Source organism: Streptomyces camelliae (genome assembly GCF_027625935.1).
Classification (GTDB): domain Bacteria; phylum Actinomycetota; class Actinomycetes; order Streptomycetales; family Streptomycetaceae; genus Streptomyces; species Streptomyces camelliae.
In genome coordinates this window covers 7402145-7457269 of record NZ_CP115300.1, presented here as the reverse complement: position 1 = coordinate 7457269, position 55125 = coordinate 7402145, and the positions used below count along the sequence as shown (strand labels likewise).

The 55125-nt window shown below is 71.4% G+C and carries 53 protein-coding genes, 7 tRNA genes and 1 pseudogene (2 of these 61 only partly in view); 17 read left to right on the top strand and 44 right to left on the bottom strand.

Annotation, left to right across the window (positions count from 1 at the left end; translation table 11 throughout):
* The 12 genes from secD to pgsA form a co-directional block, all read right to left on the bottom strand.
* Positions 1-1289, bottom strand: partial view of a protein translocase subunit SecD gene (gene secD / locus O1G22_RS34215; RefSeq protein ID WP_270086621.1) — the 5' portion only. The gene continues 517 nt to the left of window position 1, outside the view; only the first 1289 of its 1806 coding nucleotides appear in the window; it begins with the start codon at positions 1287-1289; its stop codon lies beyond the left edge, outside the window.
* 144 nt (positions 1290-1433) lie between these two features.
* A complete protein-coding gene (yajC, locus tag O1G22_RS34210) occupies positions 1434-1937 on the bottom strand; it encodes a preprotein translocase subunit YajC (RefSeq protein WP_225098161.1) in 504 nt (167 codons plus the stop codon).
* 206 nt (positions 1938-2143) lie between these two features.
* Positions 2144-3214, bottom strand: coding sequence for a Holliday junction branch migration DNA helicase RuvB (gene ruvB / locus O1G22_RS34205; RefSeq protein WP_270084839.1), 1071 nt, complete (start codon positions 3212-3214; stop codon positions 2144-2146).
* A gap of 139 nt (positions 3215-3353) precedes the next feature.
* Complete coding sequence (ruvA, locus tag O1G22_RS34200) at positions 3354-3959, bottom strand: Holliday junction branch migration protein RuvA (protein WP_270084838.1); 606 nt, start codon at positions 3957-3959, stop codon at positions 3354-3356.
* Entirely contained in the window at positions 3956-4495 is a 540-nt protein-coding gene (gene ruvC / locus O1G22_RS34195) for a crossover junction endodeoxyribonuclease RuvC (RefSeq protein WP_270084837.1), read from the bottom strand. The genes ruvA and ruvC overlap by 4 nt, the downstream gene beginning before the upstream one ends.
* A 138-nt stretch (positions 4496-4633) precedes the next feature.
* Positions 4634-5386, bottom strand: a complete 753-nt coding sequence (locus O1G22_RS34190) for a YebC/PmpR family DNA-binding transcriptional regulator (protein WP_225098165.1) — start codon at positions 5384-5386, stop codon at positions 4634-4636.
* A gap of 48 nt (positions 5387-5434) precedes the next feature.
* Positions 5435-6046: a pyridoxal 5'-phosphate synthase glutaminase subunit PdxT gene (pdxT, locus tag O1G22_RS34185; protein ID WP_270084836.1), complete on the bottom strand. Its 612-nt coding sequence runs from the start codon at positions 6044-6046 to the stop codon at positions 5435-5437.
* 7 nt (positions 6047-6053) lie between these two features.
* The gene (gene pdxS, locus O1G22_RS34180) at positions 6054-6959 is read right to left on the bottom strand and encodes a pyridoxal 5'-phosphate synthase lyase subunit PdxS (protein ID WP_270084835.1); all 906 of its coding nucleotides are present in this window, start codon (positions 6957-6959) and stop codon (positions 6054-6056) included.
* A 125-nt stretch (positions 6960-7084) separates the two neighbouring features.
* Positions 7085-7627, bottom strand: a complete 543-nt coding sequence (locus O1G22_RS34175) for a LemA family protein (RefSeq protein ID WP_270084834.1) — start codon at positions 7625-7627, stop codon at positions 7085-7087.
* Positions 7628-7830: 203 nt separating this feature from the next.
* On the bottom strand, positions 7831-8994 hold the full coding sequence (locus O1G22_RS34170) for a glycosyltransferase family 4 protein (RefSeq protein ID WP_270084833.1): 1164 nt from the start codon (positions 8992-8994) through the stop codon (positions 7831-7833).
* Entirely contained in the window at positions 8991-9899 is a 909-nt protein-coding gene (locus O1G22_RS34165; protein WP_225098169.1) for a phosphatidylinositol mannoside acyltransferase, read from the bottom strand. The genes O1G22_RS34170 and O1G22_RS34165 overlap by 4 nt, the downstream gene beginning before the upstream one ends.
* A complete protein-coding gene (gene pgsA, locus O1G22_RS34160; protein ID WP_270084832.1) occupies positions 9896-10615 on the bottom strand; it encodes a phosphatidylinositol phosphate synthase in 720 nt (239 codons plus the stop codon). Before pgsA ends, O1G22_RS34165 begins: the two co-directional genes overlap by 4 nt.
* A gap of 229 nt (positions 10616-10844) precedes the next feature.
* On the opposite strand from pgsA, the gene O1G22_RS34155 reads away from it, so the two are divergent.
* Entirely contained in the window at positions 10845-13043 is a 2199-nt protein-coding gene (locus O1G22_RS34155) for an elongation factor G-like protein EF-G2 (RefSeq protein ID WP_270084831.1), read from the top strand.
* Between the two features lie 223 nt (positions 13044-13266).
* A complete protein-coding gene (locus tag O1G22_RS34150) occupies positions 13267-14913 on the top strand; it encodes a hypothetical protein (RefSeq protein WP_270084830.1) in 1647 nt (548 codons plus the stop codon).
* 253 nt (positions 14914-15166) lie between these two features.
* Here O1G22_RS34150 and O1G22_RS34145 read toward each other — a convergent pair whose 3' ends face one another.
* On the bottom strand, positions 15167-15724 hold the full coding sequence (locus O1G22_RS34145; protein ID WP_225098173.1) for an HIT family protein: 558 nt from the start codon (positions 15722-15724) through the stop codon (positions 15167-15169).
* 67 nt (positions 15725-15791) lie between these two features.
* On the opposite strand from O1G22_RS34145, the gene O1G22_RS34140 reads away from it, so the two are divergent.
* On the top strand, positions 15792-16448 hold the full coding sequence (locus O1G22_RS34140) for a potassium channel family protein (protein ID WP_270084829.1): 657 nt from the start codon (positions 15792-15794) through the stop codon (positions 16446-16448).
* Between the two features lie 36 nt (positions 16449-16484).
* Here the strand turns inward: O1G22_RS34140 and thrS are convergent, their stop codons facing one another.
* The 3 genes from thrS to O1G22_RS34125 form a co-directional block, all read right to left on the bottom strand.
* Complete coding sequence (thrS, locus tag O1G22_RS34135) at positions 16485-18461, bottom strand: threonine--tRNA ligase (RefSeq protein WP_270084828.1); 1977 nt, start codon at positions 18459-18461, stop codon at positions 16485-16487.
* A 99-nt stretch (positions 18462-18560) separates the two neighbouring features.
* A complete protein-coding gene (locus O1G22_RS34130; RefSeq protein ID WP_270084827.1) occupies positions 18561-19802 on the bottom strand; it encodes a hypothetical protein in 1242 nt (413 codons plus the stop codon).
* Positions 19799-20365, bottom strand: a complete 567-nt coding sequence (locus O1G22_RS34125) for a DUF4365 domain-containing protein (protein WP_225098177.1) — start codon at positions 20363-20365, stop codon at positions 19799-19801. Before O1G22_RS34125 ends, O1G22_RS34130 begins: the two co-directional genes overlap by 4 nt.
* A 168-nt stretch (positions 20366-20533) precedes the next feature.
* Between O1G22_RS34125 and O1G22_RS34120 the strand changes: the two genes are divergently transcribed.
* Positions 20534-21259 carry a 3'-5' exonuclease gene (locus O1G22_RS34120; RefSeq protein WP_270084826.1) on the top strand — a complete coding sequence of 242 codons (726 nt, stop codon included), beginning with the start codon at positions 20534-20536 and terminating at the stop codon, positions 21257-21259.
* A gap of 54 nt (positions 21260-21313) precedes the next feature.
* On the opposite strand, the gene O1G22_RS34115 is transcribed toward O1G22_RS34120, so the two are convergent.
* The 7 genes from O1G22_RS34115 to O1G22_RS34085 all read right to left on the bottom strand — a co-directional run bounded on the left by O1G22_RS34115 (position 21314) and on the right by O1G22_RS34085 (position 28588).
* Positions 21314-21385, bottom strand: a tRNA-Val gene (locus O1G22_RS34115).
* A gap of 39 nt (positions 21386-21424) precedes the next feature.
* Entirely contained in the window at positions 21425-21871 is a 447-nt protein-coding gene (locus O1G22_RS34110) for an SRPBCC family protein (protein WP_270084825.1), read from the bottom strand.
* A 128-nt stretch (positions 21872-21999) separates the two neighbouring features.
* The gene (locus tag O1G22_RS34105) at positions 22000-24735 is read right to left on the bottom strand and encodes an exo-rhamnogalacturonan lyase family protein (RefSeq protein ID WP_270084824.1); all 2736 of its coding nucleotides are present in this window, start codon (positions 24733-24735) and stop codon (positions 22000-22002) included.
* A gap of 79 nt (positions 24736-24814) precedes the next feature.
* A complete protein-coding gene (locus tag O1G22_RS34100) occupies positions 24815-25405 on the bottom strand; it encodes a hypothetical protein (RefSeq protein ID WP_270084823.1) in 591 nt (196 codons plus the stop codon).
* 8 nt (positions 25406-25413) lie between these two features.
* A complete protein-coding gene (locus tag O1G22_RS34095; RefSeq protein ID WP_270084822.1) occupies positions 25414-26331 on the bottom strand; it encodes a carbohydrate ABC transporter permease in 918 nt (305 codons plus the stop codon).
* Positions 26328-27290 carry a carbohydrate ABC transporter permease gene (locus tag O1G22_RS34090; protein ID WP_270084821.1) on the bottom strand — a complete coding sequence of 321 codons (963 nt, stop codon included), beginning with the start codon at positions 27288-27290 and terminating at the stop codon, positions 26328-26330. Before O1G22_RS34090 ends, O1G22_RS34095 begins: the two co-directional genes overlap by 4 nt.
* Positions 27291-27301: 11 nt before the next feature.
* Positions 27302-28588 (bottom strand): ABC transporter substrate-binding protein, encoded by a 1287-nt coding sequence (locus O1G22_RS34085; RefSeq protein ID WP_270084820.1) that lies wholly within the window; start codon positions 28586-28588, stop codon positions 27302-27304.
* Positions 28589-28821: 233 nt separating this feature from the next.
* On the opposite strand from O1G22_RS34085, the gene O1G22_RS44955 reads away from it, so the two are divergent.
* Complete coding sequence (locus O1G22_RS44955) at positions 28822-29160, top strand: hypothetical protein (protein ID WP_428986432.1); 339 nt, start codon at positions 28822-28824, stop codon at positions 29158-29160.
* Here O1G22_RS44955 and O1G22_RS44950 read toward each other — a convergent pair.
* Positions 29102-29327: pseudogene (locus O1G22_RS44950) on the bottom strand (alpha/beta fold hydrolase); the annotation flags it as partial. The gene O1G22_RS44955 and the pseudogene O1G22_RS44950 sit on opposite strands and share 59 nt — an antisense overlap.
* 64 nt (positions 29328-29391) lie before the next feature.
* Between O1G22_RS44950 and O1G22_RS34075 the strand changes: the two are divergent.
* Complete coding sequence (locus tag O1G22_RS34075) at positions 29392-29556, top strand: hypothetical protein (RefSeq protein ID WP_270084819.1); 165 nt, start codon at positions 29392-29394, stop codon at positions 29554-29556.
* Positions 29557-29680: 124 nt separating this feature from the next.
* Here O1G22_RS34075 and O1G22_RS34070 read toward each other — a convergent pair.
* Together O1G22_RS34070 and O1G22_RS34065 are read right to left on the bottom strand one after the other, a co-directional pair.
* Positions 29681-29752, bottom strand: a tRNA-Val gene (locus O1G22_RS34070).
* An 84-nt stretch (positions 29753-29836) separates the two neighbouring features.
* Positions 29837-30328 (bottom strand): TIGR02611 family protein, encoded by a 492-nt coding sequence (locus tag O1G22_RS34065; protein ID WP_270084818.1) that lies wholly within the window; start codon positions 30326-30328, stop codon positions 29837-29839.
* 191 nt (positions 30329-30519) lie between these two features.
* Here O1G22_RS34065 and O1G22_RS34060 point away from each other — a divergent pair, with 191 nt between their 5' ends.
* Entirely contained in the window at positions 30520-30933 is a 414-nt protein-coding gene (locus tag O1G22_RS34060; RefSeq protein ID WP_004002642.1) for an SsgA family sporulation/cell division regulator, read from the top strand.
* A 295-nt stretch (positions 30934-31228) separates the two neighbouring features.
* A complete protein-coding gene (locus tag O1G22_RS34055) occupies positions 31229-31789 on the top strand; it encodes a CGNR zinc finger domain-containing protein (RefSeq protein WP_270084817.1) in 561 nt (186 codons plus the stop codon).
* 107 nt (positions 31790-31896) lie between these two features.
* Here O1G22_RS34055 and O1G22_RS34050 read toward each other — a convergent pair whose 3' ends face one another.
* Both O1G22_RS34050 and O1G22_RS34045 read right to left on the bottom strand, forming a co-directional pair.
* Positions 31897-32049: a hypothetical protein gene (locus O1G22_RS34050; protein ID WP_167361970.1), complete on the bottom strand. Its 153-nt coding sequence runs from the start codon at positions 32047-32049 to the stop codon at positions 31897-31899.
* A gap of 209 nt (positions 32050-32258) precedes the next feature.
* Positions 32259-32705 carry a hypothetical protein gene (locus O1G22_RS34045; protein ID WP_270084816.1) on the bottom strand — a complete coding sequence of 149 codons (447 nt, stop codon included), beginning with the start codon at positions 32703-32705 and terminating at the stop codon, positions 32259-32261.
* 247 nt (positions 32706-32952) lie between these two features.
* Between O1G22_RS34045 and O1G22_RS34040 the strand changes: the two genes are divergently transcribed.
* Entirely contained in the window at positions 32953-33477 is a 525-nt protein-coding gene (locus O1G22_RS34040; RefSeq protein WP_270084815.1) for a DsbA family protein, read from the top strand.
* A 34-nt stretch (positions 33478-33511) separates the two neighbouring features.
* Here O1G22_RS34040 and O1G22_RS34035 read toward each other — a convergent pair whose 3' ends face one another.
* The 3 genes from O1G22_RS34035 to O1G22_RS34025 all read right to left on the bottom strand — a co-directional run bounded on the left by O1G22_RS34035 (position 33512) and on the right by O1G22_RS34025 (position 36352).
* The gene (locus O1G22_RS34035; RefSeq protein ID WP_270084814.1) at positions 33512-34336 is read right to left on the bottom strand and encodes a GNAT family N-acetyltransferase; all 825 of its coding nucleotides are present in this window, start codon (positions 34334-34336) and stop codon (positions 33512-33514) included.
* A gap of 76 nt (positions 34337-34412) precedes the next feature.
* Entirely contained in the window at positions 34413-35234 is an 822-nt protein-coding gene (locus O1G22_RS34030) for an aminotransferase class IV (protein WP_270084813.1), read from the bottom strand.
* Positions 35231-36352, bottom strand: a complete 1122-nt coding sequence (locus tag O1G22_RS34025; RefSeq protein WP_428986524.1) for a chorismate-binding protein — start codon at positions 36350-36352, stop codon at positions 35231-35233. The genes O1G22_RS34030 and O1G22_RS34025 overlap by 4 nt, the downstream gene beginning before the upstream one ends.
* A gap of 112 nt (positions 36353-36464) precedes the next feature.
* Between O1G22_RS34025 and O1G22_RS34020 the strand changes: the two genes are divergently transcribed.
* From O1G22_RS34020 to O1G22_RS34000, 5 genes are all read left to right on the top strand, one after another.
* A tRNA-Gly gene (locus O1G22_RS34020) sits at positions 36465-36537 on the top strand.
* A gap of 38 nt (positions 36538-36575) precedes the next feature.
* Positions 36576-36649 (top strand) — tRNA-Cys (locus tag O1G22_RS34015).
* A 1-nt stretch (position 36650) separates the two neighbouring features.
* Positions 36651-36722: transfer RNA gene (locus O1G22_RS34010), tRNA-Val, on the top strand.
* A gap of 46 nt (positions 36723-36768) precedes the next feature.
* A tRNA-Val gene (locus O1G22_RS34005) sits at positions 36769-36840 on the top strand.
* Positions 36841-36869: 29 nt separating this feature from the next.
* A tRNA-Val gene (locus O1G22_RS34000) sits at positions 36870-36941 on the top strand.
* 186 nt (positions 36942-37127) lie between these two features.
* Here the strand turns inward: O1G22_RS34000 and O1G22_RS33995 are convergent.
* Positions 37128-37304 carry a hypothetical protein gene (locus tag O1G22_RS33995; RefSeq protein WP_270084811.1) on the bottom strand — a complete coding sequence of 59 codons (177 nt, stop codon included), beginning with the start codon at positions 37302-37304 and terminating at the stop codon, positions 37128-37130.
* A 599-nt stretch (positions 37305-37903) separates the two neighbouring features.
* On the opposite strand from O1G22_RS33995, the gene O1G22_RS33990 reads away from it, so the two are divergent.
* Entirely contained in the window at positions 37904-39316 is a 1413-nt protein-coding gene (locus O1G22_RS33990) for a serine/threonine-protein kinase (RefSeq protein WP_270084810.1), read from the top strand.
* Between the two features lie 19 nt (positions 39317-39335).
* Here the strand turns inward: O1G22_RS33990 and O1G22_RS33985 are convergent, their stop codons facing one another.
* The 9 genes from O1G22_RS33985 to O1G22_RS33945 form a co-directional block, all read right to left on the bottom strand.
* Positions 39336-40154 carry a TrmH family RNA methyltransferase gene (locus tag O1G22_RS33985; protein ID WP_270084809.1) on the bottom strand — a complete coding sequence of 273 codons (819 nt, stop codon included), beginning with the start codon at positions 40152-40154 and terminating at the stop codon, positions 39336-39338.
* A gap of 88 nt (positions 40155-40242) precedes the next feature.
* A complete protein-coding gene (gene cobA, locus O1G22_RS33980; RefSeq protein WP_270084808.1) occupies positions 40243-41475 on the bottom strand; it encodes a uroporphyrinogen-III C-methyltransferase in 1233 nt (410 codons plus the stop codon).
* 154 nt (positions 41476-41629) lie between these two features.
* A complete protein-coding gene (cobT, locus tag O1G22_RS33975) occupies positions 41630-45778 on the bottom strand; it encodes a nicotinate-nucleotide--dimethylbenzimidazole phosphoribosyltransferase (RefSeq protein ID WP_270084807.1) in 4149 nt (1382 codons plus the stop codon).
* A gap of 396 nt (positions 45779-46174) precedes the next feature.
* Positions 46175-47413, bottom strand: a complete 1239-nt coding sequence (gene cbiE / locus O1G22_RS33970; protein ID WP_270084806.1) for a precorrin-6y C5,15-methyltransferase (decarboxylating) subunit CbiE — start codon at positions 47411-47413, stop codon at positions 46175-46177.
* 88 nt (positions 47414-47501) lie between these two features.
* Positions 47502-48140, bottom strand: a complete 639-nt coding sequence (locus tag O1G22_RS33965; protein ID WP_270084805.1) for a GNAT family N-acetyltransferase — start codon at positions 48138-48140, stop codon at positions 47502-47504.
* A gap of 171 nt (positions 48141-48311) precedes the next feature.
* Positions 48312-49145 carry a MetQ/NlpA family ABC transporter substrate-binding protein gene (locus tag O1G22_RS33960; protein WP_270084804.1) on the bottom strand — a complete coding sequence of 278 codons (834 nt, stop codon included), beginning with the start codon at positions 49143-49145 and terminating at the stop codon, positions 48312-48314.
* Between the two features lie 66 nt (positions 49146-49211).
* A complete protein-coding gene (locus tag O1G22_RS33955; RefSeq protein WP_225098200.1) occupies positions 49212-49949 on the bottom strand; it encodes a methionine ABC transporter permease in 738 nt (245 codons plus the stop codon).
* Entirely contained in the window at positions 49946-50989 is a 1044-nt protein-coding gene (locus tag O1G22_RS33950; RefSeq protein WP_270084803.1) for a methionine ABC transporter ATP-binding protein, read from the bottom strand. Before O1G22_RS33950 ends, O1G22_RS33955 begins: the two co-directional genes overlap by 4 nt.
* Before the next feature lie 379 nt (positions 50990-51368).
* Positions 51369-52019, bottom strand: a complete 651-nt coding sequence (locus O1G22_RS33945) for an HAD family hydrolase (protein WP_270084802.1) — start codon at positions 52017-52019, stop codon at positions 51369-51371.
* An 88-nt stretch (positions 52020-52107) separates the two neighbouring features.
* Between O1G22_RS33945 and O1G22_RS33940 the strand changes: the two genes are divergently transcribed.
* The gene (locus O1G22_RS33940) at positions 52108-52467 is read left to right on the top strand and encodes a hypothetical protein (RefSeq protein WP_270084801.1); all 360 of its coding nucleotides are present in this window, start codon (positions 52108-52110) and stop codon (positions 52465-52467) included.
* Positions 52448-52888: a hypothetical protein gene (locus O1G22_RS33935; protein ID WP_428986431.1), complete on the top strand. Its 441-nt coding sequence runs from the start codon at positions 52448-52450 to the stop codon at positions 52886-52888. Before O1G22_RS33940 ends, O1G22_RS33935 begins: the two co-directional genes overlap by 20 nt.
* A gap of 71 nt (positions 52889-52959) precedes the next feature.
* On the opposite strand, the gene O1G22_RS33930 is transcribed toward O1G22_RS33935, so the two are convergent.
* From O1G22_RS33930 to O1G22_RS33920, 3 genes are all read right to left on the bottom strand, one after another.
* Positions 52960-53457: a GNAT family N-acetyltransferase gene (locus O1G22_RS33930; protein WP_270086620.1), complete on the bottom strand. Its 498-nt coding sequence runs from the start codon at positions 53455-53457 to the stop codon at positions 52960-52962.
* A gap of 44 nt (positions 53458-53501) precedes the next feature.
* Positions 53502-54008 carry a sigma-70 family RNA polymerase sigma factor gene (locus tag O1G22_RS33925; protein ID WP_270084799.1) on the bottom strand — a complete coding sequence of 169 codons (507 nt, stop codon included), beginning with the start codon at positions 54006-54008 and terminating at the stop codon, positions 53502-53504.
* Between the two features lie 93 nt (positions 54009-54101).
* A protein-coding gene (locus tag O1G22_RS33920; protein ID WP_270084798.1) for a glycerophosphodiester phosphodiesterase crosses the window boundary here: on the bottom strand, positions 54102-55125 show its 3' portion. 164 nt of this gene lie beyond the right edge of the window; 1024 of the gene's 1188 nt are visible here — the last part of the coding sequence; the start codon falls outside the window, past its right edge — the gene reads right to left on this strand; it ends in the stop codon at positions 54102-54104.

Below are 55125 nucleotides of genomic sequence, written 5' to 3'. Positions count from 1 at the left end.
GCCATGGCGACGAGGGACAGACCGCGGTAGTAGACCACCAGGTAGAGCACGACCAGCGCGAGGCCGATCGCGCCGGCGAGCAGGCCGGCGTGCAGCTGCTCACCGCCGAGCGCGGCGGTGACGGTGGTGACGGACTGCTCCTGGAAGGACAGCGGCAGCGCGCCGTACGACAGCATGTTGGCGAGGCTCTGGGCGTCCTGCTGGGTGAAGCTGCCGGAGATCTCCGCCTGGCCGCCGGTGATGGCGGACTGCACATACGGGCTGGAGACGACGTCGCCGTCCAGGACGATGGCGAACTCGTTCTGCGGGGACTGGTTCTTGGCCAGCGTGCCGGTGATGTCCGCGAACTTCTTGGCGCCGGAGGAGGTGAAGGTCATCTGGACCTGCCAGCCGGAGGCGCCCTGGGTGTCGAAGACGGCCTGCGCCTTCTTCACCTCGGTGCCGTCCACGGCGACCGGGCCGAGCACGTACTTGTACCAGGCGCCGCGGATCTGGCCGCAGGCCACGGTGGGGTCGCCGGGCTTGGCGTTCTTGCCGGCGTTGGCGCGGTCCGCGGGCTTGGTGCAGTTCAGGGCGGCGTACCGGGCCTGGAGCTGGGCGGTGCTGCTGCCGGCGGAGGCCGAGGGAGTGGCCGACGGCTTGGCGCTGCCGGAGGCGGACGTGCTCGGCGAGGGGGTGGAGCCGGCCTTCAGCGCGTCGGTGACGGCACGGCCCTGGGAGGTCGCCGAGGCCGTGGGAGACGACGTCTTGGCCTTGCCGTCGCCCGCCTTCCCCGAGGCCGACGGGGAGGCGTTCGCGGAGGGGCTCGTGCTCGCCTTCGCGCCCGGCTTCGGCGAGGAGCTGCCGCTGGAGGACGGGCTCGGCGAGGGGGTCGGCGTGGCCGCACCGCTGGGCTCGCTGGTCAGGACCGGGCGGAAGTACAGCTTGGCGGTGGTGCCGACCTGCGCTTGCGCTTCCTTGGAGTTGGTGCCCTTGGGGATGTTGACGATGATGTTGTCGTTCCCCTGGGTCTGCACCTCCGCTTCGGAGACACCGAGACCGTTGACACGGCGGTTCATGATGTCGACCGCGGTGTCCATATTGGCCTTGTTGATCGCGGACCCCTGATCGGCCTTCGCCTTGAGCGTGATGCTCGTACCACCGGCGAGGTCGATGCCGAGACGCGGAGTGGTGTTCCCGGAGAGGAACATGCCTCCGGTGAGCGCCACGATGGCGATCAGGATGAGGGCCAGCGAGCGCCCTGGCTTGCTCTGGGCGCTCGCGCTCCGGCCCCTCTTAGGTGCTGCCACCTTCTCGTACTCCCTCTCGGGCCGCCCCGCGCCCTGGTCGGCGCGGTCGGCCATGACATGGTGTCGGGCTTCCCGACGGGAAACAGACGCGCCCGGTGGTGCGCGGGGCGTGATTATGCCGCGTTGCGCACCACCGGGGCGTGACTACTTCGCGTCGGAGTCGCCGTCGGTCTTCTTCGGCTCGTCGTCGGCCTTGGCCTCGGCGGCCTCCGCCGCGTCGGTGCCGTCTTCGGCAGCGTCCTTCTTACCGAGGTCGACGGCCTTGTCGTCGGAGGCGGCGGCAGCGGGCGAGTCGGACTCGTCGGTCTCGGTGAGGGAGGACGCGTCGTCCGGGACGATATCGGCGTCGGACTTCAGGTCGTGCTCGATGCCGTGGACGATGCGGTTGTACTCGTCGTCGGTGAGGACGGCGCCGATCGCGTTCTTGGCGAAGAGGAGATCGACACCGGGGCCGGCGTCGAGGAGGACCGTGTCCTCGTTGACCTCCTTGACCGTCGCGTACATCCCCCCGATCGTGCGGACACCGGAGCCGGGCTGCATCTCGTTCCGCATACTGGCGGCCTGCTGCTGCTTCTTCTTGGCCGAGCGTGTCATCAGGAACATGGCCGCGATGAGCACGATGAAGGGGAGAAGGGTAAACGCATTCACGGGACGGAATTTCCTTCGCGCGACCGCGACGGAGAGCGGCCTGTTGACGGGGGTGTGGTCGGCGCCGCCCGCAAGGGCGGCATCGGCGGAGTCTAAGCGAGTCCGCGTGCATGGAACAACGCTCAGCATGGCACCTGAGTTCCTGCTCCCGCCAATGCCCTCGCCGGTGCCCTCACCCGCGCCGTCACCCAGACGGTACGGCGCCGTCAACCGCCGAACAGGTCCTGCTGGCCGTTTCCCCCGGCTGACGCGCGCGGCGGGGTCAGACCGAGGTGGGCCCATGCGGCGGGCGTGGCGACCCGGCCGCGCGGGGTGCGGGCGAGCAGGCCCTCGCGGACGAGGAACGGTTCGGCGACCTCCTCGACGGTCTCCCGCTCCTCCCCCACCGCGACGGCGAGCGTGGACAGGCCGACCGGGCCGCCGCCGAACAGTTTCAGCAGGGCTTGCAGGACCGCGCGGTCCAGCCGGTCGAGGCCACGGGCGTCGACCTCGTAGACGGCGAGGGCCGCCGCGGCGATCTCCCGGGTGATCAGGCCGTCAGCCTTGACCTGCGCGTAGTCGCGGACCCGGCGCAGCAGGCGGTTGGCGATACGCGGCGTGCCGCGGGAGCGGCCGGCGATCTCGGCGGCGCCGTCCGGCTCGATGTCGACGTCCAGCAGGTTCGCCGAGCGGTGCACGACCCGCTCCAGCTCGTGCGGCTCGTAGAACTCCATGTGCGCGGTGAAGCCGAAGCGGTCGCGCAGCGGGGGCGGCAGCAGGCCCGCGCGCGTGGTGGCGCCGACCAGGGTGAACGGCGGCAGTTCGAGCGGGATGGCGGTGGCGCCGGGGCCCTTGCCGACGATGACGTCGACGCGGAAGTCCTCCATCGCCATGTACAGCATCTCCTCGGCGGGCCGGGACATGCGGTGGATCTCGTCGAGGAAGAGGACCTCGCCCTCCTGGAGGGAGGAGAGGATCGCGGCGAGGTCGCCGGCGTGCTGGATGGCGGGGCCCGAGGTGATGCGGATGGGGGCACCCATCTCCGCCGCGATGATCATCGACAGGGTGGTCTTGCCGAGGCCCGGCGCACCGGAGAGCAGCACATGGTCGGCGGTGGCGCCACGCGCGCGTGCCGCCCGCAGCACCAGGTCGAGCTGTTCGCGGACCTTCTCCTGGCCGATGAACTCGCCGAGGTCCTTGGGGCGCAGGGCGGCCTCGACGGCCTGGTCCTCCCGATCGGCAGACGCACCGACAAGCCGCTCGGGGGCGGGGGTGTCGGCGGTGTCGTCCCAGTTCACTGAATTCTCCTAGCCGGGTGTGCCGGGTGAGTCTGTCGGCCGCGAGTCCGGCCCGCGGCCGGAGGCCGCTGTCGGATGCTGCCTGCCCCGGGAAGGCACAGCGTGTGCCTCGATCGTCGTGGGGTCGGCGTCGTGAGGGTCAGCGGGCGCGGTTCAGGGTCTGCAGGGCGGCCTTCAGCAACTGGCCGACCTGCGGGGTGCCGCCCGCAGCCTCGGCCTGGGGGGCCACGGCGGTGACCGCCTCGTCGGCCTCGCGGGTGGCGTAGCCGAGGCCGATGAGGGCCGCGTGCAGCTGGTCCCGCCAGCCCTGGGTGACCGGGGCGCCGACCACGGGGGCGCCGATCGGTTCGCCGAGCCGGTCCTTCAGCTCCAGCAGCAGCTTCTGCGCGCCCTTCTTGCCGATGCCCGGGACGGCGGTCAGGGCCTTCTCGTCACCCGTGGCGACGGCGCGGCGCAGCGCGTCCGGGGTGTGCACGGCGAGCATCGCCTGGGCCAGGCGCGGGCCGACGCCGCTGGCGGTCTGGAGCAGCTCGAAGACCTGGCGCTCGTCGTCGCCGCCGAAGCCGTACAGGGTCAGCGAGTCCTCGCGGACCACGAGGGAGGTGTGCAGCTTGGCGGGCTGTCCCATGCGGAGCGTGGACAGCGTGTTCGGCGTGCACTGGACGGCCATGCCGACCCCGCCGACCTCGACGACCGCTGCGTCGGGGGCGAGGGCGGCGACCGTGCCGCTGACGAAGGCGATCATGCCGTACGGCCTTTCGTTGCGTGGGCTGTGTGGCGGGCGACCGCCTGCTGGAGCCGGTTCTGCGCGGGGGCGCGCCAGATGTGGCAGATGGCGAGCGCGAGGGCGTCGGCGGCGTCGGCCGGCTTGGGCGGCGCGGCGAGCCGGAGCAGCCGGGTGACCATGGCCCCGACCTGCGCCTTGTCGGCGCGTCCGCTGCCGGTGACGGCCGCCTTGACCTCGCTCGGGGTGTGCAGGGCGACGGGGATGCCGCGCCGGGCGGCGCACAGCATGGCGACGGCGCTGGCCTGGGCGGTGCCCATCACCGTGCGCACATTGTGCTGGCTGAAGACACGCTCCACGGCGACGAACTCCGGCCGGTGCTCGTCCAGCCACTGCTCGATGCCCTGTTCGACGGCGAGCAGCCGGTGGCTCAGGTCGGCGTCCACGGGCGTGCGTACGACACCGACGCCGAGCATCGTCAGCGGGCGCCCCGCGACCCCCTCGACGACGCCGACACCGCACCGGGTCAGTCCGGGGTCCACCCCCAGTACGCGCACCGCGCCCCTCCCATCGACCGCTCGTTCACAGGCTTTCGCTCACCTGTTTGTGCAGGCTATCGGGTGCCACTGACAACGCCGTACAACGCGACGGGCCGACGGGGTGTGTCCCGTCGGCCCGTCGGCAAGCCGTGCGCGTTACGCGTCGACCTTCTCCATGATCTCGTCGCTGACGTCGAAGTTCGCGAAGACGTTCTGCACGTCGTCGCTGTCCTCCAGCGCGTCGATCAGCTTGAAGATCTTCTTGGCGCCCTCCTCGTCCAGCTCGACCTGGACGGACGGCACGAAACTGGACTCGGCGGAGTCGTAGTCGATGCCGGCCTCCTGGAGGGCGGTGCGGACCGCGACCAGGTCGGTGGCCTCGCTGATGACCTCGAAGGTCTCGCCGAGGTCGTTGACCTCCTCGGCACCCGCGTCCAGGACGGCACCGAGCACGTCGTCCTCGGTGAGCTCGCCCTTGGGGACGATGACGACACCCTTGCGGCTGAACATGTACGACACGGAGCCCGGGTCGGCCATGGAGCCGCCGTTGCGGGTCATGGCGACACGGACGTCGGAGGCGGCGCGATTGCGGTTGTCGGTGAGGCACTCGATGAGCACCGCGACACCGTTGGGGCCGTAGCCCTCGTACATGATCGTCTCGTAGTCGGCGCCGCCGGCCTCAAGACCACCACCGCGCTTGATCGCGGAGTCGATGTTCTTGTTCGGGACCGACTGCTTCTTGGCCTTCTGGACGGCGTCGTAGAGCGTCGGGTTGCCATCGAGGTCGACGCCGCCCATGCGCGCCGCGACCTCGATGTTCTTGATCAGCTTCGCGAAGAGCTTGCCGCGCTTGGCGTCGATCACGGCCTTCTTGTGCTTCGTCGTAGCCCATTTAGAGTGGCCGGACATCTGCCTGTCTCCTTCGCGTAACCCTCTACATAACGAACGCCAGAGATCCTACAAGGACTCAGCCGCCCGGTTCGCGCGCACCATGTCCACGAACAGGGAGTGCACGCGGTGGTCGCCGGTCAGTTCCGGGTGGAACGACGTGGCGAGCGCATTGCCCTGGCGGACGGCGACGATGTGGCCGTCGTGCTCGGCGAGCACCTCGGCCCCGGCGCCCACGGACTCCACCCAGGGGGCGCGGATGAAGACGCCCTCCACAGGATCGCCCGGGACGCCCTTCACGTCGACCTCGGCCTCGAAGGACTCGTTCTGGCGGCCGAAGGCGTTGCGGCGCACGATCATGTCGATGCCGCCGATGGTCTCCTGGCCCGAGCGCGGGTCGAGGATCTTGTCGGCGAGCATGATCATGCCCGCGCAGGTGCCGTAGACGGGCATGCCGTCCTGCACGCGCGCGCGGAGGGGCTCCATCACGCCGAACAGGATGGCGAGCTTGGAGATAGTGGTGGACTCGCCGCCGGGCAGGACGAGACCGTCGACCTCGGCGAGTTCCTCGGGGCGCCGCACCGGCCTGGCCACGGCGTCTGCCGCGGCCAGGGCGATGAGGTGCTCCCGTACGTCGCCCTGGAGGGCCAGGACGCCTATGACAGGGGCTTCGTCGGACATGTGGCGCTTACCAGCCGCGGTTGGCGTAGCGCTCGGTCTCGGGGAGGGTGTCGCAGTTGATGCCGACCATGGCCTCGCCAAGGTTGCGGGACGCGTCCGCGATGATCTTGGGGTCGTCGTAGAAGGTGGTGGCCTTGACGATGGCGGCGGCGCGCTTGGCCGGGTCGCCGGACTTGAAGATGCCGGAGCCCACGAAGACGCCCTCGGCGCCGAGCTGGCGCATCAGGGCCGCGTCGGCCGGGGTGGCCACGCCGCCGGCGGAGAACAGCACGACGGGGAGCTTGCCCAGCTCGGCGACCTCCTTGACCAGCTCGTACGGGGCGCGCAGCTCCTTGGCGGCGGCGTACAGCTCGTGGTTGTCGAAGCCGCGCAGCTTGGCGATCTCGTTCTTGATCTGGCGCAGGTGGCGCACGGCCTCGACGACGTTGCCGGTGCCGGCCTCGCCCTTGGAGCGGATCATCGCGGCGCCCTCGGCGATGCGGCGCAGGGCCTCGCCCAGGTTGGTGGCACCACACACGAAGGGGGTGGTGAAGGCCCACTTGTCGGAGTGGTTGACCTCGTCGGCCGGGGTGAGGACCTCGGACTCGTCGATGTAGTCGACGCCGAGGGACTGGAGGACCTGGGCCTCGACGAAGTGGCCGATCCGGGACTTGGCCATGACCGGGATGGAGACGGCCTCGATGATGCCCTCGATCATGTCCGGGTCGGACATACGGGCCACGCCGCCGTCCTTGCGGATGTCGGCCGGGACCCGCTCCAGGGCCATGACGGCGACGGCGCCCGCATCCTCGGCGATCTTCGCCTGCTCCGGCGTGACGACGTCCATGATCACGCCGCCCTTGAGCTGCTCGGCCATGCCGCGCTTCACGCGCGCGGTGCCGGTCTCGGGAGCCTGGTTCTCGATGGTGGACACGGATGACCTCACTGAAGGGAAAGAGGGTTACTGCCTCAGAGAGGAAACGCGAGTGGACCAGGCCACAGCAAGGGCCAATGGACAGCCGGTGGATCCTTTTCGTCCAGGGAGGGTCCCCCCGGGGTTCAGACGTCCCGCTCCACCAGGGCCGCGGGCGGCTCGTCGTCCATCTCGAAGGCCAGCGGGAACGGGGCGTGGCCGGCGAGCCGGAACCAGCGGACCTTGCGGTGCTCACGGAGCCTGCGGGCGGCGCCCACGGCGTCGTTGTGGAAGCGGCGGGCCATCGGGACGCGGCGGACGGCCTCGGCCAGCTCATGGGCCGCCGCCTCACCGCCGGGGGCCTCGCGTACGGCCTCCACCTGGGCCGGGACCTCGAAGACCGCGCGCAGCGCCTGGCTCAGCTCGCTCTCCGCGACCTCCCGCTGCTCCTCCTCGGCCTGCCGGGCCGCGTGCGCCGCCTCGTACAGCACGATCGAGGCGGCCGGGTCCAGCACGCCCGAGGTGGCCAGTTCCTGCGTCACGGAGGCGCGCCGCAGCAGCTGCGCGTCGAGCGCGGCCCGCGCGGCGTCCATCCGCACGTGCAGCCGGTCCAGCCGCCCGGCCGTCCAGCTCAGGTAGACGCCGATCGCGACGAGGACGACGAGGATCCAGATGAGGGTTGCGGTCACGCGGGAAGGCTATCGGCTGCGCGCAGGCGCCCTCGGCGTCAGTCCCGCGCCGGCCGCCGCACGCCCCTCACGCCGATCGGGCGCCGGCCCCGGGGGACCGTGCCGGGCCCAGACCGCCGGCCTCGGCCAACGCCGCTGCCGGCGGGACCGGAACACCCACGCACGAGCGCGGCCGGACACCGCCGGTCCGGGTCGCCCGTCCCTCAGTCCCTCGCCAGCCCGAACCGTGCCCGCAGTCCGGTCGTGCGTTCGTCGGCCGCGACCGCCGCCGCGCCTGCCGTGACCGTCTCGTAGACCGACAGGATGTCCGCGCCGACCGTGGACCAGTCGAAGCGCCGTACGTGGGCGCTGCCGTGTTTGCGGAGCTCGGTACGGCGGGCGGGGTCGTCCAGGAGGCGTACGGCCGCCTCGGCGAGTGCGTCGGCGTCCGCGTTGGCGAAGACCTCGCCCGCCTCGCCCTGGTCGAGGACCTGGACGAAGGCGTCCAGGTCGGAGGCGAGCACGGGGGCGCCCGCCGACATCGCCTCGACGAGGATGATGCCGAAGCTCTCGCCGCCGGTGTTGGGCGCGACGTACAGGTCGACGCTGCGCAGGAGGCGCGCCTTGTCCTCGTCGCTGATCATGCCGAGGAACTCCACGCGTGCGCGCAGCTCCTGCGGGAGGTCCTCGACGGCGGCCTCCTCGTCGCCGCGGCCCGCGACCAGCAGGCGGGTCTGCGGGCGGGCGGCCAGAATCTTCGGCAGGGCCTTCATCAGCACCGGCAGGCCCTTGCGGGGCTCGTCGATACGGCCGATGAAACCGATCGTGTCGGCCTGCCACTCCGGCTTCGGCTCGGCCTTGGCGAAGAAGTCCACGTCGACGCCGTTGGGGATGACCACCGCGTCCCCGCCGAGGTGCTCGACCAGGGTGCGGCGGGCGTACTCGCTGACCGCGATCCGCGCGCTGATCTTCTCCAGGGCGGCCTGGAGGATGGCGTACGCGGCGATCATCGCGCGTGAGCGGGGGTTGGAGGTGTGGAAGGTGGCGACGATCGGGCCCTGGGCGGCCCAGCAGGTCAGCAGGCCCAGCGAGGGCGAGGTCGGCTCGTGGATGTGGACCACGTCGAAATGGCCCTCGTGCAGCCAGCGCCGTACCCGCGCGGCCGACAGGAAGCCGAAGTTCAGCCGGGCCACCGAGCCGTTGTACGGCACGGGAACCGCGCGGCCGGCCGAGACGACGTACGGCGGCAGCGGGGTGTCGTCGTCGGCCGGGGCGAGGACGGAGACCTCGTGGCCGAGCCGGATGAAGTACTCGGCGAGGTCGCGGATGTGGAACTGGACGCCCCCGGGCACGTCCCAGGAGTACGGGCAGACGATCCCGATTCTCACGAGGGCCCCTTCGCCGGGTCGAGGTCGGCGAGCCACAAGCGCTGGAGCATGTGCCAGTCCTCCGGATGGTCGGCGATCCCGGTGGCGAAGGCATCGGCCAGCGCCTGTGTCATCACAGACGTCTTCTCCGCGCGCGTGCCTGACTCCGGTACCTCGATCGGGGGATGCACCTGCCCCCGCATGACGGGCGAGTCGTCGTACCAGAGGGTGACCGGCAGCAGCAGCGCGCCGGTCTGCTGGGCGAGCAGGGCCGGGCCCGCGGGCATCCGGGTCCGCTCGCCGAAGAAGTCGACCTCGACCCCGGAGGCGGACAGGTCACGGTCGGCGACCAGGCAGACCAGGCCGCCGTCGCGCAGCCGCCGGGCCAGGGTGCCGAAGGCGGAGCCCCCGCTGTGCGGCAGCACCTCCATGCCGAGGCCCTCGCGGTAGGCGACGAAACGGTCGTAGAGCGTCTCGGGTTTCAGCCGCTCGGCGACGGTCGTGAAGGGCGTCTCCAGCTTGGTGGTGACCCAGGCGCCGGCCAGGTCGTAGTTGGCCATGTGCGGCAGGGCGAGGATCACGCCCCGGTCCGAGGCGAGCCCGTCGGTCAGGTGGTGCACGTCCTTCGGGTCGAAGCCGGTCTTCACCCGCTCACGGTTCCAGGCCGGCAGCCGGAAGGACTCCATCCAGTAGCGCAGATACGAGCGCATGCCCGCGCGGGACAGCTCGGCGAGGCGCTCGGGGGTCGCGCCGGGCACCACGCGCGCGTAGTTGGCCTCCAGCCGCTGCACGCCCTTGCCGCGCTGCTTCCAGGCGAGGTCGGCGATGGTGCGGCCGAGCCGGACCGCGGCCGGTTCGGGGAGTTTCTTGACGGCGCTCCAGCCGAGCCCGTACAGCGCGTCGGTGAACCGTTCCGCGGTGCTCATTTCGCGGCCTCACTGGGGCTCGCCTGAGCGGCCGCCTCCGCCTCGGCGGACTCGCGGCGGACAGTGACGACCCGCTGGATCAGCGTGACCAGGCTGCCGGCGGCGACGATCCACAGGGCGATCGGCAGCAGCCACTGGATGCCCGGCACACCGAACGTGTGCAGGCCCGCGAGACCGGCCGCGACCAGCGAGATCACCAGCCGCTCGGCGCGCTCGACAAGGCCGTTGACGGCGACCGGCAGCCCGATCGACTCGCCGCGCGCCTTGGTGTACGACACCACCTGGCCGCTGGCCAGGCAGAAGATCGACACGGCGCACAGCAGGTTGTCGTTCCCGTGGCCCGCGTACCAGAGCGCGAAGCCGCCGAAGATCGCGCCGTCGGCGACCCGGTCGAGGGTGGAGTCCAGGAAGGCGCCCCAGCGGCTGGAGCGGCCCAGCTGGCGGGCCATGTTGCCGTCGACCAGGTCGGAGAAGACGAACAGGGTGATGACGACCGTGCCCCAGAAGAACTCGCCCCGGGGGTAGAAGACCAGCGCGCCCGCCACCACACCGGCCGTGCCGATGAGCGTGACCGTGTCGGGGCTCACCCCCCGCCGGATGAGAAACGCGGCGAACGGTGTGAGGACACGCGTGAAGAATGCACGCGCGTACTTGTTCAGCATGGCCTTCCCGACGGTCGGTGTCGCCGCGGCCCTGGTGACCTCCGGCTGGCCCATCGTAGCCACGCGCGCGCGTGCGTGACGGGCGGGCACCGCAGCCCGTGGCACGAGCCGGTGTGCGCCGCCGTGCGCGGGGCGTGCGTGGCGCGATCGGGTCGTTCGTATGGACGCAGCGTGACCGGAGTGGAAAGCTCGAATAACCGCGGGCGTCGCCGGAGCCGCCACCACACGCGGATCCCGCGTGTCCGCGCCCACAGTGACCTCACCGTGCACGGGAGGCAGGATCATGGGCGACAAGACACAGACCCACCCCGGGGCCGCCGGCAGGGCTCTTGAGGCCGACCAGCCCGCGTCCGTACGGAACGTGGTGCTGGTCGGCCACTCCGGTTCGGGCAAGACGACTCTGGTGGAGGCCCTCGCGCTGACCGCGGGGGCCGTGAACCGGGCGGGCCGCGTCGAGGACGGCGGCACCGTGTCGGACTACGACGAGATCGAGCACCGGCAGCAGCGGTCCGTACAGCTCTCCCTGGTGCCGGTCGAATGGAACGGCATCAAGATCAACCTCCTCGACACCCCCGGGTACGCCGACTTCGTCGGGGAGCTGAGGGCCGGTCTGCGCGCCGCGGACGCGGCTCTCTTCGTCGTCTCGGCCTCGGACGGGGTGGACGGCTCGACCCGGATGGTGTGGGAGGAGTGCGCGGCCGTCGGGATGCCCCGCGCGATCGTCATCACGCACCTGGAGGCCGCGCGCGCGGACTTCGAGGAGATGACCCGGACCTGCGCGCAGGCCTTCGGCGGGGACGACCCGGACGCCGTGCTCCCGCTGTACCTGCCGCTGCGCGGCCCGGAGGGCCCCGACGGGCACGCGCCCGTGACCGGGCTGGTCGGGCTGCTGTCGCAGAAGCTGTTCGACTACTCGACCGGGGAGCGCAAGGAGTCCGAACCCGGCGAGGACCAGCTGCCCGGCATCGAGGAGGCCCGCAACCGGCTCATCGAGGGGATCATCGCCGAGAGCGAGGACGAGACCCTCATGGACCGCTATCTCGGCGGCGAGCAGGTCGACGTCAAAACGCTGATCGAGGACCTGGAGCGGGCCGTCGCCCGCGGCTCCTTCTTCCCCGTCCTGGCGGCCGCCCCCGCCGCCGAGGGCGCCCGGCAGGGGCTCGGCACGGTCGAGCTGCTGGAGCTGGTCACCGGCGGCTACCCGACGCCGTTCGAGCACATGCTGCCCGAGGTGAGCACCATCGACGGCAAGCGGCGCGAGCTGAAGCCGTGCGACATCTCCGGCCCGCTGGTCGCCGAGGTCGTCAAGACCGCCTCCGACCCCTACGTCGGCCGGGTCTCCCTGGTCCGCCTCTTCTCCGGCACCCTGCGCCCCGACCAGACGGTCCACGTCTCCGGGCACGGCCTCACCGACCGCGGCCACGAGGACCACGACGTCGACGAGAAGGTCGGCGCCCTGTCCATGCCCTTCGGCAAGCAGCAGCGCCCGGTGACGCGCGCCGTCGCCGGCGATCTGGTATGCGTGGCCAAGCTCGGCCGGGCCGAGACCGGGGACACCCTCTCCGCGAAGGACGACCCGCTCCTGATGGAGCCCTGGCGGATGCCCGACCCGCTGCTGCCGCTCGCCATCCAGGCGCACAGCAAGGCGGACGAGGACAAGCTCTCGCAGGGCCTGTCCCGGCTGGTCGCCGAGGACCCGACCATGCGGTTGGAGCAGAACCAGGACACCCACCAGGTGGTCCTGTGGTGCCTGGGCGAGGCCCACGCGGACGTCGCCCTGGAACGGCTGCGCACCCGCTACGGCGTGCAGGTCGACGTCGTCCCGCACCGGGTCTCCCTGCGGGAGACGTTCGCGCACAAGGCGAGCGGACGCGGCCGGCACGTGAAGCAGTCCGGCGGGCACGGGCAGTACGCCATCTGCGAGATCGAGGTGGAACCGCTGCCGGGCGGCTCGGGCATCGAGTTCGTGGACAAGGTGGTCGGCGGCGCCGTACCGCGGCAGTTCATCCCGTCCGTCGAGAAGGGCGTACGGGCACAGGCCGCCAAGGGTGTCGCCGCCGGATACCCGCTGGTGGACGTGCGGATCACGCTGCTGGACGGCAAGGCGCACTCGGTGGACTCCTCCGACGCCGCCTTCCAGACGGCGGGCGCGCTGGCGCTGCGGGAGGCCGCGGCCGACGCGCGGATCCATCTGCTGGAGCCGGTCGCCGAGGTGTCCGTGCTGGTCGGCGACGACTACGTGGGCGCCGTGATGAGCGACCTGTCGAGCCGGCGCGGCCGGGTGCTCGGCACCGAACAGGTAGGCTCCGGACGGACCCTGATCCGGGCCGAGGTGCCCGAGTTCGAGATCGGCCGGTACGCCGTCGACCTGCGTTCGCTGTCGCACGGCACGGCCCGCTTCGACCGGACGTACGCCCGGCACGAGCCGATGCCACCGCAGGTCGCCGAACGGATCCGCGAACAGGCGGACGAGACGGCCTAGTTCACCGGAGGTCACCGCGTCTCGAAATCGCCGCGCGGGCGGGCGGCTTCGGCCGTCCGCCCGCCGGTTGTCGGTGGCGGCGGATACGCTGATCACGTGATCGCGCCATGCCGCAGTCGTCCGGTGACCGGCGGGCAATTCGGTGCGATGACCTGTTCAACAGGTGTGCGGAGCAAGGAAGTCGGGAAGGCCGCAGAAGCGACACGGCGGCGAGGGGGCGGGAATGTCGATAGGAACGGAGTGGGACGGGCCCCAGGTGCCCGTCTCGGGCGGCGACGGCTACGCGGCGACCTCCGCGCTGGCCTCCGCCGCATACCGGGACAGCCCGATCGACGAGATCAAGAAGGCCGACAACGAATGGCACCAGTCGACCGTCAAGTCCGGCCGGATCGCGCTGCTGCGGCCCAATCTCGGTGAGGCGTTCTCGCGGGCCGTGATCGCGCGCATGCTCGCTCCCGGCCGCAAGGCGCTCATCCAGTCCTTCGGCTCCGAACCGCAGTTCGTCGTCGAGCACTGCCTCGCGGCCAACAACATCCGCCGCGAGCGCGACAATCGCCTGGCCGCCGTCACGGCGCTGTGCGGGCTGCTGTTCCTGCCCGGCATGCTGGTCTGGCTGCTCGTCTTCCAGCTGCGCACGTACATCGCCAAGCGCGACGACAAGCGCGCAGGATCGCTGGCCACCGCGCTGCTCCTCGCCGTCGGCGTGCTCGCCGTGCTCTTCCTGATCAAGATGCCGTTCACCGGCTTCTGGGCGTGGTATGCGCGCCTGGCCGTCGTCATGCCCGTCATCGGCTGGTATTGGGCCAAGCGGATCTGCGAAGCCACCGCCACGGACCTGCGGGCCCGCTGGGACGGCCTGCTCTCCGGCACCAGCGTCGGCGCCAAGGTCCCCGAGGCCGTGCCACGCGGTCCGAACCAGACGGCGGCCGAGGAGCTGCGGCAGTCACTGGCCCGGCTCAGCGCCGAGCAGCAGTCCAACTCGGTCTTCTACGCAGGCCCGAAGGGCATACTCGGCATGGGCACCCGCTGGGGCGCCTGGCAGCTCGCCGAGGACCTGCTGCCCGCCGACCCGTCCCGGGAGATCCACCCGTTCCGCAGCTGGGACGTCGTCCGCGCGATCCATGACCAGCTCGGCCTGCTGCAGCGCGGCCCGCTGAACACCGGCGGCTTCCCCAAGCCCTCCATCAGGCACTGGATCGTCACGCCGATCGGCGAGAAGGCCGCGGCGGTGTCCCGGCCCGAGGGCACGGACGTCGAGGCGTTCCAGGTAAAGCCGCACGCGATACAGGAGATCTGCAACAAGCAGCAGTTCGGCAGCGGCGACCGGCACTACCTGGGCGTGCAGTGGACGCTGTGGGACGGCCAGCTCATCATCACGATGCTGATCACGGTGACGGTGCTGCACCAGACCCTGCGCATCGAGGTGACCGGGCACGCGCTGGGTCCGGTGAACTCGCTGTTCACCTCCAAGCCGGAGGCGCCGACCAAGGAGGTCTCCAAGTCGCTCAAGCCCTGGGAGACCCGCACGATCAAGCTGCCGCTGGTAGGCACCGACGAGGTCGTACGGCTCGCCGCGCGCGCCCCGCTGACCTGGTATCCGCCGCTGCTCAACTGGCTCGGCGGCTCGCTCACCCTGCCCGAGCCGTTCGGCCTGCGGCACGCCTGGGCCGACCAGCCCTGGCGGCACCGCTTCATGGCCGACGACGCGCTGCGCGCGGCCACGCCGGTGCTCCGGGTGGTGCACTCGGCCGCGATCAGGGTGCTGGAGGAGAACGGCGTGGACACGGAGAAGTTCGGCGCCCGCTCGGCGTTCCTCAGCACCAATGTGCAGGACCCGACACCGCGGAAGGCCGACCTGTACGACGCGTGAGCGGTGCCCTCGGCAGAGGGCACCCCGGCCCTAGGGCCTCTCTTTCGGATCTCGCCGGGGTCGCGGGGTCTGGCACGCGCATCTGCGGCGTTGCCGTCACTCGCCGACTCCCCCACGCTCGGCTTCTCCCCCACGCTCGGCTTCTGATGTCACGGCCTCCTCCGCCTTGCATCTGCACGCCACGCACCAGACCCCACTCGGGTCGGCCGGGAGGCGCCGTCGCCTCGAACCGGCCTGGTCCGAAAGCAAGGCCCTAGACCGGCCACGCCTCCGCCAGCATCTTCCGGGTGTCGGCCAGCAGCTGCGGCAGCACCTTCGTGTGGCCCACCACCGGCATGAAGTTCGTGTCGCCGCCCCAGCGCGGGACGATGTGCTGGTGCAGATGCGCGGCGATGCCGGCGCCCGCGACCGTGCCCTGGTTCATGCCGATGTTGAAGCCGTGCGCCCCGGACGCGGTGCGCAGGGCCGTCATCGCCTGCTTGGTCAGCTCGGCCAGCTCGGCGGTCTCCGCCCCGGTCAGCTCGGTGTAGTCGGCGACGTGCCGGTACGGCACCGTCATCAGATGGCCGCCGTTGTACGGGTAGAGGTTGAGCACGGCGTACACATGCTCACCACGGCGGACGATCAGCCCGTCCTCGTCGGACTTGGCCGGAATCGCGCAGAAGGGACAACCGTCGTCGGCCCCCGGACCGGTCGGCTTGTTCTCGCCCTGGATGTACGCCATCCGGTGGGGCGTCCACAGGCGCTGGAACGCGTCCGGTGTCCCCACTCCGATCTGCTGCTCCGGCTCACTCGTCATGCCATGCAGCATATGGCTTCACCCGTTCCCGGCGTGTCGCCGGGGCGCCCGGAAGACCCTCTCCGGCCAAGCTTGGCCGGTGGACGACGACAGCCGTGCGAAGCACTGGGAGCATCGCACCGAGATTCCCCTCTTCGTGGCGGCGCTGGTCTACCTCGCCGCGTATGCCACGCATGTCCTGGCCACTGACATGCCCGCCGTCTGGCATGCCGTGTGCTTGTCCGTGACGTTCGGCCTCTGGCTGGTGTTCGCCGCGGACTACGTGGTGCGCTGGCGGCTCAGCGGACAGGGCCTGCGCTTCGTCCCCACGCACATGCTGCACACGGTGGTGGTCCTCCTGCCGCTGCTGCGCCCGCTGCGGATCGTTCGGCTGTACGAAGCGGTCCAGCGGCGGTCCGGACAGCCCCGGCTCTCGCTGCATGCGCGGGTGATCTCCTACGCCGGCCTGTCCACCGTGCTGCTCGCCTTCTCCGGCTCGCTCGCGGTGTACCAGGCCGAGCGTGGGGCGCCCGGCGCCACCATGCACACGTTCGGGGACGCGGTGTGGTGGGCCGCCTCGACCCTCACCACGGTCGGCTACGGGGACGTCACCCCTGTCACCCCCCTGGGCCGGGTGATCGCCACCGGCATGATGATCGGCGGCCTCGCCCTGCTCGGCGCGGTGACGGGATCGTTCTCCTCCTGGCTGATGCGGACGTTCTACCGGGAGGGCGACGAAAAGCCCCCGGGGAGCTGAACCTCCGGGGGCCTTCGTACGGAACAGGGGGCCGGATCAGACCTGCGCCCGCTCCTCCACGACCTGCGCGATCTTGGCGATGGCCTCGTCGAACGGGATGCCGTTCTCCTGGGAGCCGTCACGGTAGCGGAAGGAGACGGAGCCGCCCGACATGTCCTCGTCGCCCGCGATGACCATGAAGGGCACCTTCTGCTTCTGGGCGTTGCGGATCTTCTTCTGCATCCGGTCCGAGGAGGAGTCCACCTCGACGCGCAGCCCCTTCTTCCGGGCCGCCGCCGCGAACTTCTCCAGGTACTCCACGTGCGCGTCGCCGATCGGGATGCCGAGCGCCTGGACCGGCGCCAGCCACGCCGGGAAGGCACCCGCGTAGTGCTCCAGGAGCACCGCGAAGAAGCGCTCGATCGAGCCGAACAGGGCGCGGTGGATCATCACCGGGCGCTGCTTCGAGCCGTCGGGGCCGGTGTACTCCAGGTTGAAGCGCTCGGGCAGGTTGAAGTCGAGCTGGATGGTCGACATCTGCCAGGTCCGGCCGATCGCGTCCTTGGCCTGGACGGAGATCTTCGGACCGTAGAACGCGGCGCCGCCCGGGTCGGGGACGAGGGGCAGGCCCTGCTTCTCGGCGACCTGGCGCAGGGTCTCGGTCGCCTCTTCCCAGACCTCGTCGGAGCCGACGAACTTCTCCGGGTCCTTGGTGGACAGCTCCAGGTAGAAGTCGGTGAGGCCGTAGTCGCGCAGCAGGCCGAGGACGAAGGTGAGCGTCTTGTCCAGTTCCTCGGACATCTGCTCACGGGTGCAGTAGATGTGCGCGTCGTCCTGCGTGAAGCCGCGGGCACGGGTCAGGCCGTGCACGACGCCCGACTTCTCGTACCGGTACACGGTCCCGAACTCGAAGAGGCGCAGCGGCAGTTCGCGGTAGGAGCGGCCACGCGCGTCGAAGATCAGGTTGTGCATCGGGCAGTTCATGGGCTTGAGGTAGTAGTCCACGCCCTCGTCGAGCTGCATGGGCGGGTACATGCCCTCGGCGTACCAGTCCAGGTGCCCGGACGTCTCGAAGAGCTTCCCCTTCGTCGCGTGCGGGGTGTAGACGAACTCGTAGCCCTCTTCCTCGTGGCGGCGGCGCGAGTAGTCCTCCATCACGCGGCGGATGATGCCGCCCTTGGGGTGGAAGACGGCGAGGCCGGAGCCGATCTGCTCCGGGATGGAGAAGAGGTCCAGCTCGGTGCCGAGCTTGCGGTGGTCGCGCTTCTCGGCCTCGGCGAGGAAGTCCAGGTGCGCCTTCAGCTCGTCCTTGGAGGGCCAGGCGGTGCCGTAGATGCGCTGGAGCATCGGGTTCTTCTCGCTGCCGCGCCAGTAGGCGGCCGCGTTGCGCATCAGCTTGAACGCCGGGATCAGCCGGGTCGAGGGCAGGTGCGGACCGCGGCACAGGTCCTTCCAGCACAGCTCGCCGGTCTTGGCGTCCAGGTTGTCGTAGATCGTCAGCTCGCCGGCGCCGACCTCGACGTCCGCGCCGTCGTCGTGCGACGCCGAGCCCTTGAGGCCGATCAGCTCCAGCTTGTACGGCTCGGAGGCCAGCTCCTCACGGGCGGCCTCGTCGGTGACGACACGGCGGGAGAACTTCTGCCCCCGCTTCTGGATCTCCTGCATCTTCTTCTCGATGGCCTTGAGATCCTCGGGCGTGAACGGCTTCTCGACGTCGAAGTCGTAGTAGAAGCCGTCCTTGACGGGCGGGCCGATGCCCAGCTTGGCCTCGGGGAAGATCTCCTGCACGGCCTGCGCCATGACGTGCGCGGTGGAGTGGCGCAGGATGTTGAGGCCGTCCTCGGAGGAGATCTCGACACCCTCGACGGTCTCGCCGTCCTTGACCTCGTAGGCGAGGTCCTTCAGGTCGCCCCCGACACGCGCGGCGATGATCGAGCGCTCGCCCGCGAAGAGGTCGGCGGCCGTAGTGCCCGTCGTCACCACGCGTTCTTCCCGCTCGGAATCGCGTTGGATGATCACACGGACGTCTGACACCGGTCTCTCCTGACTGAAGGTGGGGTGCGGCGCCATACCAGGAGCGCGCGCACAGGCGATCGTACCGACCCGACGGCACCGACCGCGAAACGGTCACCCTCAGTCCCCGTCCCCGTACGCTTCCCCGCAGGCCTCCTCGAAGAAGGCACCTTTCCCGGCGGGCTCCTGCAGTGCCTTCATCAGCCGGTCCCGCTCCGCCTCGTCGACGTGTACGGGTACGACCCCGGAGGCGCCGGTGAGCCGGCGGAAACCGCCCCGGCGCTCCAGCCGGCCGTGCACGCGCACCGGGAGTCCGACGAGATGGGCGTGGCCGGCGATGCGGTAGTCCTCCTCGTCCAGGGTGACGCGGACGTGCGGGACCTCGGCACCGGCGAGGACGCGCAGCCGTACGGTGCCCGCGCCGCCGGGCCCGGAGCGGCGCATGCGGACCACGGCGCCGGTGATCCGGACCGGCACGGAGGGTTCCTCGCGCAGATAGCGGGCCGCGGCCTCGCGCAGCGCGGGCAGGTCGCCCGGGGAGAACTCGACGGGTTCGGCGGAGGCCGCGCAGCCCTCGGGGACGCCGGCGCCCGGGGCCCAGGCGACGGCGATCCGGGCGCCTTCGGTGCCGTGGACGAACGCGGCCAGCGCCTCGGTCAGCTCGCGGCTGACCCCGGCCTCGACCGCGCTGTCGAACGCGTCCATGCCGCCGGTGGCCCGCTGGTAGTCGATGGCCTCGCGGGCGGCGAAGAGGGCCTGGTGGAGGCGGACGGCGAGGGGGCGGCCGGTGGGCACGGGAGCGAAGGCGGTGAGGGTGCGGCCCTCGACGGCGGGGCCGACGAGGACGTCCTCCAGCAGCTCCGCTGCCGCCCGGCGGTGGCGGGCGCCGTGGTAGCCGGCACGCGCGCGGGTGGCGAGCGCGGCGGCGAGGAGCATCTGCCGTGCGGCGCCGCGCAGCTGCTCGTCCACGCTCCAGGGCGCGGCGCCGACGGGTCCGCCCGGGGTGTCCCGCCACCAGCGGATCTCGTCGCTGGGCACGGCGAGGGAGATCAGCACCTCGCGCGCGTCGGGGGTCTCGCTGCGGGCGAGGGCGTCGAGGGCCTCGCCCAGCAGGTCGTCGCTGTCGGGAAAGGCGCGGCTCTCCGGCACCAGCAGGCTGGTCCCGCCGCCGCCCGGTCCCGGCGGGGTCCAGCGGCCGTAGCGTCCCGGGGCTCCGCCGCGGCGCTGCCAGCCGTGCCGGTGCAGCAGGGCGCCGAACACGGCGGGGTCGACCCGGGCGGGGTCGGGGGGCTGCTGCCAGGCGGGATCGTCGGGATGGGGCCGGACCTGGCGGGGCAGCTCCTCGTACGGACGGCTCCTCATGGCCTGCCTCCCGTCCCGACCCGCGTCATGATCTCGCACAGCGCCCGGTCGTCGAAGATGCGCGAGGTCGGGATCCGCACGGTGGTCCGGTGCCGGCCGGTGACCGGGTGGCCGGCGAGGTTCACCCAGTAGCAGCAGTGCCTCAGGTCGAGCCGGTCGTGGCTGGCGCGCAGCCAGTCGTCCTGGGAGCGCGGGACGAGCATGACGACCAGGATCTTGTGCACCGAGACGGGTGTGCGGGCGAGCTTGCGCAGATGGTCGTTGTCGAGGGTGAAGGAGAAGGAGCGGCCCGGGGGGTTCGGCGCGATCTGGTAGGTGCACTTCAGCTGCACCTTGATGGTGACCTCGTCGTCGACGGTGTGTCCGGGCGCGCTGTGGCTGACGTGCCAGTCGATGCCGTTGTCCGGAAAGGGCTGGGACAGCGAGCAGCCCGCCGCGGCGGCGACCGCGTGCAGATAGCCGACCTGCAGTGTCTCCATGCAGGCGGTGGTGGCGAGCGTGCCGCGGACGGTGCCCGGGCGATCGGGCAGCAGCCCGCCCCGCTCGGGCTGCGCTATGGCCATGACCAACAGCCTTCCAGGCAATGAGTGTCCCCGCTGCGGGCCGCTGAACTGCAAAGACCCGTACTCCTGTTGTCTCCTCCCGGCGTACGGCGCAAACGGCCCGGGTATCACCAAACGGGCAGAAGACGGAACGTCATCTGCGGTGGGTGAACGAGGAGTTGGGTTCGGATGACGAGCTGGTACGAGGGGCCGCTCGCGGCCTTCGACACGGAGACGACGGGTGTGGACGTCGAGACCGACCGGATCGTGTCGGCCGCAGTCGTCGTCCAGGACGCCCCGGGCACCCGGCCCCGGATCTGCCGGTGGCTGGTGAACCCGGGGGTGCCGGTGCCCGAGGCGGCGACGGAGGTGCACGGGCTGACGGAGGAGCACCTCCAGCACAACGGCCGCTGGCCGGCGCCGGTGATGTACGAGATAGCCGAGCAGCTGGCGGAGCACGCGGCGATGGGCCGCCCGCTGGTGGTGATGAACGCGCCGTTCGATCTGACGCTGCTGGACCGGGAGTTGCGTCGACACCGGGCGTCCTCGCTGGACCGCTGGTTCGAGTCGGTGCCGCTCAGGGTGCTGGACCCGCGCGTGCTGGACAAGCACCTGGACCGGTACCGCAAGGGCCGCCGCACGCTGACCGACCTGTGCGCGCACTACGGCGTGGAGCTGCAGGACGCGCATGACGCGGCGGCTGACGCGCTGGCCGCTCTGGAGGTCGTACGGGCGGTGGGCCGCCGTTTCGCGACCCGGCTGGAGCGCCTCTCCCCCGCCGAGTTGCACACGCTCCAGACCGACTGGCACGCGGCACAGGCCCGCGGCCTGCAGGCGTGGTTCGCGCGCAGCGGCTCGGAGGAGATCGTCAGCACGGACTGGCCGCTCAGGCCGGAGCTGCCGGCGGCGGCATGAGCACGTACAGCACGCGAAAGGCCGGTCCGCTGCTGCGGACCGGCCCTCTCCGGGTGGGCGATACTGGGTTCGAACCAGTGACCTCTTCGGTGTGAACGAAGCGCTCTCCCACTGAGCTAATCGCCCGGGAACGCACTGAACAATACAGGTCGAGGCGCCGATCCTTCAAACCGCTTCGAGATGCCTCATCAGTCCCCGCCGCCCGGACCGCATCATCAGGCGGTGGTTGGCGCGGAAGACCGGCCGCCCCGGCACGGCCAGCCACCGGAGCAGGGGCTTGTTCACGTGCACCACCTGGTCGTATCGCGCGAGAGTGCCCGAGCCGTCGGCGGTGAGCGTCCAGCGGGCCCAGCCCTCGATGTCGCCGGACATGGTGATCTCCAGGACCCCGGCGTCCGGGTCGTGACGGGTCTCGCGCGCGGTGAAGCTCATGGCGTACGGCAGCACGGAGCGGATGGTGATCACGCCGGTGGAGTCGTCCAGCCGGGTCACCGCCCGTACCTGCGGCCACCAGCGGGGATAGTCCTCGGGCCGCTCCAGTACGGCGTACACGGCCGCCGGCGGGGCGGGCAGGGACCACAGGCTGAGGAAGCGGTAGCGGTTCCAGTCCATGGCGGGAGTCTGCCCGGCCCGGGGCGGCGATCTGAGTACGTGTACTCATGCGCCGGGCCGTGGCGCGGGCCACACTCGGGAGGCGAGCGCCGCCGCCCGTGCGACGGCGCTCCCCAGAACCGATCCGGCTACGGCATCCTGTCGCCGAGCAGGGCCAGGTTCTCGATGGCCGCGAGGCCGTAGAGCGCGGTGTCGTTGCTGGACACCCAGGCCGCCTCGCTGCCCTCGACCAGGGCGACCGGTCCGGTCAGCTTCTCCGTCTTCCACGGCGAGGACTCGGTGTAGCCGTCGGAGCCGTAGAACTTGGTCCAGGCCCGCTTGGCGAGCGTCGCGTCACCGGTCTGTACGGCGGCGTAGGCGTCGAGGCGCGAGTGGCCCTGGAAGAGCAGCAGGGTGCCGAAGTCGGAGCCGTAGCGGGCCTTCTGTTCGGCCTTGGTGGCGTTGAAGTAGCGGCAGTAGTCCAGGTAGACCTTCTTGAAGTCGGGCATGTCGACCAGGTAGATCAGCTCGGCGCACAGCTCGTTGAGACCGAAGACGGCCGAGAGGTGGGACACCGAGACGACCGGTGTGGCGGCGACGGCGAACTTGCCGGTGTCGAGGTCGTACAGCCCGCTGCCCTGGACGAAGCCGTTGGGCTGGGCGGCGATGCCCTGCATCGTGGACAGCACGCGCGCCTTGGCCTTCTCCCACTTGGGGCCCTTGCGCTCCCACTCGGTGAGCCAGGCCGAGACCAGGCCGCTCCAGTCCGTGCCGAAGCCGATGGACAGGGCGTGCCGGTCGGGGGTGTAGGGGGCGGTGCGGACCTTGCGCTGGGGGTCGAGGACGAGGAAGGTCTCGTCGGAGTCGACGTTGGCGTGCATGAGGTCGCCGACGCGTTCGTCGCCGGTGAGGAAGTAGTAGAAGCGGCGGTAGGTGGTGTTGGCGATGCGCTGCTGCTTGGCGCTGTCGCCGAAGTGCTGCACGCCGTGCCGGGTGCCGAGGCCCGCCCATTTGCCGAGGTGGTAGACGTCGACCTCGCCGGTGTGCCGGGTGAGCGCCTCGGCGAAGCGGAACAGGTCGGAGCGGCCGCTTCTGAGGTACGCGTACCAGAGCCACAGGTCGGGCGAGAGCTCGGAGTTGTCCCAGGCGTAGCCGCCGACGTCGTACCGCCACTGGTGGCGCACGGTGTCGTAGGTGTGCATGAAGTCGCCGTAGTCCCAGAAGCCGTACCAACGGCGTTGCTCCACCTGGTCCTTGTAGTAGGTGAAGAGGAAGTCGAGGTGGTCCTCGATCTTGGCCTTGGCGGCGGTGGAGCGGTCCGGTTCGGAGAACAGGCCGGGGCCGAAGACCTTGGCCTTGATGAGCTGCTTGGGTGGGGCGGCGAGCTGGGGCAGCACGCGTACGGCCGCGACCTGCCGGGCGAGGGTGTCGGCTTCCGGGGTGGCGTCGTTGGCCCAGAAGAGGAGTTCGGAGGTGCGGGAGATGCCGTAGGGGGTGCCGAACTCGGGCTCGTAGTCCTCGTAGGTGATGTTGAGACCTTCGAGCTGCTTGGCGTAGGTGTCCTGGCCCATGCCGTCGTGGTAGAAGCGCAGGTCCATGGGCTGGGCCTCGGGGGACCAGAGCCAGAGGGTGACGGTGGCCTCGTCGGTGTGGGCGTCGCGGATGTCGAGCTGGGCGGGGAACTTCTCCCAGAAGTCCCTGAGGCCGAAGGAGAGTCCGCCGCTCACGCCGCCGACGTAGCCGAAGCCGGAGGCCCGCTTGCCGCCGCCGGCGGCGATCCAGCCGTAGCCCTGCTTGGTGCGCTTGCGGAGGGTGAAGCCGTCGGCGGAGAGCTGGGCGAGGGTGTAGTCGCCCCAGTGCGGGATGTACTGCAGCCGGGTTGTCACCCGCTGGTCCCAGGTGGACGGGTCGGGCAGCTTCTGGCCCGCGTACTGGGCCGCCTGTACGGCGGCGCCCGGGTCACGGCGCAGTCCGGTGATGCCCTGGACGGCCTCGCGGAGCAGGCCGGTGCCCTCGCCGCCGAGGCGGATGTGCCGGTCGTACGCCGCGTCGCGCATCGGCACGCTGAACCGGACGCCGAGCCCGCGGATGAAGTCGCCGGAGGCCTTGCCGGGCTCCTGGGTGCCGTCGTAGGTGATGGTGTGCACCATGCGGAAGGAGTCGGCGCCGGCGTAGAAGTACAGCCGGAGGGAGAACGGCAGCCAGCTCCGGTCGCCCTTGCGGTGCTTGCCGTCGATGCGGACGACGGCGCGGACCGGGCCGTCCTGTTCGACGGTGACGGAGTCGATGGCGCCGTCGAAGCGCTCGGTCTTCACCGTGCCCTGGTCCTCGTCCTCGACCTCGGGCTGCCGGATGAGGACGAGCCGGCCGTCGCGGGCGATCTCGGTGGAGCCGCGGGTGACGGACTTGACGATCGTGGAGCCGTTCTTGCCGATCTTCGCGGAGATGACGCCGGTGGAGACGTCGATGGTGCCGCCGCTCCGGTCGACGGTGACCTTCTTGTCGGGTGCGGCGGGCGTCCCGGCGGTGAGCGTGAGCTTGCCGTCGCCCGAACTCACCGCATGGGCGGTCCACTTGAGGGATCCGTCGGGCCAGTAGGCGAGGGGCCAGGTCTGGACGGGGACGTCCTTGCCGGCTGCGTCCGTGAGCGCGAAGGTCTGGTCCTCCTGGTAGGCGCCCATGGGCCAGGGCACGCCGACGGTGGAGCCGGGCGCGGCGCCGAGGCCGCCGTCCTCCAGCCAGTCCAGGGTCACGGGGTCGGCGTCGCCGGCCGCGGCTCGCGGCGCGGCCTCGGCGTCCTTGGCCCCCAGCGCCCAGCTGAACTGCGCGGCTGCTCCGGCGACGGCGGCCGCCTTGAGGAGGGACCTGCGGGGGATGGGAGACATGGCCTTCCTTCCATAGATGTGCTGGTCAGGGGCATGACAGAGAGAGGCGCGGCGCCCGGGGCGCCGGCCGTGAGGCGGGTCAGCGACGCCGGTACCGCTCCTCCACGGCGACGGCAGCCGCCGTGACGGCCCCGAGCACGGGCACCGCCAGCGGGGCGATGAGCAGGGCGGAACAGCAGGTGAGGACCGCTCCGCCGACGAGCAGGAAGGATCCGGCCGGGTCGAGGACCGTACGCCGGCCGGCGTCGGCGAGGAGGCCGCGCCAGGGGGTGCCCGGCGCCCAGACGGCCGCCGCGCGCAGCCCGGCGACCGCGACCCCGATGAGCGCGAACAGTCCTACGGCCCCCACCAGCGGCCCGCCGGGCAGCCCGGCCCGTACGGCCTGGACGTCCAGCCAGGCCAGGGCCGCGGCCACCCAGCCGGCGAGCCCGACCACCCAGCCGCCGCGCAGGGCGGCCCGGAAGTCGGCGGCGAACTCCCGCAGGCCGCCGCCCTGGTGGCCGGTGCGCCGGCGCAGATGCCGGGCGCCCGCGGCGAAGGCGGCCGGGTAGGTGACGACCCCCAGGGAGGCCACCGCGATCCACACGCCGGTCAGCAGGCACTCGGCGAAGACGGCGAACCGCTCCGCGAAGACGGACTCCCGGCGCGGCTTCACCCGAGCCTGGGCCATGGCGCGCCTCACCCCTTCAGTCCGGAGGTCGCCATCCCGTCGATCAGATACCGCTGGAAGGCGAGGAAGAACAGCAGCACGGGCAGCAGCGCGACCAGGGACATCGCGATCATCCCGCCGTAGTTGGCGGCCACGCCGTCGGAGTCGCGGAACATCATCAGGCCCAGGGAGACCGTGTACTTGCCGGGCTCGTTGAGGTAGATCAGCGGGCCCATGAAGTCGTTCCAGGCGTTGATGAAGGTGAAGATCGCGCTGGTGATGAGCGCGGGCCGGGACAGCGGCAGCACGATCGACCAGTAGATGCGCAGATGCCCGCAGCCGTCGAGGCGGGCGGCCTCGTCGAGTTCCTTGGGCAGGTTCCGCATGAACTGCACCATGAGGAAGACGAAGAAGGCCTCCGTGGCCAGATACTTGCCGATCAGCAGCGGGACGTAGGTGTTGACCCAGCCCAGCTTCTGGAACATCACGTACTGCGGGATCAGCAGCACGTGGTACGGCAGCAGCAGCGTGCCGATCATCAGCGAGAACAGCACGTTGCGGCCGGCGAACCGGATGCGGGCGAAGGCGTACGCGGTCAGCGAGCAGGAGATGAGCACGCCGACGACGGCACCGCCGGCGTAGAAGAGCGAGTTCTGGAAGAACGTCCAGATCTGAATGTCCGCGATGCCGTCGGCGAGGCCCTTGAAGTTGCTCAGGATCGGGTGGGAGGGGAACAGCGTGAGGCTGTTGATGATGTCCTTGCTGGGCTTGAAGGAGGCGCCGATCACCCAGACGACCGGGTAGAGGATGACCGCCAGGATCAGCAGGGCGCCGAGGTGCCAGGCGAGGGAGCCGGTGCGTTTGCGGGACAGTCCGCCGCCGAGGGGCTTGCTGGTGGATGGGGGTGCCCCCGGCTCGAGCGAAGCCGAGAGATTGGGGGAGCTCATCGGGCGTCCTCCTCGTAGTGCACCCACTTCTTCTGGGACCAGAAGAGGACGGCCGTCACCAGGGCCACGGCGAGCAGCAGCATCCAGGCCATGGCGGAGGCAAGGCCCATCTGGGCGTTCTTGAAGCCCTGCTGGTACAGGTAGCAGGTGTAGACGAGCGTGGCGTCGGCCGGGCCGCAGTAGGTGTTGGAGACGACGTAGGCCGAGCCGAAGATCTGGAAGGAGTGGATGGTCTCCAGGAGCACGTTGAAGAAGAGCACCGGGGAGATCATGGGGAGGGTGATGCTCCAGAACTTCCTCAGCGGCCCGGCGCCGTCCATCTCCGCGGCCTCGTAGAGCTCCCTCGGGACCTGCTTCAGGCCCGCAAGGAAGATGACCATGGGCGCGCCGAACTGCCAGACGGTGAGGGCGACCAGGCAGTACAGCACCCAATCGGCGTTGCCGACCCAGCCGCCGACGTGCCAGCCGAAGAAGGACTGGGTACGGTCCACGATCGCGCCGTCGGAGAACAGCGACCGCCAGACGAAGCCGACGGACACGCTCGCGCCGATGAGCGAGGGGGCGTAGAAGGCGGCCCGGTAGAAGGCCTGGCCGCGGCGGCTCTGGGAGAGCAGGAGGGCCACCCCGAGGGCGAGCAGCAGCTTCAGCGGGGTGCCGATGATCACGTACTTCGCCGTGACCTCCACCGACTTCTGCCAGCGGGGGTCGTGGAACATCTTGGTGAAGTTGTCGAGCCCGACCCACTTCGGGGCGTTGAAGAGGTTGTAGTCGGTGAACGCGAAGTACAGCGAGGCGACCATCGGGCCCGCGGTCAGTAGCAGGAAGCCCGCGATCCACGGGGACATGAAGAGGTAGCCGGCGAGGTTCTCACGCCGGCGGCCGGGCCGCCGCCCCGTGGTGGCGGAGGCGGCCGAGCGCGTCTTGCGGGAAGCGGGCAAGGAGTCCTTGACGAGCGTCACGGCAGGTCCCATCAGGCCTGGAACGCGGCGTCGGACTCGGTGAAGAACTGCTTCACCGCATCCGAGACCTTCGTCTTGCCCTGGCCGAGGTCACCGCCGATGCGCAGGAAGGCGGCCTCGATGGTGTCGGCACCGGAGGGGTGCGGGGTGATCGTGCCGAGGACACCCGCCTTGGCGGTGTCGGCCTCGTACTGCGCGATCTCCTTGTTGACCGGGTCGGTCGGCTTGAACGCCTCGTACTGTTCGGTGCTCGCCAGGATGCCGCGGTCGTAGCCCATGATCGTGCCGACCTGGGGGTCGTGGACCATGAAGTCGATGAACTGCGCGACCTCCTTGGGATGCGAGGTGTGCGCGGAGGCGCTGAGCATCAGGGAGGCGAGGTACTGGCCGGTCTGCTTGCCGTCCGTGGTGGGGATCGGTGCGAGGCCGTAGGTGCTGCTGCCCTCCGCCGTGTAGCGGACGGTGAAGTTGTCCCAGGTGAACTCGGAGGCTCCGTGTCCGGCGGAGAGCGAGGACTTGGGCTTGTCCTGCTCGACGATCTTCGGGTCGGTGACGATGCCGGCCTTCACGCGGTTGTAGCCGTCCGTCCACCACTCCGTCAGATCGGCCTGGTCGAAACCGAGTCCGTCCTTGGTGAAGAACGCTTTGCCGTTCTGGCGGAGGTAGAGGTCGTAGAGATACATGATCGTGAAGTAGCCGGTGTCCCCGGGGACCTTCGTCTTGTCGTGGATCGTCTTCAGCGCCTTGAAGTAGTCCTCCCAGGTCCAGCCGGCGTGCGGCTCGACGCCCGCCTTCTGGAAGACCTTCTTGTCGATGACGAGCGCCATGGTGTTGGAGCCGACCGGAATGCCGAGCTGCTTGCCGTCGACCTCGCCGACCTTCGTGACGCCGTCCCGAAAGTGATCCAGGCTCAGATTGCCTGCTTTCGCCTGGGAGTTGAGGTCCAGCAGAATTCCGCGCTTGTCGTACTTCCGGAGAAAACCGACGGCGTTCTGGAAAACGTCCGGGGGATTTCCGCCGGCGGCCTGTGTCTGGAACTTCTCCCAGAAGGAGGCGTAGGTCTGGAAGTCCGTCTTGACCTTGATCTTCGGGTACTTCTTCTCGAAGAGCGCGATGGTCTGGTTGATCTTCTTGGCCCGCTCCTCGGCACCCCACCAGGAGTAACGGATCGTCACCGTCCCGTCCCCGGAACCACTTCCGCTGCCGCAGCCGGTCACCGCGGTCAGCCCGAGCGCGGCCGCCGACGCCCCGGCTGCCCTCAGGATCGTACGCCTCTCAAGATTCCTGCTGGTTCCCACAGTCGGGCCCTCCCCGCAGCGTCGTCGCCGCCATCATGAATCGTTTCAAGTAAGCGCTTGCTGGCACAAGTTACGGAGGGGCCCGGGGTGCGTCAATGATTCGGACAGGAATTTCTTGCGCGCGACACACGGGCAGGGGTGGGCAGTTGGAGGTTGGCGCAGGTGAGGAGAGTGTGGTCGGCGGGCCGAACAGAGGGGAGGGACGGCGGGTTTCGGCGGGTGGGTGGGTCTGGGTGGAACGGGGCTCAGGCGCAGCCGGGCAGGGCGCCGAGCCGGTCGAGGAGGTTCGTCTCTTCGGGGCGTTCCTGCTGGACGAAGTGGCCGCATCCGCCGAGGATGTGCGAGCCGAGGAGGCCGGGCAGGGTCTCGGGGAACGCCTCGACAGCGTCGGCCGGCCAGGCGAGCGAGGCGTCCAGGGCGCCGCCGCCCTCGGCGTCAGTGCCCCTGTCGCCGCCGGCTCCGTGGCCGCCGGAGGATCCGCCGTCGCCTCCGGCGCCGCTGCGCTCTCCGCCACGGCCGCGGGCTTGGAGGTACGGCCGTACCCCCGGACGTCGACGGCCACCGCGCGGTAGCCGGCGGCGGCCGACGCCGGCATCTGGTGGCGCCAGGAGTACCAGGACTCCGGGAAGCCGTGCACCAGCACCACCAGCGGGCCGCGGCCCTGTTCCACGAGGTGGACACGCCCGGCTGGCGAGGGGACCAGGCGGTGGGTGGGGCCGGGGGTGGAGAACTGCGGCATCGGGACTCCAGGAGGGGGACGGGAGTGATGTCCGCGGGGTGGGCGGGGCTTTTCGGCGGAGCTTTTGCGACGGCGCTTCTACGGCGGGAGCTTCTGCGACGGGAGCTTCTGCGACCGGCCCGCGATCGCCGAGCCGCTGATCGCTGAAGCGGTGCTCGCCGAGCCCGTGATCGAGGGAGTCGTGCTCGCCGAGCCCGTGATCGGGGCGCCTGTCCCGATGGTCCTGTGAGCCGTCCGCCGTGCACGAGGTCTGTTGTCGGTTCGGCAAAACAGGCGTCCTCGGCCGGTGCGGGGATGTGGGCGCATACGCCGACGGCCCACCTGCTGTTTCGCAGATGGGCCGTCGGTCCGGGTGGGCGATACTGGGTTCGAACCAGTGACCTCTTCGGTGTGAACGAAGCGCTCTCCCACTGAGCTAATCGCCCGGGCGCAGAAAGAACATTACCCCATGTCAGGGGTGCCTCCGACCACGGGACGGGTCGGTGGGCCGCCGGGGCGACGGGGCGGGCTCACTCCGTGTTGATCTTCCACGGCATGACGAGGCCGTACCTCCCCAGGTAGATCCCGGCCAGCGCCACGACGATCGTCAGCCCGATCGCGGTCAGCGTGAGGTTGCGGCGGCGCACCTTGGGGTCGAGGGCCCGCTGGGCCGCCTCGGTGACCTTGCGTTTGGTCCAGCGGAGCACGAGCTGGGCCCAGACGAACTCGGTCGCCCAGATCGCCATGCCGCCGAAGATCACCACCCAGCCGGGTCCCGGCAGCGGCAGCATGATGACGCCCGCGACCACGACCGCGAGGCCGACCACGAAGACGCCGACCTGCCAGCTCAGATGCAGGACCCGGCGCGCCTTGACGAACTCCGGCGCCCGGGAACCGAGCCCGCCACCGGCCACCCGCCCGGCGTCCTGTGCCGGCGCCTCCCGGTCGGCCTGTGCCTCGTCCGCCGCTGTCTTGTCCGTTGCCATGGCGACCTCGCTCGGGTCGTCACTCCCCGTATTCATACAGACAAACCCTACCGGAGTGAATCCAGTCACTGAAATGGTCGTAGATCCGGTACGAGTTCTCGGCCGGAAGAGTTACGTAAAGACACGCAAAACCCTCAGAGGGGTTTACAACGGCACCGTAGGTGGCATGTCGATTTCGCCGACGTGCGAATCCCCGAGCGCACACTGAGCGAAAGGCCCTGGCGCTTATGAACACCACGGTCAGCTGCGAGCTGCACCTGCGCCTCGTTGTGTCGAGCGAGTCCTCCCTGCCTGTCCCCGCAGGCCTGCGGTACGACACGGCCGACCCCTACGCCGTGCACGCCACCTTCCACACCGGAGCCGAGGAGACCGTCGAGTGGGTGTTCGCCCGCGACCTCCTCGCCGAGGGGCTGCATCGGCCCACCGGCACCGGCGACGTCCGTGTCTGGCCGTCGCGCAGTCATGGTCAGGGCGTCGTGTGCATCGCCCTCAGCTCCCCGGAGGGGGAGGCCCTGCTCGAAGCCCCGGCGCGGGCCCTGGAGTCCTTCCTGAAGCGAACCGACGCCGCCGTGCCGCCCGGCACGGAACACCGGCACTTCGACCTGGATCAGGAGCTGTCGCACATCCTGGCGGAGAGCTAGGCCGCGGCCCCGCGAGAGCAGCCCGGCGCCGTCCACTCGGGGAGACGGCGCGGGCCACAGACAACCGCATACGGCACAGCCCGACGCCGTCACCGTGAGCGTTCACGGGGCGGCGTCGGCCTGTGCCCGCTCCGCCGGAGGGCGGGGAGCCGGGCGGTCCGGGAACCGCGCCGGGCGCGGAGGCGTTCTCCCGGCGACAGGAGTCGGGAAGAGGCCGATGCAGCGGGCGCGGATGTCGCTACCATCGGCCAGCATCGGCGGGCGCCGCCCGACCCCCCAGGCCAGGGAGCGAAACGTGCTGATCACCCACGACACCCGGTGCGCCCTCGACACCGTGGTCGATCTGGTGAACACCGCGCCGGAGGACGGCGCGGCGGCGGAGGGACTGCCCGATGTCCCTGCGCTCGCGGATTTCGTACGAAAGCACGAGATGAGCGACGTCGGCGTGCTGTCGGAGTTCGACCTCTCGGCGGTGCGCAGGGTCCGGGGGCGGTTCGCGGCGATCTTCGCGGCTCCGGACCCCCGGTCCGCCGCCGGGCTGATCAACGAGCTGGTGGCCGCGGCCGGCACCACCCCGCGGCTGACGGACCACGACGGCTACGACTGGCATGTGCACTACTTCGCGCCCGGCGCCTCCGTGGCCGACCATCTCGCCGCCGACTGCGGCATGGCGCTCGCCTTCTTCGTGGTGGCCGGGGAGCAGGAGCGGCTGCGGCGCTGTGAGGCGCCGGACTGCCGACGTGCCTTCGTGGACCTGTCCCGCAACCGCTCGCGCCGCTACTGCGACAGCCGCACCTGCGGAAACCGGCTGCACGTGGCCGCCTACCGGGCCCGGCGCAAGGAAGCGACCGGCTGACCGCAGCGACAGCGCGGCGCCGGGATTCCCGCACACGCACGAGACGCCTGAACACACCCTGGGCGACGTCGGTCCCGGCGGGTGGCGCCGGGACGGACGTGTACGGCTCACAGCAACAGCAGGTCGTGCAGCGCAGCCATGAGGAGCAGACACCCGATCACCGCAAGGAAGATCATCAGCGGTGGCTGGGATAGGGCGAAGAGGCACCCGCGCGGCTCGTCCTTCGGCGGCGCGGCCTCGCTCTCTGTCGTGTCCAGCATCTCGCGGCAGATCATGGCGCAGGAGGAGGCCTGTACGCGATCACCATGCCATCGATATGCGAGAGTTGCCGGATTCCGCGCCGTCTCGTCCGACTTGCTTCGGGTTGTGAACGGATCCGGACGCGCTCATGACGCACTGTGTCGTTTCGGTCCGGGGGCCGATGTGGCCGCGGACGTGCCGTTATGCCGCCGCACCCGCAATGCGGCCGTCATATGCCGTGCTTCTTGAGGATGGCCTCGATGTCGCTGAAGTCCTCGGTGGCGCCGCCGGCGCGCGGGGCGGTGGCGGATCCGGTCGTCTGGCGGGTCCCCGGGCCCAGGGAGGGCGCGGAGGCCGTCGGGGCCACGGCCGCTCCGGTCTCACCGCCCCGGGCCGCTCTGCGCCCGGCCCGGGTGCCGCCGCGCCGGCGCTCGACGGCGCGGGTGCTCGCGAAGAGCAGCCAGGCCGCGCCCAGCACGCCGAAGCCCACCCAGGCGACGGGACTGAAGGCGGTGTCGGAGACCCAGCCGACGACGCCCGTCATCACCAGGCCGACCGGCACCAGCGAGTAGGCCGCGATGCGGGCCGCCGACAGGAATCGCTTGCGGTAGGCCGTCACCACCGCGATACCCAGGCCCGCCGCGGACACGGCGGAGCAGACGGTCTCGGCAATCATCCGGTCCTCCTGGCGGCTCGGTCGGGTGGAAGTGGGACACACGAACGCGAAGAAGCGGCATGCGGCGATGGCGCGCTTCGTCCCTTCCATCCTGCCCCGCCCCGTGCCCGCGATGCCATGCCCCCGGCGGACATCAGGGACATCTCCGGGTCGCCTCCTCCTGGAGTGCCGTACGGTCCCGACGATCCCGTCGCGGCCGTACGGTCCCGATTGGGTCGGCGGGCCCCGGCCTGGAAGACTGGGCGGCATGAGCGACTCCTCCCCCGCACCCGCCGACATCCCCGTTCTCGATGTCTGGTGCGAGCTGCAGTGCCCCGACTGCCGTACCGCGCTGGACGACGTCCGCGCCCTGCGCGCCCGCTACGGCGACCGGCTGGAGCTGCGGCTGCGGCACTTCCCGCTGGAGAAGCACAAGCACTCCTTCGCCGCCGCCCAGGCCGCCGAGGAGGCGCTGGCACAGGGCCGGGGCTGGCCGTACGTGGAGGCCGTACTGGGGCGGGTCGAGGAGCTGGACCGTCAGGGAGAACCCTTCCTGGTCGAGGTGGCCCGTGAACTCGGGCTGGACGCCGAGGAGTTCGACACGGCCCTGATCGACGGCCGGCACATCCTGATCGTGGACGCCGACCAGGCCGAGGGCAAGGCGATCGGTGTGACCGGCACCCCGACGTACGTCATCGGCGGCGAACGCCTCGACGGCGGCAAGAGCCAGGAGGGCCTGCGCGAGCGCGTCGAGGAGATCGCCGACCGGCTCCTCGCCGAGCGGGACGTCTGACCGCGACAGCAGGGACAGCAGCGGACTTGGAGCGCTACAGCAGGGGTTTGAACAGGGAGCTGGCCGTCGTCTCGTAGCCGAGCGACTCGTACAGCCGCTCCGCCGGGGTGTTGCCCGCGTGCACGTTGAGGCCGAGGAGTGCCCGTCCGGCGTCGGCGGCCTGCCGCTCCGCCAGCAGCATGAGCGTACGACCGTGTCCCTTGCCACGGTGGTCCGCATCGGTCTCGACGTCGAACACGTACGCCTTGTCGTCCTGGAGGGCCAGCCACAGAACGCCCACCCGGACCCCTTCGTGCTCCAGGACGCTGAAGAGCATGCCGTCCGTCGCCAGACCGTGCGGCAGCAGGGTCTCGTGGTCACGGCGGGACTTGGCGTAGGCCGCGGCCTCGGGGACACCGCGCTCGATCCACATGCGCGCGTACTCCTCGCTCGCGTACGCGTACCACGCGTCGAACTCGTCGGTGGTCATCGGCCGCGCACGACTGCCCGGCGGCAGCTCGGGCGGGGTGGCGCCGAGGCGTTTCTCCATGCCGCGGTTGCGCAGGGTGTAGCCGAGGGTGCCGAACAGCCGCAGGGCGATGTCCGCCGAGGCGGGGACGACGGTCTCGATCTGGGTGCAGCCCCAGCCGCGTGCCACCTCCTCGGCGGCGAGCGCGGCCACCGTGGCCCGGCCGCGCCGCCGGTCGGGCTCGGCGATCCACAGCTCGCTGATGCGCGCCACCGAGTCGCCGAGGGAGGAGGAGGTGCCGAGGTGGATCTCGCCGACGGGACGGCTGTTCACGCACACCTGATAGCGGCGGGACCGCGTGCCGTCCGGATGCTGCTGAAGCGGCTCGACCGGCCGCAGAGTCGTGGTCATCACAGGTGTTCTACCCGCGCCCGGCCGCCGAGTCAGCCCGTTTTCCCGGGCCTGCGGCAGAAGCCACGGGCCCGGCTCAGGGGTCCAGGTCCTCGCCGGCGTGCTCGTCGAAGATCCGCATCGCCTTGGCGGTCACCGGGCCCGGCGCACCGGGCAGTTCGCGGTCGTCGACGCGGTGCACGGCCTGGATGTCCCGCAGGGTGGAGGTCAGGAAGATCTCGTCGGCCCGCTCCAGGACGTCCAGCGGCAGGTCGGTCTCCTTGGCGCCGGTCCACTCGACCGCCAGGGCACGGGTGATGCCGGGCAGGCAGCCGGAGGCGACCGGCGGGGTGTGGATCTCGCCGTCCAGGACGATGAAGACGTTGGACCCGGTGCCCTCGCAGAGCTGCCCGACCGTGTTGCCGAACAGCGCCTCGGAGGCGCCGTGTTGGTGGGCGCGGGCCAGGGCGACGACGTTCTCGGCGTACGAGGTGGTCTTCAGGCCGGTCAGGGCGCCGCGTTCGTTGCGCGTCCAGGGGACGGTGATCACGGCGGTGGTGTCCGGGCGGCGGGTGGTCGCGCCGAGGGCGACCACGAGGGTCGGGCCGTGCTCGCCGCGGTCGGAGCCGAGCGGGCCGTGGCCACCGGTGTAGGTGATCCGCAGCCGGCCGAGCGGCATCGGATTGGCCTCCAGGACGGCCGCGCAGGCCTCGCGGATCTCCTCGTGATCGGGGTCGGGCAGGCCGAGGCCCCGGGCCGAGCGGGTCAGCCGGTCCAGGTGCCGGGTGAGCGCGAACACCCTGCCGTCGACCGCCTTCACCGTCTCGAAGATGCCGTCGCCGACGGTCAGCCCGTGGTCGAAGACGGAGACGCGGGCGGACTCCAGGTCCCGCAGCCCGCCGTCCAGCCAGATCCTCATGTGCACACCCCTCCACTCGCCTCGTACGTCCCCGACGCTACCGCGAGCAGCCGGGACGCCTTCAGCTCGGTCTCCCGCCACTCCCCCTCGGGGTCGGATCCCCAGGTGATGCCGGCGCCGGTGCCGAAGCGCAGGACCCCTTCGGCGCGGTCGAGCCAGAAGGTGCGGATGCCGACGGCCAGCTCGCCCACGCCCCGGTCGGCGTCGACCCAGCCGATGCCGCCGCAGTACGGCCCGCGCGGGGCGGCCTCCAGGGCCTCGATGATCCTGAGGGCGCTCGACTTCGGCGCGCCGGTCACCGAGCCGGGCGGGAAGGCGGCGGCGAGGAGGTCCGGCCAGCCCGACCCGTCGCGCAGCTCGCCGCGGACCGTGGAGACCAGGTGGACCAGGCCGGGGTGCTTCTCCACGGCGCACAGGTCGGGGACGGTCACGCTGCCGGTCGCGCACACGCGCCCGATGTCGTTGCGGACCAGGTCCACGATCATCACGTTCTCGGCGTAGTCCTTCTCCAGGAGGTCCGCCTCCGTGCGCCCGGTGCCCTTGATGGGTCCGCTCTCGACGACCCGACCCTCCCGGCGCAGGAAGAGCTCGGGCGAGGCGGTGGCGATCTCCACGCCGTGCTCCGGCAGCCGGATCGTCCCGGCGTACGGCGCGGGGTTGCCGCGGGCCAGCAGGGCGGTCAGGGCGTCCACGTCGGCGTCGGGGGCCACGGGCGCGCTGAGCACCCGGCAGAGGTTGGCCTGGTAGACCTCGCCGGCGGCTATGTGCTCGCGGATGCGGCGGACGGCCGCCGTGTAGGCGCCGTGGTCCAGGGAGGAGGTCCACTCCCCTGCCGCCGGGCCCCGCCAGCCGCCCGGCACCGGCGCGGGCACCGGCTCCGTGCGGACGTCCGCGAAGCGGGCGCAGGTCAGGCGGCCCTCGAAGTCCGCGCAGACGGCCCAGAAGCCGTCCGAGTCCAGGGCGGCCGGGTCGCTGGTGACGTCCAGCAGACCGGTGGCGACGCGGTCGCCGAAGCGGGCCAGAGCAGGGAGCCGGGAAGGGTGGTGAGGCACGCGATCGAGTCTAGGTCGGGTGTCCGACGGGTGGCTCCGGGATGTCCCCGAGGCGGCCCTGACCATGTCGTCCATCGGGCGCACCGCAGCACGCTGCGCAAACGCGTTTTTGTACTGGCCCGGGAATCCGCTAGAGTTCAACACGTCGCCGGGACGCGGAAGCGAACCGAAACGACAGGCGGACGTAGCTCAGTTGGTAGAGCGCAACCTTGCCAAGGTTGAGGTCGCGAGTTCGAGCCTCGTCGTCCGCTCGAAGGAAGAAGGGGTCATCCCGATCCCCTACACTCCTGGTGGAGTGGCCGAGAGGCGAGGCAACGGCCTGCAAAGCCGTCTACACGGGTTCAAATCCCGTCTCCACCTCCAAGGACGATTAGCTCAGCGGGAGAGCGCTTCCCTGACACGGAAGAGGTCACTGGTTCAATCCCAGTATCGTCCACTGGATCTCCTCGGAGATCTTGCGGATCTTCTCGAAGATCCTCCCCGCGCGATTAGCTCAGCGGGAGAGCGCTTCCCTGACACGGAAGAGGTCACTGGTTCAATCCCAGTATCGCGCACTGACTGTGACTGCCATGTCACAGCCCGCGGACGATTAGCTCAGCGGGAGAGCGCTTCCCTGACACGGAAGAGGTCACTGGTTCAATCCCAGTATCGTCCACACACCGGAAAGCCCCGGCCGTCTCGTACGGCCGGGGCTTCTTCGACAGGCCCATGAACGGCGCAATGCCGGCGCAGCTCCCCAGCTGCGCCGGCATTTTGTGCCGTCCGCCGCACCCCCGTCCCCACGGGGTTTCCTGGATGGATGTCCCCGCCCGGACCGCTCTTCCGGGCCTGGGGTCGCCGCTCAGCGCCCCAGCATCGCACCCACGGACGACGCCTGTGTGGCCACTGTGTCCCAGCCGTCGAAGACGATCAGGAGCAGGGCCGCCAGAGGAAGGGCCATGAGCGTCGCCACCAAGGGGTGGCGACGACCCGTGCGGCGGGGGGCGAACGTGGTGCGTCGCGGTGCCGTGTGGGCCATGGTCCCTCTCCTGACCGATTCGGTTGTCCTCGGAGCGGCGGGTGTCTGACCTCGGGGGACGAGTGCTGCACCCGCCGCTTGTCCTCAAATCTAGGGGCGCGGCCCGCAGCGGTCGTCATGCCTTCGTACCGATTGCCGGGCCTCCCGGAGGATGAGCCTTGACCTGGGGCGTACTCCCCAGGGTGGAGACGTCGGTGCGGGTCTCGGGGTCTTCCCGGAGGGGGCGTCCGCCGTATCCCGTCATTTCCGGAGCGCCGGAGGCGGAAGACGTGACTTCGATCACTCCGGCGGCGGGCCCGAGGGCTGTCGTGTCCCCCTCACGGTCGTTCCGGCGACCGGTCCTCCGGCCCACCCGCGGTGGCCGTCGGACGGGTGTGCGGACCTGCACCACCTGGCCTCATCAGGCGTCAACCTCCGCTCCCCGGCCACCGGTTGAGGGCTCAGTGCGCTCAAGGGCACCGCACAGCGAGGGTTGCTGACCCTGTTTCACATCGGGTGGACGGTCCGCACAATCCGTTCGGGGCGGAGGGCGCGGCCTCTGCGCGCCGACGGCCGTGGAAACGTAAGCTGTGCCACGTCACAGGGACCGGGCAGCGGGGATGAACATGGCGATGATGCGCCTGAGGCGCGAGGACCCGCGCGTCGTCGGCTCTTTCAGGCTTCACCGACGGCTCGGCGCGGGCGGAATGGGCGTGGTCTACCTCGGCTCCGACAAGAAGGGGCAGCGGGTCGCGCTGAAGGTGATCCGGCCCGATCTGGCGGAGGACCAGGAGTTCCGGTCGCGGTTCGCCCGTGAGGTCTCGGCGGCCCGGCGGATCAGGGGCGGCTGTACGGCCCGGCTGGTCGCCGCGGATCTGGAGGCCGAGCGCCCCTGGTTCGCCACCCAGTACGTACCCGGCCCGTCCCTGCACGACAAGGTCGCCGACGAGGGCCCGCTCGGCGCGGCCGACGCCGCGGCGATCGGTGCGGCCCTGTCCGAGGGCCTGGTCGCGGTGCACGAGGCCGGGGTCGTCCACCGGGACCTGAAGCCCTCCAACATCCTGCTGTCCCCCAAGGGACCGCGGATCATCGACTTCGGCATCGCCTGGGCCACCGGTGCCTCCACCCTCACCCACGTCGGTACGGCGGTCGGCTCCCCCGGCTTCCTCGCGCCCGAGCAGGTCCGCGGCGCGGCCGTCACGCCCGCCACGGACGTCTTCTCCCTCGGCGCGACCCTCGCCTACGCCTCCACCGGCGACTCACCCTTCGGGCACGGCAGTTCCGAGGTGATGCTGTACCGGGTGGTGCACGAGGAGCCGCAGCTGCACGGCGTACCGGACGCGCTCGCCCCCCTGGTGCGGGCCTGTCTGGCGAAGGACCCCGACGAGCGGCCCAGCACCCTGCAGCTGTCGCTGCGGCTGAAGGAGATCGCCGCCCGTGAGGCGCAGGGCCTCGACGGCGTCGTACGGCCGCCCGCGCCGCGGGCCGCGGAGGCGGACCGGCCCACGGGACGGCTCGTCGACACCTACCCCGAGCAGCAGCGCACCCAGCGGCGCACCGCTCCGGGCACCCCGCTGCCACGGGGTGGTGTCCCCTCCCGGGGCGGTGGCGCGCCGGTGCGGGGCGGGGTGCCCTCGCGGGGCGGCAGCGGTGCGCGCGGAACGGGTGCCGGCGCGCGGCCGGGTGCGGCCCGGCCGACGCCGGCTCCGCGCGGCGGCGGCCAGCGCTCGGGCAGTGGGAACCGGCCCGCTCCGCGCGGCGGTTCCGGGCGGCCGGCGCAGCGTACGGCGGGTACGGGGCGGCGGCCGGCCAATCCGCGGCTGCTGCGGCAGCGGCTGTTCGTGTTCGTGGTGGTGACGCTGCTCGTGGCGCTCGGCATCGCGCTGGCCCAGGGCTGCCAGGGCCCGGCGCGCGGACTCGGCGGCGACGGCGGCGTACACCGGCAGGCTCAGACGCTGCACCAGCCGCCGCGCGCCGGGGGCCCGGCGGAGGATCTGTACATGGCGAAGCCGGAGCGCGGCTCCGTCGGGTGAGCGGCGCGCGGAGCGGCCGTCAGGATGCCGGGCGTCCGGTGGCCACCGCGTAGAACGCCACCGCCGCGGCCGCGCCCACGTTGAGCGAGTCGACGCCGTGGGACATCGGGATGCGGACCCATTCGTCGGCGGCGACCAGGGCTTGGGTGGAGAGCCCGTCGCCCTCGGCGCCGAGCATCAGGGCGACCCGGTCCATCCTGTGCGGGGCGGCCTCGTCGAGGGTGCGGGCCTTGTCGTCCGGGGTGAGCGCGAGGAGCGTGAAGCCGGCCTCGCGGACCGACTCCAGCCCCTTCGGCCAGGTCTCCAGCCGGGCGTACGGCACCGAGAACACGGCGCCCATGGAGACCTTGACGCTCCGCCGGTACAGCGGGTCGGCACAGTCGGGCGACAGCAGCACCGCGTCCATGCCGAGAGCCGCGGCCGATCTGAAGATCGCGCCGATGTTCGTGTGATCGTTCACCGACTCCATGATCACGACCCGGCGTGCGGAGCGCAGCAGTTCGCCGGCCGTGGGCAGCGGCTTGCGCTGCATGGAGGCGAGGGCGCCGCGGTGCACGTGGTAGCCGGTGACCTGTTCGGCGAGCTCGGGGCGCACGGCGTAGACCGGGGCGGGAAGTTCGTCGATGACGTCGCGCATGACGTCGATCCACTTGGCCGAGAGCAGCATGGAGCGCATCTCGTAGCCCGCTTCCTTGGCCCTGCGGATGACCTTCTCGCCCTCGGCGATGAACAGGCCCTCGGCGGGCTCGCGCTTGCGCCGCAGTTCGACGTCGGTCAGACCCGTGTAGTCGGCGAGACGCGGGTCGTCGGGATCCTCGACGGTGATGAGATCGGCCACAGGGTGATACTGCCTTGTCCTGGGTGTGCTGCCAACGGCTGGGGAGGGGTGCGTTACCCCGGGTTACGCGTGATCAAGCCGGGAATGGTCACGCGGCGGGCGCCGGGCCGACCTGGACGACCGCGCCGATCACGATGACCGCCGGTGGTTTCACGTCCTCGGTGCGCACCGTCTCGGCGACCGTGGCGAGGGTGGCGTCGACCCGGCGCTGCGCGGCCGTCGTACCTTCCTGGACCAGGGCGACGGGGGTGTCCGGGGACTTGCCGTGCGCGACGAGCGTCTCGGCGATCTTCCCGATCTTGTCGACGCCCATCAGGATCACGAGGGTGCCGGTGAGCTTCGCCAGCGACGGCCAGTCGACCAGGGAGCGCTCGTCGTCGGGAGCCACATGGCCGCTGACGACCGTGAACTCATGGGCGACGCCCCGGTGGGTGACCGGGATGCCGGCCGCGCCGGGCACCGAGATCGAGCTGGAGATGCCGGGAACGACCGTGCACGCGATGCCGGCCTCGGCGAGCGCCTGGACCTCCTCCATGCCCCGCCCGAAGACATACGGGTCGCCACCCTTGAGCCGGACGACCGACTTGCCCTGCTTGGCGTGCTCGATCAGCGCGTTGTTGATGGCCTCCTGGGCCATGTACCGGCCGTACGGGATCTTCGCCGCGTCGATCACCTCGACGTGCGGCGGGAGTTCGGCGAGCAGGTCGCGCGGGCCGAGCCGGTCGGCGATGACGACGTCCGCCTCGGCGAGGAGCCGGCGGCCGCGGACCGTGATCAGGTCGGGGTCGCCGGGGCCGCCGCCGACCAGGGCGACGCCGGGGGTGCGGGTGCGGTGGTGGGGTGCCACCAGGGTGCCGTCGCGCAGGCCTTCCACCACCGCGTCGCGGATGGCCGCGGTATGGCGGGGGTCGCGGCCGCGCGCGTCCGTGGTGAGAACGGCGACGGTGACGCCCTCGCTGTGCCCGGTCGCCGGGGTCCAGGCCGTGGCCTGGTCGGCGTCGTCGGAGCGGACGCACCAGACGCGGTGGCGCTCCGCTTCGGCGGAGGCGGCGGAGTTGGTCTCGGGGTCGCTGGTGGCGATGAGGGCGTACCAGGCCTCGGCGAGGTCGCCGTCCTGGTAGGGGCGCCTGGCCCAGGTGATCTCGCCCGCGTCCGCCATGGCCTCGACGGAGGGGGTCGCTTCCGGGGACACGAGAACGATGTCCGCGCCGGCCGCGATGAGGGCGGGCAGGCGACGCTGGGCCACCTGGCCGCCGCCGAGGACGACCACACGGCGGCCGGAGAGGCGGAGGCCTACGGGGTAGGCGGGGTGTTCGGCCATGAGGGCGTCCTCCGGTGGCTGTGCGGTGGCGCTGACGTGCGGATTTTACGTTGGCGGCGCTGAGGGCGGGACAGGTGTCCGGTGGCTGGGCACGGAGCCACGGATGTGTGCAACGGGGCTCGGCACCACAGTGCCGAGCCCCCTACACAGACCGCTACTTCTCGGTGACCCCCGCCGAGTCGAACGTCGCCACCTCGTGCATCGCCCGTGCCGTGCTCTGCACCAGCGGCAGGGCCAGCAGGGCGCCCGTGCCCTCGCCGAGACGGAGGTCGAGGTCGACCAGGGGGCGCAGGCCGAGCTTGTTGAGGGCGGCCACGTGGCCCGGTTCGGCGCTGCGGTGGCCCGCGATGCAGGCCGCCAGGACCTCGGGGGCGATGGCGCGGGCGACCAGGGCCGCGGCGCCGGCGCTGACGCCGTCCAGGATCACCGGCGTACGCAGGGAGGCGCCGCCGAGGAGGAGTCCGACCATGGCCGCGTGCTCGAAGCCGCCGATGGCCGCGAGGACGCCGAGCGGGTCGGCCGGGTCCGGCTGGTGGAATTCCAGGGCGCGGCGGACGACCTCGGTCTTGCGGGCCAGGGTCTCGTCGTTGATGCCGGTGCCCCGGCCCGTCACCTCCGCCGGGTCGGCACCCGTGTAGACGGAGATCAGGGCGGCGGACGCCGTGGTGTTCGCGATGCCCATCTCGCCGGTGAGCAGCGCCTTGTTGCCGGCGGCCACCAGGTCGCGGGCGGTCTCGATGCCCACCTCGATGGCCTGCTTGGCCTCCTCACGGGTCATCGCGGGGCCCGTGGTCATGTCCGACGTACCGGCCCGGACCTTGCGGGGCAGCAGGCCCGGCGTGGCGGGCAGGTCGGCGGCGACACCGACGTCCACGACGCACACCTCGGCGCCGACCTGGGCGGCGAAGGCGTTGCAGACGGCTCCCCCGCCGAGGAAGTTGGCCACCATCTGGGCGGTGACCTCTTGCGGCCAGGGGGTGACGCCCTGGGCGTGCACGCCGTGGTCGCCCGCGAAGATGGCGACGGCGGCGGGCTCCGGGATCGGCGGCGGGCACTGCCGGGACAGCCCGGACAGCTGCGCGGAGATGATCTCCAGCATGCCGAGCGCGCCGGCCGGCTTGGTCATCCGCTTCTGGCGCTCCCAGGCCTCACCGAGGGCCTTGGCGTCGAGCGGACGGATCTGTGCGACGGTCTCGGCAAGCAGGTCGTGGGGTTCCTCTCCGGGCAGGGCGCGGCGGCCGTACGTCTCCTCGTGCACCACCCAGGACAGCGGGCGTCGCTTGGACCAGCCGGCCTGCATCAGCTCGGGCTCGTCCGGGAACTCGTCGACGTACCCGACACACAGGTACGCGACGACCTCCAGGTGCTCGGGCAGGCCGAGCGCGCGGACCATCTCCCGCTCGTCGAAGAAGCTGACCCAGCCGACGCCGAGGCCTTCGGCGCGGGCGGCGAGCCAGAGGTTCTCCACCGCGAGCGCCGAGGAGTAGGGCGCCATCTGCGGCTGGGTGTAGCGGCCGAGGGTGTGGCGGCCGCCGCGGGTGGGATCGGCGGTGACGACGATGTTGACCGGGGTGTCGAGGATGGCCTCGATCTTCAGTTCCTTGAACTGTTTGGCCCGGCCCTTCGGCAGCGACTTGGCGTACGCCTCGCGCTGCCGCATCGCCAGTTCGTGCATCGTCCGCCGGGTCTCGGCGGAGCGGATGACGACGAAGTCCCAGGGCTGCGAGTGGCCCACGGAGGGCGCCGTGTGGGCCGCCTCCAGGACGCGCAGCAGCACCTCGTGCGGGATGGGGTCGCTGCGGAAGCCGTTACGGATGTCGCGGCGCTCGCGCATGACCTTCAGGACGGCCTCGCGCTCGGCGTCGGCGTAGGCGGGCGCGGCCGGGCCGGTGGACTGTCGGGCTTCCGCCACAGCGGCCGTGCTCCCCTCGTCCTGCTCTTCCTGGTCGGCGGCCCTGGTCTGCAGGTCCTCCGCGTGCTGTACGACGTCGGCGGCCTGGTCGCCCTCGCGCGGCGCGGGCACCGCGGCCACCGGCGCTTGCGTCTCCTCCGTGGGGAGGACCAGCGGCTGCGGCGGGGTCGGCGCCAGGTGCGGGGTGGTGGGCACCTGTCCCTCGACGGGCACGAACTGCCCGAGCGGCTGCTCCGGCTGGGGCTCCAGCGGCACATGGGAGGGCAGCGGCTCGGCCTGGGCGGCGGCCTGCTGCTCAGCGGCATCGCCGGCAGGGGCGGCCGGGGGCGGGGTGGCGTCGGTGGGCTGCGTCTGCGGGCCCGCGGGGGCGCCTTCGGGGGCGGCGGTCGGCTCCGGCTGAGTCTGCGGCGCGGCGGCGGCCTGGGCCTCCGGGGTGCCCGGCAGGGCTTCGGCGACGGGCGCGGCAGGCGCGACGGGCTCGGCCAGCTGGGGGCCCTGGGCCAGGTGAAGGTGCGGCTCAGGGGTGGCGACGGTCTCGACGACGGCCGGGGCGGGGACGGCCTCCTGCGCCGGGGCGACGGCGGAGGCCTCGGCCTCGGCCGCCTCCGGCTCGGGAGCCGGGGCAACAGCCTCGGGCAGCGCCGGGGGCTCGGGCAGGGCGGTCGGCTCGGGGGCCGGTACGGCTTCTGCGGCGGGTGCGGGCTGAGCGGCGGCAGGCTGAGCCTCCATGACGGCGGGCTCCACGACGCCGGACTGCGCGTCCACAACGGCGGCCTGCGGCTCCGCGGTCGCGGGGGTGGCCGGGGCGGGCTGCTGTCCCGGGGCGGCGGGCTCCGCGAGAACCGCGACGGCCTCCGGAGCAGCCTCCGCGGCGAGAGCCTCGGGAGCGGTCTGGGCAGCGTCCGGCGCCTGCGGTGCGGGAACGGCGGCCACGGTCCGCTCGGCGTCGTCCACCGTGACGGCGCCCTCGGCGACCGGGGCAGCCTGGTCCGCGTCGGCGGCGACCGGCACGGTCTGCGACTGCGGCAGGCTCTCGCCCTGGCCCGGGCCGGCCGCCTCGGACGGCTGGGCGGACTCGGACGGCTCGGCGACGGCGACGTCCGCGCCCTGAGCGGCCTCCGGCGCCTGAGGCGGCGCGGTCTCGCCCGGCAGCGCGGCGGCCTGCGCCTCCTCGACGACGGCAGCCGGTTCGGCGGGGCTCGCCTGGGCCTCCTGACCGGGGGCCGCCACGTCCGCCTCCTCGGCGACGACCGGCGTGCCCTCAGCGACGACCGGCGCGCCCTCGGACACGACCGGCCCGGCCTCCGGTTCCGTCACCGCCGGGGTCTCGGCCACGGGCGCCCCGTCACCGGCGGCACCGCCGACGGCGACCGCACCCGCGAGGGGCTGCTCGACGGGCTGCTCTGCGACCGCACCCTCGACGGGCTGCTCGGTGGGCGCGCCCTGGCCGTCCCCGGCAGCGGGCTGAGGGACGACCGGCGCGTCGTCCGCGCCTTCCGCGCCCTGCTCGGCGGCGAACGGCGCAGCCGCGACGCCCTCGGGACCCGCCCCCGTAGCCGCGTACACCCCGTCGTGGCCGTGCACGGGCTGTACGCCGTCGTGGCCGTGCACCACCTGGGCGGCGGTGCCCGGTGCCGGTACGGCCGCCTGGTGCGCGAGCCGGGCGACGGCGGCCTGGGCCGCGCCGGACGGGTCGGCCTGGGCGGTGGCCTGCGCGGGGACCAGGGCCTCCGCGGGCGCCGGGGCGTCCGCGGGGACCGCGATGCCCGCCGCGGCCGGGTCAACCGTTTCGGCAGCCGGTGTCTGTCCGTCCGCCTCGGCCACCGCGACGGCCGGGGCCGGCGTGGGCGCCGTACCCCAGGGCGCCGCGTTCTGCGGAGCCATGTCGTGCAGCGGCTGGGCGTCGAGGTACTCGGGGCCGGCCGGCGCCGGAGCGGGCTGGCGCACCGGCGCGCCGGCCGGGCCGCGGTCGGCGAGGGAGCGGACCGGGCTGGCGGAGGCGTCCGGGATCGGCGGGCCGAGGTGCAGCGGGCGGCGCGGCGGCTGCGGCGCGGCCGAAACGTCCTGCGGGGCGGAGAGGATGGGGGACGGCGGCACGGACGCCGGGGCCGGGTTCGGCAGGCGGACGCCGCTGAGGTCGACGGAGCCGCTGTCACGGCCGGCCGTCTCGTGCGGGCCCGGCTCGTGGACGGCCTCGACGACCGGTTCCGGGGCGGGCGGCGGTACTTCGTTGCCCCATGCGCCCTGGGCGCCCGGCAGCAGCAGGTCTTCGTCCTCGGCGGGTGCCTCGGAGAGGTAGGTGTACGCACCGTGCGCGGCAACGCCCGGCTGCTCCACCATGCCTGCGCTCTCCGGCTGCCCCTCGCCCGGGACCTGGCCGGTGTCGGTCATGCGTACCCCTCGCCCATCGGTTAGTGCTCTCCTACGACCAGCTCACCCGGAACGGCGCACCGACCGCCCCTGCAGTGAAGAACGAGCGTCCGTGCCCAGCGGCACGAACGACCCGCCGGAAAAGGCGACAAAGCCATTCAGTGGCATTGTCCCGGCCGTTGCGCCATCGCGACAGCATGATCCGCGACAGCCCGCTGTGGACTGCGCCACGTTGCGCGTCCTCCGGTTCCGCAGTACCACACCCACCCCAAAACGGGCGCGCTTTCCGGACATTGGCGAACGAAGTTCCGGGCCGCCCGGTGCGGTACAACGATCGGCCAGCCTACCGCGCGCAGTACGACAACCGGATCACGGGTTGCGATCGGGCAGGCCCACTCGTCGCCCGACCACCACCCCTCAACGAGGCGCTTCGCGCCGCAGCAATTCTCCTGAGAGCAGGAACGCGACACTCCGCTCGGTCTCCGTCCAGGCGCGGGTGTCGAGGGCGACGGACTGGAGCAGGGCGCACTCGACCCGGTAGCCGTGTTCGGTCAGATCCCGGCCGACGCGTTCGGCCGCGTCGCGGGTCGCGGCGTGCGTGACGATGCGCTGGGGGCGCCGGTCGGCGACCGCCGAGACGACGGCCGCGCCTCCCCCGCCGACTCGTACGACGTCCGGTTCCGGCAGGTTCTCCAGCACGTGCGGGGCGCTGCCGTGCACCACCTGGAGCTGGACGCCGAACCGGCGTGCGGCCGCCTCGGTGCGGGCGCAGGCCCCGGGGTCGCGGTCGACGGCGATGACGGCGGCTCCGGCGCGCGCGGCCTCGGCGGCGAACGCGCCGGAGCCGCAGCCGATGTCCCAGACGAGGTCCCCGACCCGGGGCCCCAGCCGGGCGAGTTGGGCGGCCCGCAGCAGCTCCGTCTCCCCCTCGCCGAGCCTGCCGCCGGGTCCGCCGCCGTAGGACTCGTCGGGCTGCACCCAGCCGCGGGGGCCGGCTCCGGGATCGCGGCCGGCGATCCAGCCGCCGCTCTCCCCCGGGCCGGCCGGGCCGACGGGGCCCCCGATGACGATGACGACGTTGGGGTCGCGCCAGGTGTGGTCGGCCGCCTTGTCGGAGGTGACGACGCTGACCTGTTCGCGTTCGGTGCCGAGTTCCTCGCAGATGACGAAGGTGCGGTGGACGCCGTCGAGCAGCAGGCCGAGTTCGGCGGGTCCGGCGCCGGGCGAGGTGAGGACGGCGACCTTGGTGTGGGCGCGGCAGACGTTCACGGCGCGGCGCAGGGTGCGCCGGTGGGCGACGACCACCTGGGCGTCGTCCCAGGGCATGCCGGCGCGGGCGAAGGCGGCGGCGACGGAGGAGACGGCGGGGACGACCTCGACCTCCAGGCCGTACTCGGGGGCGCGCAGGGTGCGGACGACGCCGAAGAAGCCGGGGTCGCCGTCGGCGAACACGACGGCGGTGCCGCGGTGGGCGGCGATACGGCGGGCGGCGAGCGCGACGCTGCCGAGGCGGACGCGTTCGGCGCCGGACGGGACCTCGGGCAGGGCCAGATGGTGGGCCGCGCCCGCCACGAGCGTGGCGGCGCCGAGGGCGGCGCGTGCCGCGGCGGTCAGCGGCGAGCCGTCCCAGCCGATCACCGTGACCCGGTCGGCCATCGTCGTCTCTCTCCAGGTCTGCGCAGGTAGTCAAGGGGAAGGGGCCCTTGGGCGGGCTCCGTGAGCGTACCCGGTGAGGCGCGGAGGGTCAGTTCCAGTCCGAGTACGACGTGAAACCGCCCGTGTCGGCCAGCTGCTCGCTGACCCCCGCCAGGTCCTCCGGCAGCAGGCTCCACACGATGACGTCGGTGCGGACGTCCGTCCACGTGCCGTCGTCGGTCCTGCTGCGCGCTATCCAGGCGCCCCGCAGGACGCCCTCGCTGATACAGCCGATCTTCTGGGCGACCTGCTGGGAGGCGGCGTTGTCGGCGGCGGTGCGCAGTTCCAGGCGTTCGAACTTCTGGTCGTGGAACAGCCATTGCGCGGTGGCCAGGGCGGCCTCGGAGGCATAGCCCTCGCCGCGCGCCCAGGGGGCGATGACGTAGGCGATCTCCGTCGAGCGCACCCGCCAGTCGGTGCTGCTCAGATGGACGGTGCCGACCAGGCGCTGGGTGAGGAACTCGTCGACGGCGAACACGATGCCGCGGCCCGCTTCGCGCTCGGCGGGGGCCTGCGCGGTGATCCAGGCCCGGGCGTCGGCCTCGGTGTAGGGCTGGGGGACGGAGGTCCAGGCGGTGACCAGCTCGTCGTTCATCATCTCGGCGAAGGCCTCGATGTCCGACTCCTCGAAGGGGCGCAGTACCAACCGCTCCGTGCTGAGGGAGACGTTGGGAAAGGTGCCACTCATGCGCCGCTCCGTAACTTCGGAAAAACCTTCAGGTCCTGCTGAACTGCCCAGCATGCAGCATGAAACCACTGAACCGCACGACGGGGTCCACACCCGGTGAGGGAGTGGACCCCGTGCGTCGCGAAACGCCGTATACGTGCCGTCAGCCCTTCCGTGAGCCCTTCCGTCGGCTCAGAAGGACGGGATGACGGAGCCCTGGTACTTGTCCTCGATGAACTTCTTCACCTCGGGCGAGACGAGCAGCTTGGCGAGCTTCTCGACCCGCGGGTCCTTCTCGTTGCCCTTCTTCACGGCGAGGAAGTTGCCGTAGGGGTTGTTCTTCGCGGACTCCAGGACGAGGGCGTCCTTGGCGGGCTTCAGGCCGGCGGGGATGGCGTAGTTGCCGTTGACGACGGCGGCGTCCACGTCGTCCAGGGAGCGCGGGGTCTGGGCCGCCTCGACCTCCTTGAACTGGAGGTGCTTGGGGTTGTCGGCGATGTCCTGGGGGGTGGCCTCGTTGCCGGCGCCGGACTTGAGGGTGATGAGCCCGTTGTCGGCGAGCAGCTTGAGGGCGCGGCCCTCGTTGACGGCGTCGTTCGGGACGGCGATGGTCGCACCGCTCTTCAGGGCGTCGGCCTTCTTGACCTTGTGGGAGTAGAGGCCGAGCGGCTCCAGGTGCACCGTGACGACGGGCACGATGTGGGTGCCGCGCTTCTTGTTGAAGTCGTCCAGGTACGGCTGGTTCTGGAAGTAGTTGGCGTCCACCGAGCCGTCCTCGGTCGCCGTGTTCGGCGTGATGTAGTCCGTGAACTCCTTGACCTGCAGATCGAGGCCCGCCTTCTTCGCCAGGTTGTCCTTGACGAAGTTGAGGATCTCGGCGTGCGGGGTCGGGCTCGCGGCGACGACCAGCGGGCCGCTGTAGTCGTGGGAGGAGCTGGAGGAGCTGCCGGAGCCGCAGGCGGACAGCCCGAAGGTGAGGGCTCCGGCGGCGAGGACGGCGGTGGTGAGCTTGGCGGTGTTACGCACGAAAAGTGCCTTTCCTTATGGGTGGTGCGACCCCGTCATGGGTGGGCGGGGAAACTGGGGAGGTACTCAGGCGACCTTGCCGACGTCCGCGGCGGCCGGCTCCTTGGCCTTGAGCAGGCGGAGCTTGGGCGCCGGGCCGGAGCGGGCGCCGCGGCTGTGCAGGGAGCGGGCCGCGAGGTCGCCGGCGAACTGGATGAGGGAGATGGCGACGGCGAGGATCGCGACGGTGATCCACATCATCTGGGTCTCGAAGCGCTGGTAGCCGTAGCGGACGGCGAGGTCGCCGAGGCCGCCGCCGCCGACCGTGCCGGCCATGGCGGAGTAGCCGATGAGGGCGATGACCGTGGTGGTGGTGCTGGCGATCAGCGAGGGCAGGGCCTCGGGGACGAGGACCTTGCGGACGATGGTCCAGGTGTTGCCGCCCATGGACTGCACGGCCTCGACGAGACCGTTGTCCACTTCGCGGACGGCCGTCTCGACGAGCCGGGCGAAGAACGGGATGCCGCCGATGGCGAGCGGCACGATCGCGGCGGTCGTACCGATCGTCGTCCCGGTGACCCAGCGTGTGAAGGTCATCAGCGCGACCATCAGGATGATGAACGGCATGGAGCGGCCGACGTTCACGATCTGGCCGATCACCTTGTTCAGGACGACGTTCTGCACCAGGCCGCCCCGGTCCGTGAGGACCAGGAGGATACCGAGCGGAAGGCCGACGGCGACGGCGATCAGGGTGGACCAGACCACCATCGTGAGTGTGTCGGTACAGGCCTGCGACAGCAGCGGCTGCATCTCGGACCAGGTCACTTGGCACCATCCTTCACCAGCAGGGGCGCCTCGCCCTCGTGGCCGACGACATCGATCTGGAGGCCCTGTTCGCGCAGGAAGCCGATCGGCACCACGTTGTCCTCGTAGCGGCCGGGCAGTTCGATGCGCATCCGGCCGATCTGCAGGCCGCCGACGGTGTCGATGGCGGCGCCGAGGATCGAGATGTCGATGTTGTAGGTGCGGGCGAGCTGCGAGATGACCGGCTGGGTGGCGGCCTCGCCGTGGAAGGTGACGTCGAGGACGGTCCGGTCGGCGCCGGTGCGCTCGCCGCTCACCGGGAACAGCGCGGCGGCCAGTTCGGAGCCCGGGGTGGCCAGCAGTTCGCTGACGGTGCCGTGCTCCACGATCCGGCCCCGCTCCATGAGGGCGGCGGAGTCGCAGATCGACTTCACGACGTCCATCTCGTGGGTGATGAGCAGGACGGTCAGGCCCAGCTGCCGGTTGAGGTCGCGCAGCAGCTGGAGGATGGAGCGGGTGGTCTCCGGGTCGAGGGCGCTGGTGGCCTCGTCGGAGAGCAGCACCTTGGGGTCGCCGGCCAGGGCGCGGGCGATGCCGACGCGCTGCTTCTGGCCGCCGGAGAGCTGGGCGGGGTAGGCCTTGGCCTTGTCGGCGAGGCCGACCAGGTCGAGGAGTTCGAGCGCCTTGCGGGAGCGCTCCTTGCCGGACCTGCCGAGGATTTCGAGCGGCAGCTCGATGTTGTCCTGCACGGTGCGCGAGGACAGCAGGTTGAAGTGCTGGAAGACCATGCCGATGCGGCTGCGCGCCCGGCGCAGTTCCTTGCCGGCGCGCGGGCCGCGGCCGGCCAGGGCGGTGAGGTCCTGTCCGGCGACGGTCACGGTGCCGGAGGTGGGGCGCTCCAGCAGGTTGACGCAGCGGATGAGGGAGGACTTGCCGGCGCCGGACTGGCCGATGACGCCGTAGACCTCGCCTTCGCGGACGTGGAGATCGACGCCGTCGAGGGCGGTGACCTCACGGCCGCGGGAGCGGTAGACCTTGGTCAGGCCCGAGGTGGTGATCACAGGATTTCCGTCACTGTCGAGTGCGCGGGCGTGGGTGTGCCCGGGCACGGGTGCATGCGGTTCAGGCATGGAGAGCGGGTGTGCGTCCGGCGCGGCTGCGGCGCACGGACAAGCCACGGCTCTCGCTTCGGGGCTCCCCCACTCTCGACTTCGCTCGAGCGGGGGGACCCCCATGGCTCAGCTGATGCGGGGGCCCTCTAGAAGGCGCACATTCGACACATCAGGCGACACATACAACGAGCACCGGGCGTCATGGTCGCCTCGGTCGCAAGGGTGCGGCAGCTCGTCGTGGTCATGCGAGCAGTAAAGCAGACGTACGGTCCTGACCGGTGGCCGCTGTCCGGATAGTGGACAGCGGCGGACAGGGACCGGACAGGGCTCAGCGGCGGACGGAGATCTCCACGCCCGCGTCGGTGACCAGTGCGGACAAGGCCGACAGGTCCTTCACCACCAGGTCGGCGTCCAGCTCCTCGGCCCGGTGGGTTGTGGCCAACGCCACGGTGGTCATTCCGGCGGCGCGGCCCGCCCGGAGTCCGGCCGGGGCGTCCTCGAAGACGACACAGCGGGCCGGGTCGACGCCGAGCAGCCGGGCGGCGAGGAGATAGGGCTCGGGGTCGGGCTTGCCGCGCGTGATGTCGTCGGCGCAGACCAGCGTCTTGGGCAGGATGCCGACCGCGTCGAGGCGGGCCTCGGCCAGCCGCCGGGTGGCGGAGGTGACGACGGCCCAGCACTCCGCCGGCAGACTCGCCAGAAACTCGCTCGTGCCGGGCAGGAGCCGTACGCCCCCGTTCGGCACGTCCTCGACCTCCAGCTGCTCGACCCGGGCGACCGCCTCCGGTACGACGGCGGCGGGCAGCAGGTCGGCGACGATCTCGGCTGCGGTCCGCCCGTGCAGCGCCACGCGCCCGAACTCCTCGGCCGTGATCCCGTACTCCGCGGCCCATCGGCCCCAGCAGCGCTCGACGGAGGCGAGGGAGGAGACGAGGGTGCCGTCGTTGTCGAAGAGGAGGGCCTGTGCGTGGATCGTCATGCCCAGAACCCTACGGTGTGGTCTAGACCCTATGGCGTACGGCGGGGTCGGCGGCCTGGGCCCGTTTCCTCCGTAATAAGGTCTCCGCATGCTCAATGCCCTGACGCTGGTGACCGGGATCGCCGCGCTGCTGCTCGCCGCGTGGTGCGGCTGGGCCGCGTATCGAGACCAGCCGACCAAGGACTGGCACTTCATCGGCATGGCCGTGGTGTCGCTCCTGGCCGTGATCCAGCTGGTGATCGGGATCGTGCAGCTGGCGCGGGGCGAGAAGCCGGATCAGGGTACGACGATCTTCGTGGCGTATCTGGTGGGCGCGTTCGCGTGTGTTCCGGCGGCGGGGATGATGTCGCTGGCCGAGCGGACCCGCTGGGGTTCGGTGACCGCGGCCGCCGGTGGTGTGGTGCTGGCCGTGCTGGAGGTGCGGCTCTATGACATCTGGGGAGGCTGACGTGACGGCGGCGGAGGAGAAGCCGGCCCGGCTGATCAGCGGGCCGGGCATGCTGCTCGTCTGGTTCTACGGCGTGATGGTGGTCGGCGCGGTGTCGCGCTCGGCGTTCCAGATCTCGACGGAGTTCGACCGGGCGCCGCTCGCGTACACGCTGTCGGCCGTGGCCGGCGTCGTGTACGGGTTCATCACGTACACGCTGATCCGGGGCGGGGAGACGGCCCGGCGGGCAGCGCAAGTCTGCTGCGCAGCCGAGCTGGTCGGTGTCCTGATCGTCGGTACGTGGACTCTGGTGGACTCTTCCGCGTTTCCCGATGCGACCGTGTGGTCGGATTACGGGATGGGCTACATCTTCATCCCGGTTCTGCTACCGCTTTCCGCCATGTACTGGCTGCGGAAGGCGCCTGCTCACAGGGGTGCCTGAGGAGCGCGGGCGGCTGCGGGTGGTTGTGGTTACTCGCGCCGTTCCCCGCGCCCCTTCGGGGCGCACTGCCCTCACGCTGTTTGCGCGTACGTCCCCGCCGGCTTCTCCAGGATGATCAGATCCACCCCGTCCGCACCCTTGGAGCGGCCCACCGTCTCGTAGCCGGAGCGGCGGTAGAGGCGGAGGTTGCCCTCGCTGCGGTGGCCGGTGGACAGGCGGAACTTGGTGGCGCCCCGCTCCTCCACCAGCGCCGCTTCTGCCGCGCGCAGCAGCCGCGCGCCAATGCCGTGGCCCTGGAGGCGCGGGTGGACGCAGAGCTTGCCGATGGCGGCGGCGCCGTCCTCGGTGACCTTGCCGCGTACGGAGCCGACGACCTCTTCCCCGAGCCGGGCGACGAAGACACAGTCGGAGGCGACTTCCTGGCGCACGGAGTCCAGGGTTTGGACCAGCGGGTCGATGCGGTAATTGCCGTACAGCGCCGCCTCGCTCTGGAAGCACAGGTACTGGAGCCTGAAGATCTGCTCCGCGTCCTGCTCGGTCGCCACCGAGATGGTCACGCTCATGCCCATGTGCGCACGCCTCCCGCTCACCTGATCACCTGTCGTTCTCACTCCTATCCCCGCGCTTCGCGCGCCGCAACCTCCGGCGTGAGCAAACGCCTTAGACATCCCAGACATCTGGAGCGTTCCGGGCCAAGACTGCCCTGTGAGATACCCAACTCCCCCGCGATCTCCCGGTATGTGAGGTCTTTCGGGGAGAGCAGGGCCTCGATGAGCCGGGGGCAGCGGCCGGGCAGCCGGCGCACGGCCTCGCGCAGGGCGTGGTGGCGGGCGGCGGTGAGGACGAGCTGCTCGGGGCCGGGCCGGATGTCATCGGCGGGCTCGCTGCCGTACGGGCGTTCGAGGCGGGTGGTGCGGCGGCTGCGGCGGGCCTCGGCGCGGACGGCCTTGCGCAGCCAGCCCTCGGGGTCGAGCGGCGGTCCGTCGCGCTCCAGCCGCTCCAGCAGCCGGAGCCAGACGGCCTGCTCCAGGTCGCCCGGCTCGCTCCCGGCGGCATATGCCTCGGCCGAGGCCTCCGCGGTGAGCAGCGGATGCAGGGCGGCTACCAAGTCGTGCGTCATATGCGGAACGACGCGCCGCCCCGGACGCAGGTTTCCGGGGCGGCGCAGAGTCAGCACGAACGAGGTGCGACCGGGCGAACGGTTGACGACGGCTCAGCCGGCCAGGAAGTCGGCGCGGGCGAGGACACCGGTGTCGGCGTTGTCCGTGAAGACGCCGTCGATGCCGGTCGCGAAGTACGTCTTGAACGCGCCGAAGGGGTCGCCGTAGCCGTCGGCCGCGGTGCCCTTGCGGTAGTCGGCCGGCAGGAAGGGGTTCTCGTTGCGCATGGTGTACGGGGTGAGGATCAGGCCCACCTTGTGCGCGTCGGCGACCAGCGTGGTCGGCTTGGTGAGATTGCCGTTCGCGTCCTTCGGGATGATCAGGTCCAGCGTCGGGCCGATGCCCTGGGCATAGCCGGCGATCTCCCGGAGGCCCTTGGGCGTGATCAGGTCGGCGACCGTGCGCGGGTCGCCCGCCTCGACGAAGTCGTAGGGGCGGCTGTCCGCCGAGGAGAGCAGCACGACGAGCGGGTTGTCGACCAGCTGGTTGAGCTTCTGGATGCTGCTGGGCTCGAAGGACTGCAGGATGACCGGTGCGTTACGGCCGTCCTTGCCGTACTTGGCGAGCAGCTTCGCCACCCGCTCCTCCAGGCCGAGGCCGAGTTTGCGGAAGTAGGTGGGGTGCTTGGTCTCGGGGTAGATCCAGACCTGCTTGCCGCGCTTGCGGGTCTGCTCGTCCTGCCACTTCAGGACCTCTTCGAACGTGGGGATCTCCCAGCGTCCGTTGTAGAGGGTGTTGTGCGGCCGGTTGGCCGGGATGCGCTCGACGGCACGCAGCGTCTTCAGCTCGGCGAGCGTGAAGTCCTCGGTGAACCAGCCGGTGGTCGGCACGCCGTCGAGGACCTTGGTGGTCTTGCGGCCGGCGAACTCGGGATGGGAGGCGACGTCCGTGGTGCCGCCGATCTCCGGCTCGTGCCGGCAGACGAGGTGACCGTCCTTGGTGGGCACCAGGTCACCGGCCTCGACCACGTCGGCGCCCAGGTCCAGGGCCAGGTTGTACGAGCCGAAGGTGTGCTCGGGACGGTAGCCGCTGGCACCCCGGTGGCCGATGATCGCCGGCTTCGGCAGGCTCTTCAGC

Excerpts from the sequence above, each read along its gene's own strand:
- O1G22_RS34045 (WP_270084816.1), bottom strand. The coding sequence starts at position 32,705 with ATGATTGCCGAGACCGTCTGCTCCGCCGTGTCCGCGGCGGGCCTGGGT.
- O1G22_RS34130 (WP_270084827.1), bottom strand. The coding sequence starts at position 19,802 with ATGAGGAGCCGTCCGTACGAGGAGCTGCCCCGCCAGGTCCGGCCCCAT.
- O1G22_RS34040 (WP_270084815.1), top strand. The coding sequence starts at position 32,953 with ATGAGCGACTCCTCCCCCGCACCCGCCGACATCCCCGTTCTCGATGTC.
- O1G22_RS34165 (WP_225098169.1), bottom strand. The coding sequence starts at position 9,899 with ATGAGCACCGCGGAACGGTTCACCGACGCGCTGTACGGGCTCGGCTGG.
- O1G22_RS33930 (WP_270086620.1), bottom strand. The coding sequence starts at position 53,457 with ATGGGCATGAGCGTGACCATCTCGGTGGCGACCGAGCAGGACGCGGAG.
- O1G22_RS34110 (WP_270084825.1), bottom strand. The coding sequence starts at position 21,871 with ATGGACTGGAACCGCTACCGCTTCCTCAGCCTGTGGTCCCTGCCCGCC.
- O1G22_RS34100 (WP_270084823.1), bottom strand. The coding sequence starts at position 25,405 with ATGGCCCAGGCTCGGGTGAAGCCGCGCCGGGAGTCCGTCTTCGCGGAG.
- O1G22_RS34105 (WP_270084824.1), bottom strand. The coding sequence starts at position 24,735 with ATGTCTCCCATCCCCCGCAGGTCCCTCCTCAAGGCGGCCGCCGTCGCC.
- cobA (WP_270084808.1), bottom strand. The coding sequence starts at position 41,475 with ATGGCCGAACACCCCGCCTACCCCGTAGGCCTCCGCCTCTCCGGCCGC.
- O1G22_RS34095 (WP_270084822.1), bottom strand. The coding sequence starts at position 26,331 with ATGAGCTCCCCCAATCTCTCGGCTTCGCTCGAGCCGGGGGCACCCCCA.
- cbiE (WP_270084806.1), bottom strand. The coding sequence starts at position 47,413 with ATGGCCGACCGGGTCACGGTGATCGGCTGGGACGGCTCGCCGCTGACC.
- pgsA (WP_270084832.1), bottom strand. The coding sequence starts at position 10,615 with ATGGGCCAGCCGGAGGTCACCAGGGCCGCGGCGACACCGACCGTCGGG.
- O1G22_RS33940 (WP_270084801.1), top strand. The coding sequence starts at position 52,108 with ATGCTCAATGCCCTGACGCTGGTGACCGGGATCGCCGCGCTGCTGCTC.
- O1G22_RS33925 (WP_270084799.1), bottom strand. The coding sequence starts at position 54,008 with ATGACGCACGACTTGGTAGCCGCCCTGCATCCGCTGCTCACCGCGGAG.
- O1G22_RS34125 (WP_225098177.1), bottom strand. The coding sequence starts at position 20,365 with ATGGCCATAGCGCAGCCCGAGCGGGGCGGGCTGCTGCCCGATCGCCCG.
- O1G22_RS34190 (WP_225098165.1), bottom strand. The coding sequence starts at position 5,386 with ATGTCCGGCCACTCTAAATGGGCTACGACGAAGCACAAGAAGGCCGTG.
- O1G22_RS34120 (WP_270084826.1), top strand. The coding sequence starts at position 20,534 with ATGACGAGCTGGTACGAGGGGCCGCTCGCGGCCTTCGACACGGAGACG.
- O1G22_RS33945 (WP_270084802.1), bottom strand. The coding sequence starts at position 52,019 with ATGACGATCCACGCACAGGCCCTCCTCTTCGACAACGACGGCACCCTC.
- O1G22_RS34065 (WP_270084818.1), bottom strand. The coding sequence starts at position 30,328 with ATGAATACGGGGAGTGACGACCCGAGCGAGGTCGCCATGGCAACGGAC.
- O1G22_RS34150 (WP_270084830.1), top strand. The coding sequence starts at position 13,267 with ATGTCGATAGGAACGGAGTGGGACGGGCCCCAGGTGCCCGTCTCGGGC.
- O1G22_RS34145 (WP_225098173.1), bottom strand. The coding sequence starts at position 15,724 with ATGCTGCATGGCATGACGAGTGAGCCGGAGCAGCAGATCGGAGTGGGG.
- O1G22_RS33990 (WP_270084810.1), top strand. The coding sequence starts at position 37,904 with ATGAACATGGCGATGATGCGCCTGAGGCGCGAGGACCCGCGCGTCGTC.
- ruvA (WP_270084838.1), bottom strand. The coding sequence starts at position 3,959 with ATGATCGCCTTCGTCAGCGGCACGGTCGCCGCCCTCGCCCCCGACGCA.
- O1G22_RS33995 (WP_270084811.1), bottom strand. The coding sequence starts at position 37,304 with ATGGCCCACACGGCACCGCGACGCACCACGTTCGCCCCCCGCCGCACG.
- O1G22_RS33965 (WP_270084805.1), bottom strand. The coding sequence starts at position 48,140 with ATGAGTGGCACCTTTCCCAACGTCTCCCTCAGCACGGAGCGGTTGGTA.
- O1G22_RS34030 (WP_270084813.1), bottom strand. The coding sequence starts at position 35,234 with ATGAGGATCTGGCTGGACGGCGGGCTGCGGGACCTGGAGTCCGCCCGC.
- pdxT (WP_270084836.1), bottom strand. The coding sequence starts at position 6,046 with ATGTCCGACGAAGCCCCTGTCATAGGCGTCCTGGCCCTCCAGGGCGAC.
- O1G22_RS34050 (WP_167361970.1), bottom strand. The coding sequence starts at position 32,049 with ATGCTGGACACGACAGAGAGCGAGGCCGCGCCGCCGAAGGACGAGCCG.
- O1G22_RS34060 (WP_004002642.1), top strand. The coding sequence starts at position 30,520 with ATGAACACCACGGTCAGCTGCGAGCTGCACCTGCGCCTCGTTGTGTCG.
- O1G22_RS34155 (WP_270084831.1), top strand. The coding sequence starts at position 10,845 with ATGGGCGACAAGACACAGACCCACCCCGGGGCCGCCGGCAGGGCTCTT.
- cobT (WP_270084807.1), bottom strand. The coding sequence starts at position 45,778 with ATGACCGACACCGGCCAGGTCCCGGGCGAGGGGCAGCCGGAGAGCGCA.
- O1G22_RS34025 (WP_428986524.1), bottom strand. The coding sequence starts at position 36,352 with ATGGTCAGGGCCGCCTCGGGGACATCCCGGAGCCACCCGTCGGACACC.
- O1G22_RS33935 (WP_428986431.1), top strand. The coding sequence starts at position 52,448 with ATGACATCTGGGGAGGCTGACGTGACGGCGGCGGAGGAGAAGCCGGCC.
- O1G22_RS34035 (WP_270084814.1), bottom strand. The coding sequence starts at position 34,336 with ATGACCACGACTCTGCGGCCGGTCGAGCCGCTTCAGCAGCATCCGGAC.